The organism is Anaerostipes sp. PC18, assembly GCF_039789045.1.
GTDB classification, from domain to species: Bacteria; Bacillota; Clostridia; order Lachnospirales; family Lachnospiraceae; genus Anaerostipes; species Anaerostipes hominis.
This window is the reverse complement of record NZ_CP121164.1, coordinates 1,490,129-1,547,799: the sequence shown is the minus strand read 5'-3', so window position 1 is coordinate 1,547,799 and position 57,671 is coordinate 1,490,129. Positions and strand designations below refer to the sequence as shown.

Below are 57,671 nucleotides of genomic sequence, written 5' to 3'. Positions count from 1 at the left end.
TTTTTCTGTCCCAGTGTCTTGGCTTTCACAGGCTTTCCCTGGACGGTGTGGCAGACCACATCCTTATCCAGTTCCAGCAGATGGCCGCTTTTTTCTTCCATGGACAGGGACAAAGCGTAATTGACATTCTGTTCTGTGATAATGTTGCCTCTCCTGGAGAGTTCCAGCAGTTCCCCGATCACAGACTCCGCTTTTTTCACAGCTTCTTCGCCGCCCACCACTTTCAGCTGTCCGTCTCTTAAAATCAAGTTTACATGAAGAGTCTTTTCGATCTTCTTCATGTAAACATCAAATTGTCCAAATACATTTCCTCCATGCTCAGAAGGAAATTCCAAATCTATTTCTATTGGATTCATAGGTACTCCTCAACATTTTATTTTCTTATATTAATAGTAGTTTACCATTTGCCTCCGATCTTTTCAACATTTTGTCATACGGCAGCAGACAGAATTACTGCGGAGCAGCGGTTGTCGGCGTAATCTTTTCTACCTGTTTTTTCGTCAGAGATTTTATATTTCTGATCTTTCCAACCGGCTCCTCGACATCAATCGTCCCCTTGGCAATGTAGTCATTTCCCTGTCTCTCATATTGAATGTTGGTTTTTATCACTTTAATTCCCTTTTTCTTCTTGTCATTGACATATGCAGAGAGCCGTTTTTTCAGCTTATCCTGAGCCTGTGCTTCCGTCAAAACTCTTCTTTTGGGTTCGTATCCTTCAAACTTCTTTGTTGTGATGCCTATCGGAAAATACAGATCACCGATGTGCAGCAGTTTCTTCTCACCTAAGACGTCATAATCCCCTTTCTGCTCCTTGATCGGAAGCTTGAGCTGCCAGTTTAACAGCTGTATACTTTCCACCCGCGTACTTTTCGATATAAACTTTTTCTCATAAGTGGCAATCGGTATGGTCTCCTTGTAATCTTCTTTGGTTCTCAGAATAATTTGCCCGTCGGCTTTGATCTTGCTTGTCTCGGTGACCTGATAATCGTCACTGTAATAATAGATCATTCCCGAAATGAGCGTATCTCCCCTTTTTACTTTGTCTCCCACCTGGACTAAAGGAGTGCCGCTTTTTACTGACATAGAAGTAATTGTTCCCTTTTTATTGGAAACAATATCACATGGCTTTCTGGGATTTTGTTTCGTTTTCCTGTCCAATGATTCCTTTATGTCAATATGTAATCTGGTGCCGTTGATGGAACAGGAAACCCATGCAATGCCTTCGTGGTCTTCCCGGATATGTTCCTCTAACAGGTTGCAGTCAATCTTTTTCTTATACGTCCCGATTTGATAAAAATTGCTCTTTACATATTTCAGCATATCGCTTTTGGAATACCGTTCATTTCCCGACACTGTGATCTCCCAGATAAACTGGGACATTAAAAACATCAGGACTAAGGCCATGCCGATGCCGAAGAAAAACACCTTTCGTTTCCGGTGCTCCAATAAAAAAAAGGGAAGCCCCTTTCTCCCCAGAATCCGGACTGAAGTCCCGGTTTTTTCTGCAAGTGCCAGAACAGTTTCATAGGCTCTCTTTTGTACGGAACACTGATATCCATTCCCACCCGGCTTCAGATTCCAGAGCACCAGGTTTTGTTTTGCACATAGGTTAAGAAAACGTTCCACGGAAGGACCTGATATCTCTAAAAATATACTTCCGAAAAAATACTGTATTAATCTGACCATCCTGATTCTCCTTTATGCGTATTCCAGCCGTGTGATTTCGCCGGTCACCTTCATAATTTCCATGGAATAATATTGAATGACAAGATTTGTCCCTATGATCCTCAAAACCACGTGGTTTCCCTGGACGGCGATTTGATTTTCTTCGTAAGACAGGATTCCCTTATAATTTTCAATCATCACCTGTTCATTGCCGGTTAAGGTAATAATAAAATCGCCAAAGACCACATCTCTTGGAAGGGATAAACCTTTGGCTAATGCCTCCTTTGGCTTTTTCTTCATATAGACCCTCACTATGCTTTTTGGCGCAGCAGCACACTTAAGCATCCTATCGTTGTTTTAATATATGCAAAAGAAAAGCACCGTATACCTCAAGTATACGATGCCTGCTTCTATTATTTTACTTTTCTTTTACGAGCCGCTTCAGACTTTTTCTTACGACGAACACTTGGTTTTTCGTAATGCTCTCTTTTGCGGATTTCCTGCTGAATACCTGCTTTGGCACAGTTTCTCTTAAATCTGCGAAGAGCGCTGTCTAAAGATTCATTTTCTTTAACGATAACGTTTGACATTCTTAATTCCTGACCTCCCCTCCAGCCTTATATTGTGCATTATGACTGTTTGGGCACTTTCTTGCACTAGATTATTATACCATAATTGGGATATTCGTCAATAGTTAAAATCATGTTTTTCAACGGAAAAAATGAGTTTTTATAGTTGACTTTAGAGAGGATTCCAGATCTCTTTAAGAAGATGCTCGGGCACCTTTGTCTTTACCTCTTCTTCAACTGCGTAAATACAATAATTTTTTAAATCTTCTGCGGCTACCCCTGCACTTCCGGTAAAAGCCCTCGGTGCCATTCCCTGCTGCCGGCCTAAAAAGGACAGCGGTGAGTCGCTTCCAGTATCATTGACGGTGTCTTTTACCTGATATGTATATTTTACATGATAGATGTCTAAGATATCCCGGATTTCATTGAATTTCTTTACGGATCTGCCCTGATAGATCTGCTGCTTTTTCTTTAGCATATAACATTCTCCTAATATCCGAATCGTTAAATTGGTTCCACAAACTTTTCATATATTATATCATTCTTTTAATTTTCAATCAACTATTTATACAATCACAATATCATGAGTATTTTAATAGCTTTTCATTCTATTTTTTTCTAATATATGTTAATATAGTATTAATTATAAATTTATTAATCTTTATAAATACAGATTTATGAAACAACTAGTTCATCTAAAAGAAAGGAAGGTACAAATGAAAAAATTGAAACAAATATGCAGCGTAATGTTATGCATGATTATGGTGACCGTATTTACCATAACTCCAATCCGTGCAGACGATGTAACAACACCTCCAACTACTACTATTTCAGGAACTGCTTCTATCACAGGAACCGTTTCACAATTTTCCGAGACTAAGGATGTAAAAGCATCTCTTTCAAATACAACTCCGGCTATAGGAGTAACTGTGGAAGCTACAATCGCATACAAAGTTGGAACCGTAGAAAAAACAATCAAGTCAGGTCCTATTACCAAAGAAACAAAAACAACAGACCCAGCTACCGAAGTAAATTTTAGCTTTACAAAGGAAGATTTAAATCTATTACCCGCAGGTACTTACGACATTAAAGCTAAATCTACAACTGACAGTGAAAATCCTGTTGCAGAAGCAACGATTGGTTCTATTATTGTTAATAAAGAAACCCCGACAGTAACCATTGACAAGTCCATCTCGCTGACAAAATCAAGAAGCAATTTTGAAACAGCCGATGGGGAGATCAAGGCAAAACTTGACAAAGCATTCTTTTCAAATACAAATCCAGCTTCTCTTGAGTTAACCGCATCCATCAATGACAACAGCAATGTTGCTAAAGTCACAGAGAAAGCCACAGCGACTAAAAACGGTGAGGTATCCTTTACTTTTACTCAGGCCGACTTAAATACACTACTGGAAGGTGATTACACAATTACTGTGACTTCTGCCGGAAATGACTTTAACAATGCAGTAGCCGCTGTCACCCTCGGAACCATCAAAATAACACCGATGGTAAATGCATCTGTTAAGACTCCTCAGACATTCGATTTATCGAAACAAGGCGATATCGTCATAGGTGTTGATAATAACGGTCGAACTTTAAAAGACATCAAAAACGGATCCCAAACCTTGACAAGCGGAAAAGATTATACTGTCGGAGACAAAATTGTAACAATCAACAAGAATTATTTCAGCCAATTTGCCGTAGGAAAACAACATTTAACGTTTGATTTCGATGAGGGCAGTGATCCGATCTGTGAAGTCGATATCATAAAATCCTCAAAAAACACAAACCTGATTTTAAAAGGATATAAAGGCAAATCCATTACGACATTATCAAACAGAACTGCCGGAAGTAAGCTTCCCGGATGGAACAAGAAAAGCTATAAGGCAGCCGGAAGAAAAGGTTATGAGTTTGTCGGATGGACCTACAACGGAAAAACCGTGACAACAGTTCCAGATGACAGATTAAATGTAACACTCACTGCAAAGTTTTCAAAGTTAAGTGTCGGCAGGGCTTCTGCTTTGTCTGTAAAAGGCAAATCCGGCAAAGGAGTTGGATTCACAGCAAAATCAAAGACTTACACAAAAGCAGACGGAACAAGACGTGCATTCCGTTTCCGCTACTCCCGAAGCAGCAGCATGAAAAATGCGGCTTACAAAACAACGGGATTAGGTAAAAATGTATATACAAAAACAGGATTAAAGAAAAATGCACGGTACTACGTTCAGGTAAGATATTACTATTATGATTCAACGAATCAGAAAGTATATGGAGCATACTCAAAAAGTACATCTGTGAAAGCGTACTGAGTTTTTTCACCGTAATTAGATAGCCCTCTTTTCAAACTGAGAAAAGATAAAATAATTCAGTTTAAAGGTCAGGAGTGAAAAATAGCGTGTGAAGTTCCTTTTGAACTTACACACGCTATTTTTTACTCCCTGATTCTCAATGTGAATTTTTTATTTAAATAAAATTTTATATGCGATCTTTAATTATCCTTATTACCACGAATTAACCACGATTGAATGAGCCTTGATATGACAATAAAACCAACATGGGAGATAACACAAAACAGTGTATCTCTGACAGCTTACGTAAAGCTGTGGCAAGATTATCATCAGATATTTGAATTATATAATTCAAAACTTCGAACGAAGTATAATCACAAGAATATTTGTCCATTGTTAGAAATACAGAAAAGGGAGTAGAACAAAGTGGGCAAGCCCACTTCAACGCCCCAACCCCTCACTCTTTGAGGGGCTTGACAACTTTGCGTGCCAGATGCAATTTGCCGCAGGCAAATAACTTCCTTACGCATCTGTGCACAACCCGCGGAGCGTTTTTTTTCATAGGGAAGGTCGTAGAACTTTCCTATGAAATGAAAAAGCCCGTACAAAACATGTGATTTGTACGAGCCGATTAAAGCAATATTTAGTTGTATATCTTTTCCTGCAAGTCTAATTGTATCTGCTGTCCCTGCGGTATTTCATCATAAGAGACTGATAAACAGCTCCGTTGTCATGAAAAACATAGTCACAAAATTCCTGAAGCTGTTCTTTGGAATAGAGGTCAAACCGAAGTTCAAGCAGTTTCTTCTCTACTGTTTCCTTGATGTAGGGTAAATCTGAAAAATAAGCACACCCCGTTTCAATCTTCATGTCCTCAAAAATATCTCTGTCCATAAAATTCCCCACAGTCTTTATCTGCTCCTGCGTGATTTCCTTACTGTGAATACGCCAGCCAGCAGACCAAGAGATACGAACATTAGTGCAAGCCACGTTGTCATATTCGTGCTGTCGCCGGTCTTGGGGCTGTTAGCCGCTGTCTGCGTATCTGTGCTTTCCGGTTTCTTATCTGTATCCGTTGCAGACGGTTTCTTGTTATCGTCTGTTGTTGGCTTCTGTGTGTCTTTTTCCTTGACAGTCAATGTAACTTCAACATCTTTTACAGTATTGTAATTATCCGTATCTTCTGGTGTATAAGTTACTTTGAATGTATTCGTTCCAGCACTTCCAACAGAAGTTGTTGTAGCGTCCTGCCACGCAAAGCCCTCTGGAAGTGCTACGTCTGCAAGGGTCTGTCCGACAGTTGCCGTCAAGCCAGTTGGTGCTTTATAAGTCGGGTCTGCCTTGCTGATTGTAAACTCTTTCCAAGCTGTCTCCGCTCTCTTATAAGTATCGTCTTCTGCAACAGTCGCTTTCACTCGATATGTGCCAGCATTTTTTGGAGCAGTATCAATGTCATTCCAATTATTACCGTCTTTGACCTGATAAGAGAATGTAACATCTCTGTTATCGCCTGTTACGATACAATCATCTTTTGATAATGAAACTGGGGTTTTATCATAAATCCTATCAAGATTAAGTGGGTTTTTGAATGTAATTGAGTTGTCAGCTTTTTCAATCCATTTAGCCTGATAAGTATGACCGGAATTATCCAACTTGTTTACCGGGGAGTTTATTATGTCAATTTCTTCCCACCCATCAAAAGTGTATCCAGATTTTACAGGAGCTGCATATTCATCAAGAGAAAACACCGTATCCTCTGGAAAAGTCCCCCCATCTGTAATAAGAAATACGTGGCTATATCCGCTATTCGTATTTAGGTTATTATGGGTACCACCAATGTTTGCAACTTGCGCTTTGTCAGAAACATATACAACAGCAGAGTTACTGCCCGTGTAGGTAGCGAAAGAGTTAGAAACAAAGGTTGTCGGGATATTTTCGGTCATGTTAAAAATGACCTTATTTCCAAAGTTGGATAATCCATACTTTCCAATACTGTTTAAAGTTTTAGGTAGTCTAATGTAGCCTGCTAAATTGCAGTTGTTAAAGCCATATTGTTTGATTTCTGTTAGCGTGTCGGGCAAGGAGATGCTTGTATTCGTGCTCCAATTTTTAACATTCTTAAATGTTTGGTCTCCTACGCTAGTAATCCCCTCAGAAATAATTACCCTGCTGACATCGTTTTGGTTCCACGGTTGTTTGCCTACTATCACATCTCCACAAGTAGATATTTCCCCAGATCCGGAAAAAGTCAAGGTGTCACCTTCAACATTGTATTCAGTCAGTCCGATTACCCGAATGGTGTAATCGGCTTGTGGTTTATTTATATAATATTCAGTAAAATCAGTACTTCCTGCACGGCAATCCGCTACCCAGTTACCATCAGCATCAAAAGCAGCGCATGCAAGAACTGCATTCTGAATATTGTCAGCATAAGTAACTGATAAAGAAACTTTTGCGTCTTTGGAAACAGTTATTTGCTGGGCGTTATCTGTATTTGTAAATTTAATCTCATTGATAACATCGCTATATTTGCTAAAACTATCAGAGTCAATTGTTACAGTAACGTTATTGCTAGTATCAGACTGTGGCACAATGCCTGTGCCGGAACCGTCATCCAGACTAGCAGGAGCAATACTACGGTTCAGATTCGTAGGTTCGCTCTCTGTTTCCGGGTTTACATCATCTTTGCCTGTAGTGTCTGTATCTTTGGTGTCGTCCGTTGTTGCACCAGTCGTATCATCTGTTGTATCAGTGTTATCTGTCATATCCGTCGTATAGTCAGCTTCATTTTCCTGCACTATAGTATCATCATTTTCCTGTGCGAAAGCAAGATTAGACTGTACGCCAATGACCATACATAAGACGAGCACGCAGGCGAGTAGGCTTTTCAATTTTTTTTGCTTCATCTTATTTCTCTCCTTTTTGATTTTTCATATTTGTGGAGGTCTTGAACCAGACAGGGCAAATCCTGCATCTCCATGAGCCGTTGTTTCTCTGGTTCGCTCTCCCGATTTCTCATTATAAGAAATCTTCGTTTTGCCGTTATCTCGTTTTCCCCCTCCCCTCAATGTAGATTATGATATTCACATCAGGATAAAAGGATTGAGTGGTCAGAAATACACACGGCACAAAAAGCAGACTTTCTACACCACTTCTAAACTTTGTTTTTTTGTACTGATTTAAGTTTAAAACCACAATTTTTATCCAAAATTATCCTATACTAAATGATAAACAAAGTTTAGAAGTGGTGTAGAAAGTCTACTTTTTATGCCATTTCTCTATGCCTTTGGTTGCTGGTAACGGGCTATCCACCTCGCAAACGTGGTGTGATGATAGATTTCTTCAAAATCCTCCGGGAAATCATGTTTTGGTCGCCCGAACTGTACGCCTTTTTCCTTTGCGATACGTATTCCCTCCGCCTGCCTTTGTTTTGTGTTTTCTCTTTCAATCTGGGCGACGTAGGAAAATATCTGTAATACCAAATCCGCTATAAATTTTCCCGTAACGCCATTGCTCCAGTATTTCATCATAATCACGTCCCAGACGGTCTATGGACTTGATATAAAGCTCGTCGCCTGCTTTCAGTTTCCTCACCAGCCTTTGATAATTCCTGCGTTCAAAATCCTTTCCCGACTGTCTGTCAATATACATCTGTTTCTTCGTCAGTCCAATTTCCTGCATGGCTTCCACCTGTCTTGCGATATTCTGGTCTTTGCTCGAAACTCGGATATGTGCGTATTTCGCCATGTTAAATTCCTCCTTTGTCTGTTATCCACAAAGGAAATTATAATCAAGGCAATATTTCAAAATATGAACAAAACAATAAACAAACGACGTACAAATCTATGAAGAAATGTACAAGAAATAAACCATACTATTTTTCCATAATCATCCTTTTTTATTGATATGAAATTATTTACTTTTTTTAGAATAGCACAATTAAAATAGTAGTTTTTTGTCCTGTCATAGATATCATACAGATTCAACTAATTCTATAATTATATTTTAAATACGCTCATAACAGTAAAAACCATGGAATGCAACCCTTTGCTGCACGTCCATGGTTTTTTAACTTAGTTCTATTTACTTCAGCTGTCCGGCCAGTTCTTCCTTCGCCTTCGCGATCGCATCATCGATTCCTTCCGGCTTCTTTCCGCCTGCCTGCGCCATATTCGGACGGCCGCCTCCGCCGCCTCCGACACATCCTGCGATGCCTTTGATCAGATTTCCCGCATGGGCTCCGGCTTTCTGTGCCCCGTCGGTAGCCATAGCCACAAGGAACACTTTTCCGCCCAGAGAAGATGCCAGAACTATGACGCCCTCCCCAAGTTTTTCTTTCAGGGAATCACCCAGCTCGCGCAGGCCGTTCATATCCACATCGGTCACTTTTGCCGCCAGAAGTTTCACTCCGTTTACTTCCTGCACCTGATCCATCACATCCCCGAGAGCATCTTTCGCCAACTTGCTCTTTAGAGACTCGTTTTCGCTGTGAAGTTCTTTCAGCTCTGCCATCAGGGCTTCCAGACGTACCATCAGTTTAGACGGGGTTGATTTTACAACCTTTGCGGCCTCCATAAGTTCTTCTTCCATCTTCTCATAATACTCAAAGACCGCTTTGTCTGTGATAGCCTCGATCCTTCGGACTCCGGCCGCAACTCCCGTCTCTGAAAGAATCTTGAATGCAGTGATGGTGCCTGTGTTAGAAACATGGGTACCTCCGCAGAGTTCCACAGAGAAATCTCCCATAGAAACGACACGCACTTCATCCCCGTATTTCTCGCCGAACAGAGCCATAGCACCGGTATTCTTGGCCTCGTCCATAGACATCAGCTTCGTCTCCACCGGCAGACTGGCAGCAATCTCCTCATTTACGATATCCTCCACCTTTTTGATCTCATCCGGTGTCATCGGAGAGAAATGAGTAAAGTCAAACCTCAAATGCTTTGCATTGTTGCTGGAACCGGCCTGTTCTACATGGCTTCCCAGCACGGTGCGCAGCGCCTTCTGCAGAAGATGGGTGGCACTGTGATTCTTCTCTGTCTGACGGCGGTTTCTCTCATTAACATTTAAAAGAACCTTCTCACCGACACTTAAATTTCCTTCATTTACATATCCTACATGTCCGAATTTTCCTCCGGAAAGCTTAATCACATCTTCCACGGCAAAAGAGGAATTTTCGCTCAGGATCACGCCCTGATCCGCTTCCTGTCCTCCGCTTGTGGCATAAAACGGCGTCCTGGAACAGATGATCGTTCCTCTCTGCCCTTCCACTAAAGAGTCCGTCAGCTCTTTATCCGTCGTCATGGCAATGATCTCTGATTCGCAGGTCAGTGAATCATATCCGACAAACTCAGAGGTCATAGCAGGGTCCAGCTGTTCATAGACTGTTGCGTCAGCTCCCATGTAGTTGGTCGTCTCCCGGGCCTCTCTCGCCTGCTTTCTCTGCTGTTCCATGGATTTCTGGAATCCTTCCTCATCTACGGAAATGCCTTTTTCCTCAAGAATCTCCTTTGTCAGATCCAGAGGGAATCCATAAGTATCATAGAGCTTAAAGGCATCCTTTCCTGCAAGCTCCTTCTTTCCTTCTTTGGACATGGCTTCTTCCATGTCCGCAAGAATCTGAAGTCCCTGGTCGATAGTCCTGTTGAACTGTTCTTCCTCTGTTGTAAGAACCTTGTAAATAAATTCTTCTTTTTCCTTCAGTTCCGGATATCCGTCTTTGGACTCTGCGATCACGGTCTTACTGAGTCCGGCCAAAAACAGATCCTTCATGCCAAGCATCCTTCCGTGTCTTGCCGCACGGCGGATCAGACGGCGCAGCACATATCCGCGGCCTTCATTGGACGGCATGACACCGTCGGAAATCATAAAGGATGCAGACCGGATATGGTCTGTAATCACTCGGATAGAAATGTCATTCTTCTCATCAGCGCCATAAGTCACGCCTGCCAGTTCACAGATCCTGTCACGGATCGCTTTGATCGTATCCACATCGAAGATAGAATCCACTTCCTGGACTACGACAGCCAGACGCTCAAGCCCCATTCCGGTATCAATATTTTTATTGTCTAATTCTTCGTAATTGCCGTTTCCGTCATTTTCAAACTGTGTGAAGACATTGTTCCATACTTCCATGTAGCGGTCGCATTCACAGCCCACCGTACAATCAGGGCTTCCGCATCCGTACTTCTCTCCCCGGTCATAATAAATCTCTGAACACGGTCCGCATGGTCCTGCACCGTGCTCCCAGAAGTTGTCCTCTTTTCCGAAACGGAAGATCCTCTCAGGAGCAATGCCGATTTCCTTCTCCCAGATCTCGAATGCCTCGTCGTCATCCAGATAGACAGAAGGATACAGACGTTCCGGATCAAGTCCCACAACCTCAGTCAAAAACTCCCATGACCAGCGGATTGCTTCCTTCTTAAAATAATCCCCGAAAGAAAAGTTTCTGAGCATCTCAAAAAATGTTCCGTGACGCGCTGTCTTTCCGACATTCTCGATATCTCCGGTACGGATACACTTCTGACAGGTCGCAACTCTGGTCTTCGGGGGCACTTCCTGGCCTGTAAAATATGGCTTTAACGGGGCCATACCTGCATTGATCAGCAAAAGACTCTTATCATTCTGAGGCACCAGAGAAAAACTCTTCATCACCAAATGATCTTTGCTCTCAAAAAAATCAAGGAACATTTTCCTTAATTCATTTACTCCATACGATTTCAAATCTCCATCCTCCTAAAAATTAATATGAAACTATTCTGCCCGGACAGATGCCTATGGTGGCAGCTTCCTTTACAGCAAAGAAAAACCTTCTGCTGCATCAGAAGGCTTTCCATTCTATCTTACACATCTTATTCCTGATCCGGTTTCTGCTCATTCTTTGCTTTCTGCTGCGCTTTCTTCTGCATCTTACCGACAGCCATCTTCTTTCCGAAAAAAACGCCTCCTACCGATACGGCAAGCAAAAAAATAAACTTGATCAGATATGTGACAAACTCTGATAAATATGCGTGCATGTCCTGCCTCCTTTATCAAACCACGGTTCTTTGGTTTGCTCATGTGGCAATTATATCAAATCGGACAGCGAATGACAATTATTTTCTTTCAATTAATTCCTTGGTCACCTCGTCCCAGGTCATACCCCGCTCTGCCATCAGGACCATCAGATGGTACAGGAAATCAGAAATCTCGTACTTCATTTCCTCCACATCCGGATTTTTCGCCGCAATGACGATCTCCGTGGCTTCTTCCCCTACTTTTTTAAGGATCTTATCAATTCCCTTTTCAAATAAATAATTCGTATAGGAACCTTCCTTCGGATGCTTTTTGCGGTCCATAATCACATCGTAGACAGACTGGAACACTTCCATCGGGTTGTCATCTTTGTATTCCTTCTTTACAAGATCCGTAAAAAAGCAGGAATAGCTCCCTGTATGGCAGGCATTCCCCACCTGCTCAACCTTAGCCAAAAGTGTATCTTTGTCGCAGTCAATGGTCAAAGACTTTACATACTGATAATGTCCCGAGGTATCTCCCTTGGTCCACAGCTCATTTCTGCTGCGGCTGTAATAAGTCATGATACCGGTCTCGACGGTCTTTTCAAACGCTTCCTTTGTCATATAAGCAACCATGAGCACTTCATTGGTCTTATAATCCTGAGTTACCACGGTTAGCATTCCATCACTGTTTAATTTAAATTCATCAAAGCTCATAGAACTTTCAAATGTGTTGACGCCGAATTTTGCGGCCCTGCACTCGTGTTTCAGTTCCATGACTCCAAACGTCTCTCTGGATGCCACCGCCAAATCGTCGGCACCGGTAAGTTCTAAGATGCGGACAGCTTCTTTCGGATCTGAAATGCTCACCATCACCGGAAGGCCAGATACTTCTTTAATTTCTTTGATCAGGGATGCAAATGTTTCATACCCTTTGTCTGCCAGCAAAAGCAGTTCTCCAGCTCCGAGCCTCGCCATTTCCTTCGCAAATGATACCGGTTCTTCCTGGCTTTCCAGATCCACGGACACGATGATCTGATCCTTTCCGAACCGGTCCCCGGCCTTTTTAACGATTTCCTTGTCCACAAGGACTGTTTTTCCAAGGCAGACCTTATCGGCTCCGGCATAAAGAATTTTCTTCACGTCTTCCAGGTCTTCAATGCCTCCTCCGGCATAAAGCGGGATGTCAATATCCTTTGCAATCTCTTTCACTGTCTCCGCAGTTATTTTCTCGTCGTAATAGCTGACGGCATCTGCACCTGAATGATCGTATGCCTTTGCCGCTTCTGCAAGCTTTTCCCCATAAATGCAGGGAATGATTTTTTTCTGTCGTTCCATCTATAATGCCCCTTTCGTGGAAAGCACATCCGCAATCCGCGGGTCCATACCGGTTGCCTCGTCCAATGCCTTTGCAAATGCCTTAAATGCCGCCTCCATCAGATGATGGTTATTGGTGCCGGAGAGCTGCCTGATATGCAGATTCATGGCACCGGCATAAGATACCGCATAGAAAAATTCCCGGACCATCTCCGTGTCAAATCCTCCGACCCTGTCCGCAGTAAAGCTAAGGTCCGTGTCAAAATACGGCCTTCCGGATAAATCCAGACCGCACAGCACGAGAGTTTCGTCCATCGGCAGTACAAAGGAGCCATACCGTTTGATGCCCTTTTTATCTCCTGCCGCCTGTTTGATCGCTTCACCAAGAACGATCCCCGTGTCTTCAATGGTGTGATGGCTGTCCACATGCAGGTCGCCGTCCACCTTCACTCTCAGGTCAAAAAAACCATGCTTTGCAAAACTGATCAGCATGTGGTCAAAAAAACCGATCCCTGTGTCCACCTCAGAGGCTCCCCTGCCGTCCAGGTCGATAAACAGTTTAATCTTCGTTTCACTTGTGTTCCGGATAATTTCCGCGCTGCGACTCATATTGCTCCCTTTCTCTATTCGTTTTCAAATCTCACTTTAATAGAATTGGCATGGGCTGTCAATTCTTCCTGCTCTGCAAATGTTTCGATATCTTTGTGGACCGGTTTAAGAGCCTCTCTCGAATAATAAATCACACTGGATTTCTTGATAAAATCGTCCACACTCAGTGGTGAGAAAAACCTTGCTGTTCCGTTGGTGGGGAGTACATGGTTCGGGCCTGCAAAATAATCCCCCAGCGGCTCACAGCTGTACTGTCCGACAAAGATTGCCCCCGCGTTTTCGATCCTTGTCATGACATCAAACGGATTTTCCATCATGATCTCCAGGTGCTCTGAGGCGATAGAATTTGCCGCGTCCACTGCTTCTTTTAAATCTTTGGCGATTAAAATATATCCGAAAGAATCCAGAGATTTTTCCATGATCTCCGTTCTTGAGAGCTTTTTCAGGAATCCATCCACTTCTTCAGAAACCTGTTTTGCCAGTGTCTCACTCGTCGTCACCAGGATAGCGCTGGCCATCTCATCATGTTCTGCCTGGGATAACAGGTCCGCGGCCACATACCGGGGATTGGCGCTGTCATCGGCCAGCACGAGGATCTCGCTCGGTCCCGCGATGGAGTCGATACTCACATTGCCGTACACTGCTTTTTTCGCCAGAGCCACGTAGATATTCCCCGGTCCCACGATCTTGTCTACCTTCGGGATTGACTCTGTGCCGAAAGCCAGAGCCGCTATTGCCTGGGCGCCCCCTGCTTTGTATACCTTTTCGGCTCCGGCTTCTTTGGCCGCCACGAGAGTATTCGGATTGACCTTTCCGTCCCTGCCCGGAGGTGTCACCATGATGATTTCTTTCACTCCTGCCACATGAGCCGGCACAACGTTCATGAGCACAGAAGACGGATAGACCGCCTTTCCTCCCGGCACATACACTCCGCACCTGGCAAGTGGAGTCACCTTCTGTCCAAGTAAAATGCCGTTCTTTTGTGTGTCAAACCAGCTGTTCTGCTTCTGCTTTTGATGGAAGTCCCGGATATTGACGATGGCCTTTCTGATGATGTCAAGAAGCTTTGGCTCTACTTTTTCATACGCTTCCTCGATCTCAGCCTCCGTCACCAGCACAGTGTCTGCCGTAAGCTTTGTTCCGTCAAACTTCTCGGTGTACTCAAACACCGCCTCATCGCCTCTGGCTTTTACATCATTGACGATGGCATTTACCTGCTCTTCGTACCCCTCGTAGTGATTCGGGCTTCTCTTCAGCAGATCGTTTAAAATATCCGCAATAGAATCTTCATTTACTTTTACAATTCTCATGGCACTACCCCTGTTTCTTCTCGTCTAACAACTTCTTTAATGCAGTCACAATTTTACTGATCCTCTCCTGCTCCATTCTCTGACTCACCTGGTTTACGACCATCCTTGCAGAGAGCGGACAGATCTCTTCCAGCACTTCCAGTCCGTTCTCCCTTAGTGTAGACCCCGTCTCCACGATATCCACAATAACCTCTGAAAGGCCGACGATCGGTGCCAGTTCCACGGAACCGTTGAGCTTTACGATCTCCACGGTCTGGAGTTTTTTATTATAGAAATACTCTTTCGCGATATTCGGATATTTGGACGCCACCCGGATCAGCTGACTGCCGTTTAAATACTTTTTGGCTTCTTTCGGCCCGCAAACGCACATCCTGCATTTACCGAAGCCAAGGTCCAGCACCTCGTAAAGATTCCGTCCTTCTTCCAGGATCGTATCCTTTCCGACCACCCCGATGTCTGCTGCCCCGTATTCCACGTAAGTAGGCACATCGCTGGCCTTGGAGAGGAAAAATTTAAGCTTCAGATCTTCGTTTACAAAAATCAGTTTTCTTGTTTTTTCATCCTTCATCTCTTCGCAGGTAATCCCTATCTGTTCCAGCAAAGATAATGTCTTCTTGGCAAGCCTTCCTTTTGCCAATGCAAATGTTATATATCTCATCTCACTGCCCTTTCGTTAAATCCCTGACGGTATCCCCGGTTTCATAGTACAAAACGCATCCGATCCGGTGATCCGAAGACATGGTCATATAATCTTCCAGATTCCTGTCCTTCTTTTCCAGTATGACTGTCTTTCCTTCTTTCCGATAGCCCACAGCTGCCGGGATGGCGGCTTCCATGGCCTCCTCTTCATAGACGATCAGCATGTCTGTGAAATCGGCCTCCATTTGGATCTTCTGGCGTTCCAGCGCCATCATCAGGCTGTCTAGCACGATGGCAAAACCGATGGACGGTGCTTTCTTTCCGAACTGTTCGATCAGGTTGTCGTAACGGCCTCCTTTTAAAACTGCGTCTCCGGTTCCGTAGGTATATGCCTTAAAAATAACCCCGGTGTAGTAATTATGACGGCTCAGCATGCCCAGATCAAAGCTTATGTACTGCTCCAGCCCGTACACCTTAAGCATCCGGTAAACTTTTCTCAGCTTCCGGATGGCTCTCTTTGATGTCTCATTAGACACAAGGGCATCGGCCTTATCTAAGATGTCTACATCGCCGTTGAGCTCATTGAACTGGACAAAAACATCTTTTACGGCCTGGGGAATATCTAGGCTTTCCACAAATTCGATCAGGCCGAAGAAATTTTTATTGATGATCAGCTCTCTTAACTGCTCTTTTACGTCTTCATCTTCTATACACTCTACGAGTCCCTGGAAATACTCGACCTGGCCAATGGTCAGCCGGAAATCTTTCAGTCCGGCATTCAGGCAGCAGTCGAGCGCCATGGCGATGATCTCTCCGTCTCCGTGGCTGGAAGGATCATTGATGAGCTCTGCGCCCATCTGGCAGGTTTCCTTTAGTTTCAGCTGATAGCTGGAATTATTCAAAAAGACATTCCCGGTATAGGCAAACCGCAGATTCCGTTCCTCACTGTCATAATACTTTGCCACGCACCGTGCCACAGAAGGCGTGATGTCCGGCCGCAGGACCAGGGTATTTCCCTCCCGGTCAAAAAATTTGTACATCTCTTTAGAGGAAACAGTTCCTTTCTCACTGTTAAATATATCGAAAAATTCAAAAGTTGGGGTTATGATATTCTCATAGCCGTAGAGGGCAAATACATGATTTAATTTATCCTTTAACCTGAGTCTCTTTTTACATTCCAATCCGTATATATCCCTTACTCCTTCCGGCGTATGGACCCTCTTCTGATTCATAATTCTTCTCCTTCTTCGCTTCAATACACTAAAGTGGTAATTCACTACCATGTTAAATACTTTAGTTATCATACCAGTCTATCTTTTCGTTGTCAACCGTTTTACATATCTCTGTCCGCGAAATCTTCCTCCATATGGCTGCTTGCGCCGTACATATCGCGTCCCACAACCCGTTTTGCGATCCGTTCTTCCTCGATCCACCGGCTCAGAAGATCCTTTACCCTTCTGGAATCAGCAATATTTTTAAGTTCAATTACCGGGTTTGAGGCATCCCTTGTGGTAAGGCGGATCGTCCCGGTGCCGAAAATGCGGTTTCCGAAAGTTTTCTCATAGGAGACATCCATGACTCTGTATAAGAGGCATTCTTCCTCATGTGTTGACAAAAGCCCTGTCTGCGTATATAATCTTTGGTTCTCAACTCTGTATTTTGTAAAGGTAATCGGCCACCACAGCAGATGACTGCGGTCTGACCATGTTTTATTTTGTTCATCTATCATTGGCTCGGTCCTCCATATTCTGAAAATTACCTTTCCATTATACCTGCATTAACGGCAAAAAATCAACCAAAACAGGGCGCGGCGTGATATAATACGATTAACTAAAAAATGGAGGTGCAGCTATGGCATTTGACGGATTTGTCATTTCAAATATCGTAAACGAACTAAATGAAAAAATATTAAACGGAAGAATTTATAAGATTTACCAGCCTGAGGCCGATGAGATCACCCTGGTGATCAAACAGAACCGGGAAAATTTACGGCTCCATCTTTCTGCCAGTCCGGGCCTGCCGATCGTCTATCTGTCGGATCAGGGCAAACAGAACCCGATACAGGCCCCAAACTTTTGTATGCTGCTGCGAAAGCATCTGAGCAACGGCCGTATCGTCTCCGTAGAACAGCCGGGCTATGAGAGGATCATCGAGATCACCGTGGAACATCTGGACGAATTAGGCGATGTATGCCAAAAGAAACTGGTCATCGAACTGATGGGCAAGCACAGCAACTTAATCTTCGTGGGACAGGACGGAATGATCCTCGACAGCATAATACACGTGGGGGCCAACATGAGCTCCAAACGGCAGGTCCTGCCCGGCATGGCTTACTCTATGCCTCCCACACAGCATAAAAAGGATATAGATTCTTTGACTCTGGAAGACTTTTTAGCCGGGATCAAGCCAAAACCTGTACCAGTCACCAAGGCACTTTACTCGTCCATCACAGGCATGAGTTCGTTTTTGGCAAATGAGATCTGCTACCGCGCTGGAGTCGACGGCAGCCAGTCCACAGATTCCCTCACGCAGGACCAGTGCTCCGGTCTCTACTCCCAGCTGAAAAAACTGGCTGTTTCCGTGGAAAAACACGAATATGTGCCCAATATTATTTATCAAAACGGGGAACCGAAAGAATTTTCCTGTTTTCCGATGACGTCTTATGAGACATCTTATGAAGTGAAAGTCTTTCCCACCATCAGCGATGTCCTGGTCATCTATTACTCTGAGAAGGAAAAATATGCGAGAATGAAACAGAAGTCTGCCGATCTGAGAAAAATTGTCCAGACGTCCATCGAACGCACGAGCAAAAAATATGATCTGCAGAGAAAGCAGCTGCTCGACACGGAGAAAAGAGATAAATATAAAACATATGGGGAATTAATTCAGGCATATGGATACGGCCTTGAACCTGAATCCAAATCCCTCACGTGCCTGAACTATTACACCAATAAAGAAGTCACCATCCCTCTTGACCCTTTCAAGACTCCTCAGGAGAACGCGCAGAAGTACTTTACCAAATATAATAAACTGAAACGGACCTATGAAGCTCTCTCCGAGCTTACGGTTGAGACAAAGGATGATCTGATGCATCTGGAATCGATCGCATCTTCCCTGAATCTTGCAGAGAACGAACAGGATCTTTCCTCCATCAAACAGGAACTCTCAGATTATGGATATTTGAAAAAGCGCGGTTCAAAAGGGGCTAAAAAACCGACGAAGTCAAAGCCTCTCCACTTTTTGTCCTCCGATGGATTCCATATGTATGTAGGCAAAAATAATTATCAGAATGATGAGCTGACATTTAAATTTGCCAACGGCGGCGACTGGTGGTTTCACGCAAAAAATATGCCTGGCTCTCACGTCATCGTGAAAAAAGAGCAGGCAGATACTCTGCCGGATGCTACTTTTGAAGAGGCCGGGCGGCTTGCCGCTTTTTACTCCAGCGGCCGTCAGGCGCCAAAAGTAGAAGTCGACTATGTACAGAGGAAGGAATTGAAAAAACCGCCGAAAGCAAAGCCTGGATTTGTTATTTACCATACGAATTATTCTATGATGTGCGTCCCGGATATCTCAGGCATCAAAGAACAGTAGCCGATAAAGCATTCTGGCGGTTATCCTCTTGATTTAAGAGGCGTTCATGTGATATTCCAGCCTGAGTTTATCTGCGATCAGCGCAATGAATTCAGAATTTGTCGGCTTCCCTTTGCCGGCACTGATCGTATATCCGAACATCTCTTCCAGCAGCTCGATCTTTCCTCTGCTCCATGCCACTTCAATGGCGTGGCGGATAGCTCTTTCCACACTGCTGGAAGTAGTTTTATATTTCTGTGCAATCGTTGGGTATAGCAGCTTTGTTATGTAGTTCATCATGTTGACGTCATGGATCGCCATGATGATGCCTTCCCTAATGTACTGGTATCCTTTGATATGAGCAGGAATCCCCAGATCTCTGATGATCTTTGTCACATCTTTCTGGATATCATATTCTGTAAACGTTTTTTTGACCGGCTCGCTTTTCACCTCAAATGTCTTTTGGTAGTTATTATTTACTCTTTTCATTCTCATCATCTGATTGATCCTGTCCATTAAGACATTCGTATGAAACGGCTTCATCATACAGTAGTCGACACCCATAAGGCTGATACACTCGATCAGTCTCTGATTGCCGATGGAGGTAATTGCAATAAAAGAAGGTATCTTGTCGTCGTCCATCGTCCCGTTACACTGTTCAATTACACCCAGTCCGTCTAAAACCGGAAGGACAATATCGATCACTACCACATCGGGCTCATTTTCCTTAATCAGCTTTACTGCGGAAGCACCGTCATAAGCCACTCCCACTACCTGCATTTCATTTTCCATTTCTCTGCAAAGTTCCTTAGCCTCATTTTGACTGCTGACGGCGATCAAAATTTTTCGTTTATCATACATTATGTATACCTCTCCATCCAAATCTAACCATTCTAAGAGAGAAATATATCAAGCATATTCCCCTTTGTCAATCGCATAATCAAACAATATTTACTATCTTCCATCATTTTCAGACATTTTTTGCGACACGATTCGATCTCCGTATTCAAGTCTGATTTTATCTGCAATCAGTGCAATAAATTCTGAATTTGTCGGTTTGCCTTTCCCTGCATGGACTGTATATCCGAACAGAGCATCGATCGTATCCATTTTTCCGCGTCCCCAGGCTACCTCGATGGCATGGCGGATCGCCCGTTCCACTCTACTAGATGTAGTACCAAACTGTTTGGCAATTGTTGGATATAGTTGTTTCGTTATGGAGTTCAGAATATCCATGTCGTAGATGGCCAGCATGATTGAATCTCTCAAATATTGATAGCCCTTAATGTGAGCCGGCACACCTATTTCATGGATAATGTTTGTGATAATGATCTCCAGCTGGTTCTTATTCAGACCTTCCTGCTCCTTTAATGCGACAAAAGGCTTCTGTACTTTTTTGTCTAATTTTGCTTGTTTTATTTTTCGGATTACCATTTCCGAATCAAATGGTTTGAGGATAAAGTAAGATGCACCCAGCTCCATCGCTTCTTCGGCAACACTTTCCTGACCCATGGCAGTCACCATAATCACCGTCGGCTGTTTTTCCAGTCTCTCATCGCGAAGCTTTTCCAACACCCCGATTCCATCAAGCTTCGGCATGATAATATCCAAAAGAACAACGTCCGGCTTTTTCTCTTTGATAATCTCCACGGCAGCTTCCCCGTTGCCGGCACTTCCGATGACCTCGATCTCCTGATCTAAGTTTAAAAGCTGAGTCATCATACTGACCATTTTCTGATTATCATCCGCGATTGCCACATTAATTTTGCTCATGTTAAGTCCTCCGATTCTGTTTTTATTTACAATATAATTATATATTTTTGCAAACTTTACAAACACCCCTTATCCTTCGCAAGTTTTTTGTAAATAACAGCAAAATCATCTTATTTAGAGGAATTCAGCATGTTTTCAATGAAGGTTGCGTACCCTTTTGTCGAATCATCCACAAACACATGGGTTACCGCACCTATAATGTGGTTATTCTGAATGATAGGAGTCCCGCTCATTCCCTGAACGATACCATTCGTCAGCCTTAACAGTTTTGGATCTGTAATCTCAATCTCCATCCCTTTCAACACATCATGGTTGGATTGATCCACACTTTTGATCTCAATGTCATAGGTCTCTCTCCTGCCGCTGATGCAGCTTATGATCTGCGCTTTACCTTTCTTCACTGATTGTTTATAGCCGATTCGGTAAGCCTTGTCTTTCTTATCCGACTGAGTCGTACCGTAAATACCGTATTTGGTATTCTTGCGGATGGTTCCCAGAAGATTTGCCTCCTTGTAAAAAATGCTTCCGACTATTTCTCCAGGAGATCCAGATTTCCCCTTCTGAATTGTGTCAATCTGCGGAGACAGCAGGTATCCGCCCTTGATGTCCATCAGCTTTCCGGTATCCATATCACAGATACCGTGTCCTAATCCTCCGAATTCGTTTCCGGCCACATAGGTCATAGTTCCAATGCCCTGTGTATTATCCCTGACCCAGGCGCCGATCTTGTACTGGCTGTCTGTGACAGACTGAACAGGCTTGACTTTAATCTTTGTTTTTTTATGGTTCCGGATCACTTCCAGGGTGACTTCCTTTCCGTTGCATTCGTTGATCTTTTTCATAAAATCAACCTTCGTTTCAACCTTTGAACCATTCACTGACAGAATATAGTCACCCTGATATAGTTTATTGGAGCTTGGGGAATGGTTTCCTCCGTCCACTCCGGTGATCATATCTGTTTCCAGCACAAGGATCCCATTGGTCTCTACATAGATGCCGACAATCTTTCCGCTGGGCACCAGTGTTTTTTGTTTGACGACATTCACCTTAATGTCCTTTAAAGGTATGGCGCCGAACAGCTTTGCTTTGATCTCATCCTGCCCCACCGAATCTTTGGTTAGCACGAACGGCCGGTTCAGTTTGATCTTCTGATCCTTGACAGTCCCGACGGCCGGCACGTCATACTTTAAACAGGCTTTTTCTCCCATGGTCAGCTCAATAGAATTGGGCAGTACATTTCTGCAGTATTTGAAATATACGGCACAGATTCCTACGATGTTTATGACAAACAGAGCAATGAGAAGTTTGCGGTAGTAGTATTTTCTCATGGTTTCCTCCTAAACAGATTAAATCATAAATGATTTAAAAAAGGACGTACGCTTTTATGCGATACATCCTTTTTATTATGTCTGAAACCTAAGAAAAGCACTCAGTATAATTTTGCGTCATTTGCTAAACTTTTCATTTCTTCTGAATTTTTTAAGACGGCCTCCGTAATGTCGTCGCCGTTGATCATACGGCTTAATTCCCTGAGAGAATCCGCCTCTGTGAGCTTTTGTATGGTCGTTGTCGTCTTCTTTTTATCTGCACGTTTTTCAATATAGTAGTGTGAATCTGCCATGGCCGCAATCTGGGGAAGATGAGTGATCGCCAGTACCTGATGGTCTTTTGCGATGACAGCCATTTTCCTGGCAACCTTGTTGGCTGTCTCACCGCTGATTCCCGTGTCGATTTCGTCAAAAATCAACGTTCCTACACGGTCCACATCCGCGAGGACAGATTTCACGGCAAGCATGATCCTGGAAAGTTCTCCGCCGGATGCCACATCCGCGATAGGCCTCACCGGAAGTCCCGGATTTGTGGAAATCATGAAGGATACCTTATCGATCCCATCGGCATGAACTCCTTCGGCCCCCGATACCTGAATCTGAAAGCGGACAGAGAGAAAATTAAGCTCCGAGAGCGCCTTAAAAATCTGCTGTTCCAATATTTTTGCGGCTTTTTTCCGCTCTTTTGAAAGCTTTTGGGCCGCCTGATAAAATGCCTTTTCGGCTTTGGCTATGTTCTCCATGAGACATTCTTTTTCTTCCTCATAGTGTTCATAAGTTATAAGTTTCTCCTCAGCCTGCTGCCGGTAGTTTAAGACATCCTGAATGGTCCTTCCATACTTGTCTTTCAGTCCGTTAATGAGGTTTAATCTGTCTTCTGTCTTCGAGAACTCCTGAGGGTCATATTCCATCGACGATATATATTCTGAGACCTGCTGGTTAAACCCATTAATAATATCTTCTGCCTGAAGAAGCTGCTCGTAGGAATCTGTCAGCCCGGAATCCAGGTTCACGATCCCCTGAAGCTCTTTTAAGGCACTTGAAAGCAGAGTTCCTACGGAAACCTCGACTTCGTTTCCGGTACATTCATAAGCCTTTTTTACGCCCTCCATAATCTCCTGGCTGTGGATCATTTTTTGATAAGCTTCTTCCAGAAGTTCATCTTCATTTTTTACGAGATGTGCTTCCTCTATTTCCTGGATCTCGTGTTTTAAAAAGCTTATCTCCCGGAGTCTCTGGGCTTCATCTGTTTCAAAATCTCCTCTTCGGTTCAGAAGTTTCTGCAGTGCCTCAAATGTTCTCTTTGTGTCTTTCCTATATTGTTTCCCATTTTGGCTTAAAAAATGGTCTAAAATTGATTTGTGATTTTTTTCATTTAAAAGGGACTGGTGTTCCTGCTGCCCATGAAGGTTCATGAGCCTATCTGAAACCTCCTGAAGGGTCTTTAACGTCACCGTACAGTCATTGATGCGGTTTACATTCCGCTTCTCCGATATCACCCTCCTGACCAGGATCATGCCGTCCTCTGCGGGAAGGTCCCTTTGTTTCAAATCGTTTAAAATTTCTTCATCTTCCGTGTAAAATAAAAGTTCAATCAGTGCCTCATTGCTCCCCGGCCTGATCATATCCCTCGAAACCTTTTTCCCCAGGGCACTTTCAATAGAGCCGATAATGATCGACTTTCCCGCCCCCGTCTCACCGGTCAGTATGTTTAAGTGCTCGTCAAAATGGATCTCGATCTCATCAATCAAAGCTAAATTTTTTACATGCAGACTCTGTAACATAATTCACCTACTTATCACTTGTGCTCTCCATCATCAGACGGATCTCCCTGATGACGTCATCGCCCTTTTCCTGCTCTCTTACGGCACAAAAAATCGTGTCGTCTCCGGCGATGGACCCCATGAGTCCGGGAAGATCCAGATCATCAAGCGCTGCGGCACAGGCCATTGCCATGCCTGAAGCCGTCTTGATGACCAGCAGATTGCCGGATGTCTCCATGGAAACAATAGCGTCATTTAAAATTCTCTGATAGGACTTTGCCACTTCTTTTTCCCTGGCACTCAAAAGCCCGTATGCCTGCCTTCCGTCCGGCAGAGGAATCTTCGTAAGCTCCAGTTCCCTGATATCCCTGGAAACCGTCGCCTGGGTCGTACTGAATCCCTGGCCATTCAGCAGGCTGGTCAGTTCTTCCTGTGTCTCGACCGGCTGCTTTGCGATCAGTTCTATGATCGCCTGCTGTCTCTTTTTTTTCATGCTTTCCCACCAACTTTCACCCGAAGCGTATGATAAAAACTATTTTCCTGCACCTTGACAACCTTAGCAACTTTCCGGGACTTATGAATCTTTATGATATCTCCCGGATTCAGGCGCTCCGCCACCTGGCCGTCGAAAGTTACAAGCGCTTCCTCAAGCTGAGTTTTTCTGACCTTCTGGATATGGATCTCAATGGTATCCCACTCGCCGAGGACAATGCTCTTTGCCTGGAGAGAATGGGGACAGACCGGTGTGATCAGAATGACATTTGCCTCCGGATTGACAATCGGGCCTCCTGCCGAGAGATTATATCCCGTGGACCCGGTAGGGGTTGAGATGATGACTCCGTCTGCCGCATACACATCTAATAATTCTCCGTTGACAATGATCTTAAATGAAATGATCCGTGAAAAACCGCTTCTCGTAATGACGATGTCGTTGAGGGCAGACAGCCGATAGCATGAGATGTCCCGGTGGTAAATACATCCCTCCAGCATCATCCTCTCCTCGATATGAAAATGGTCATTGAGCAGATCATCGATCCCCTCCGACAGATGAGACATTTCAATCTCCGTTAAAAATCCCAGGGTGCCCAGATTCACTCCCACCACCGGGAGGTCATGAGGTGCTATGAGGCGGGATGCATGCAGCATCGTCCCGTCTCCGCCGAGTACAATGACACATTCCACTTCCCCGGGAATATTGGAATAGGACTGGGTATCTTCCGTAAAATCTTTTCTCAAAAAAGCGGTTCCGCCTTTTGACTCAATGTACTCCCTTATCTTGTTGGATATGGAAAATCCCGGGTCTTTCACTTCATTGGTCATAATCAAAAAATTCTTCATCGTCTTCCTTCTTCTGCTATTTTGCCTTCTCCAGATCACCGTGAGATGCCGCTACCACTTTCGGTATCTCGTCTCTCAGGTTGTTCTCGTGCTGCTTTTCTTCGGTCTTCTTCATATGAAGAAGATATTCGATGTTTCCCTCCGGACCTTTGATCGGAGAGTAATCAAGATGTAACAGTTCAAATCCATTGCTGCTGGCAAAATCCGTGATTTTTTCTATGACTTCCTCGTGGACGGCCGGATCTCTCACAACACCTTTTTTCCCGACTTTTTCTCTGCCTGCTTCAAACTGCGGTTTGATCAGAGCAGTTACTTCCCCTCCGTTTTCCAAAATTCCATAGACGGCGGGAAGAATTTTGGTCAGGGAGATAAAGGACACATCGATGGAGACAAAACCCGCTGGCTCCTCTATGTCTTCCGGTGTCACATAGCGCATGTTTGTTCTCTCCATGCACACGACCCTCTCGTCATTTCTCAGGCCCCAGTCCAGCTGTCCATGCCCCACGTCTACGGAATATACCTTTTTGGCACCGTTTAAGAGCATGCAGTGAGTAAAACCTCCAGTAGACGCTCCAACATCCATGCATACCCTGTCCGTAAGCTGAATATCGAACTGTTTCATTGCCTTTTCGAGCTTCAGTCCTCCTCGGCTGACATACTTTAAGGTCTTTCCTTTTATTTCGATGGGAAGTTCTTCTTTGACCATAGTGCCGGCCTTGTCTTCCCTCTGTCCGTCTACAAAAACTACACCCGACATGATGATCGCCTTTGCTTTTTCCCTGGATGCCGCCAGCCCCTTTTTCACCAGCAGGACATCTAATCGTTCTTTCATGCTTTATCTCCAATCCAACCTTTGATTTTTTCTGTCATCGTATCACTGTCGATGCCAAGCATTTTCCTGAGCTGAGTTACAGAACCATGCTCCACAAATCGGTCGTCAATTCCGATATTCCGGACCCTGCCCTTGTAATCATGATTTGCCAGAATCTGTGTTACCTGCTGTCCGAATCCGCCGTTTAACACGCCCTCTTCCATTGTAACGATCAGGCGGTGTTCCTTTATGAGAGAACAGATCAGTTCTTCATCCAGAGGCTTCACAAACCTTGGATTCACGAGTGTCGGCTTATATCCTTCTTTTACGAGTTTTTCATAGACAATTGCTCCTTCTTCCATCAGATTGCCCAGCGGGAGTAGCGCGATCTCACTGCCTTGTCTGAGAATACTTCCCTTTCCCCTCATGATCGGCGTAAATTCCTCTTCAAACAGTGTGGAAGCAGTTCCTCTCGCGTATTTTACCGCCATGGGACCTTCTCCCTTTGTAAGGGCATAGGTCACCATTTCTTTTAACTCTCTGCCGTTGACCGGTGCCATAACGGTGACATTCGGGATCGACGACAGATAGGAGACATCAAAAATACCCTGATGTGTCTCTCCGTCGGCTCCTACGAGCCCGGAACGGTCTACTCCGATCAGCATCGTCAGTCTTCCGATCGCCGCATCATGAAGAATCTGGTCATAAGCTCTCTGAAGAAATGTGGAATAAACAGCCGCTGCCGGTTTCAGACCTCTGGCCGCCATTCCCGCACAGAACGCAATAGCATGCTGCTCTGCGATGCCCACATCAAAAAACCGTTCCGGAAACTGTTCCTTGAACCGTTCAAGCCCGGTTCCCTCCGGCATCGCAGCCGTGACAGCCGTGATCGTTTCATCCTTTTTTGCAAGTTCCGTCACAGTATCTGCAAAAATATCCGTGTAGGAAGGCCCCCCGGAAGACTGTGCGGACAGATTCTTTCCGGTACGCACAGAGAAAGGCCCGACTCCGTGAAATCTGGCCGGTTCCTTTTCCGCAAAGCGGTAACCCTTTCCCTTCTTTGTGACAACATGAATAATAATCGGCTCATCCAGCTGTTTTGCCCTCTCAAAGGTATCGATCAGGAGAGGTGTATTATGTCCGTCGATAGGGCCGATATAAGTGATCCCCATATCCTCAAACATCATCCCCGGAACGAACAGCTGCTTAATGGAGTCTTTGGAACGTTTCAGACCTTTGGCAATCGGCTCTCCGACTACCGGGATCTGCATCAATGATTTTTCTACGTTTCCCTTAAAATCTACATATTCTTTTTTGGACCGCACTTTATTCAGGTAGCCGGACATACCGCCTACATTTTCGGAGATAGACATCTTGTTGTCATTAAGGATGACGATTAATTTTCTCTTTTCTTCCCGAAGCCTTGCCATGTTGTTCAGCGCTTCATAGGCCATGCCTCCCGAAAGCGCTCCGTCGCCAAGCACTGCCACGATTGTTTCATCTGTGCCTTTTAAATCCCTGGCCTGCGCCAGTCCCAGGGCAACGCCGATGGAGGTTGAACTGTGTCCGCTGTGGAACGCATCGCAGTCACTTTCTGTGGGTTTTGGAAAGCCGCTCATGCCGTGGAACTGCCTCAGCGAAGCAAAGCCGTCTTTTCTGCCCGTCAGGATCTTGTGGATATACGACTGATGCCCTACATCAAATACCAGCTGATCTTTCGGAAAATCCAGAACCGTGTGAAGTGCCATTGTAAGCTCCACTGCCCCCAGATTAGAAGCCAGATGGCCTCCTGTTCTGCTGACATTCATCAGCAGGAATTTCCGGATCTCTTTGGCTAAAATCCGGTAATCTTTTCTGTCTATTTTTTTAATATCATTGGGATGATTGATCTGTTCTAACATGTCTACTCCTTTGGCAGTCCTTTTTATACATACTTCTTGAAATCTAGTAGGTTCTGTGAATCAAGTATTCTGCCAGACCTGTGAGATAACCGTCAGATGTATCATAGGTTCTCAGAATCTCCACTGCCTCCAGCGAGATCCTCTCTACATCCTTCCCGGCCTGTTCCAATCCTTTGATCGAGACATATGTGGTCTTCTGATTTTTCTCATCGCTTCCCACCGGTTTGCCGATGACTTCCTGCTGTCCTGTGATATCAAGGATGTCATCCTGGATCTGAAAGGCAAGACCGATCTTCCGTCCGCATTGTTCCATGGCTTTTACATCTTCCTGTGATGCACCGGCAAGCACCGCCCCGATCATCATGCACGCTTCAATCAAGGCAGACGTTTTGTTGTGGTGAATAAACATGATCTGCTCCATCGTAAGCGCAGTGCCCTCCAGTTCCACGTCTGCCACCTGTCCTCCGATCATGCCGTAGATACCCGGTTTCCGGGCAAGAATCCGGATGGCCTCTGCCACTTTTGGAAGGTCTGCATCCTCTAAAACAAACGCAGCCGAAACAGTCTCAAATGCATAGTTGAGCAGGGCATCTCCCGCAAGGATCGCCATATCCTCTCCGTAGACGATATGACAGGTTTTCTGTCCCCTTCTGTAGTCGTCGTTATCCAGAGCAGGAAGATCGTCATGGATCAGGGAATAGGTATGGATCATCTCAATCGCAGCCATAAAGGGTTCAATAACTTTTCCCTTTCCCCCGAACATCTTGTAGGTTTCTTCCATCAGCATTGGTCTCAGCCGTTTCCCTCCGGCTTTCACCGTTGTGTTCATCGCCTTGAGCACTGTTTTCTGAAAGCCTTCCGGTTTCGGAAGATAATAATCCAGTATTCCTTCAATATGACTTATACGCTTTTTAAGCTCCTGATCAAACTCATTCATTGTTCTCTCCGTTTTGTTCTAAAATAATCAGCTCTTTTTCCACCTGGTCCAGAGAATCCTTACATTCTTTTAAAGTCGAAACCCCTTTTGTATAAAGTTCTACCGCGTCGGCAAGCTTTACGTCCTCCTGCTCTAAATTCTTTAATATATCGTCTAACTGGCTGAATCCTTCATCAATATTAAACTTCTTTTTTTCCATAAGTGACAACCTGATTTCCTTTCCAAAAATATCTTCTTAATTATATCATATTTGATTTGAATTGAAACCCATGAGTTTTTCTTCACTATCTTCAGTCAGCTTTTGAAATGCTTTCTTCCGATAGTGAAGAAAAACTATTGCACAATGGCGCCTCCTGTTTGAAGCATTCCTTATCCAGTAGATATTACGTCCGACATCTTCATGACTGGAGTGAGGTATTCTACATACTAAATGGGAATCATTCGGAATCTGTCCTGTTGATCAGGGAACAAAAGAAAAGACAGGATAAATCTCCCCGTCTTCTCATCTTATATATTTTAATAAAAATTTACTGCTTTCCTGTTTCATAATACAATCTGTAAGACAGAAAAACTTTACAACTCTTGTTACTGTTTATCCATCATCGGACACTCTCTTATTCGGTGCTGCCGGTTATTTCAATACAACTCTTGTTACTGTTTATCGCGGCACATGAACGAACGGACATTGAAGTAACTGAATTTCAATACAACTCTTGTTACTGTTTATCATATCAGGCAGTCATAGAGGATATCCGGCGGTACTGATTTCAATACAACTCTTGTTACTGTTTATCCCCCCTTTAAAATTTCTTTTTGCCTTTTATTAAAATATTTCAATACAACTCTTGTTACTGTTTATCCTTACCGGACGGCATATCCGTCTACAAAGAAAGAATTTCAATACAACTCTTGTTACTGTTTATCGAATATGCAGAACTATATTAGAAGGATTAATTACCATTTCAATACAACTCTTGTTACTGTTTATCCTCCTTTCCCTTTTATACCTGAGTGATCCGCTCCAATTTCAATACAACTCTTGTTACTGTTTATCCTGTGCTTTCTTCACTCTTTCGCAAGTCTTTCATTTCAATACAACTCTTGTTACTGTTTATCTCTGCGTACTCTACCATACCGTGTCACCCCCTCCTAATTTCAATACAACTCTTGTTACTGTTTATCACGGAGTGCCCCATGCAGCCATCGTGGGACATATATTTCAATACAACTCTTGTTACTGTTTATCTTCTAGATTCACCAGGCGTTTGTAATCTTTTTCCGAGATTTCAATACAACTCTTGTTACTGTTTATCAGGTACAGGGAAGACATTAAAACTGATACAATTCTATTTCAATACAACTCTTGTTACTGTTTATCAGAAAAAAACCAGACTCTAGAATGCATCTATTACAAATTTCAATACAACTCTTGTTACTGTTTATCACAGCGGCGGAGGGAACTATTCTCCGTAAAATCAAATTTCAATACAACTCTTGTTACTGTTTATCTACAGCCGTCTTACTTCCATCTGTCGTTGTGACTGATTTCAATACAACTCTTGTTACTGTTTATCCGAATATAATCACAATAATGTGTGTAAGAGACAATAATTTCAATACAACTCTTGTTACTGTTTATCGAATGGACATCGGGTTAACATCGCCAGCTACGCAGATTTCAATACAACTCTTGTTACTGTTTATCCAGAAGAGGGCAGTAATAAACGAGGATGTAGACAGATTTCAATACAACTCTTGTTACTGTTTATCGCTATGGAAAAAATGTCTATGACTTCAATAACATCGTATTTCAATACAACTCTTGTTACTGTTTATCTTTCTACGGGAAACAATTGCATCACGACGCTTCATGCATTTCAATACAACTCTTGTTACTGTTTATCACGATACAAGTATCCGGGATTAGGCTATCAATCTATTTCAATACAACTCTTGTTACTGTTTATCGGGGCAAAACTAGGAAACTTCACTATCAAATTATTATTTCAATACAACTCTTGTTACTGTTTATCGCTGTTACCGAGGAAGGTGTCACATTCAAATATCATTTCAATACAACTCTTGTTACTGTTTATCATATCCTGCTTTTTAAAATTACTTTTTATCTGGAATTTCAATACAACTCTTGTTACTGTTTATCGGGGGCGAACAGAAATGCCAGCGCACATTACTTTGTATTTCAATACAACTCTTGTTACTGTTTATCGAATTGTATCGAAAATGGAATGGCAATAGAGACAATTTCAATACAACTCTTGTTACTGTTTATCCAACGTTTTTATGCCGTTTCTTGTTTTTATTATAGTCAGTTTTCCTGATGAAATCAACGTTTCTTTGATTTTTTCCCAACCGATTGTATAAATTGCTAAATCACCTTTAAAATCTCCTTCTGACTCCCATTTTAAGCGGTTCTTTGACGTTTTTTGAGTTCTTGAGGTTGGGAAAACTAAGCATTTGTGAAAGACAAAGTGGGCAAGCCCTACGGGCAGGATGCACAGCTTCGCGCGCGGAACAAAAGCTGTGCATAGAAAAAATTGGTTCACGAGGTGTGTAAAGCACACTTTTGTTCTTTATTTTTCTCTCGGTATAACTTGTGTTACTTTTGTTTTTATAGATCCGTCGGAGATGGTAATCTGTACTTCATCACCTTTGGATATCTGAGTCGCCGATACAACCGGACGCCCGGATTGATCTGACAAATATCCATATCCGCCGATCAGTTTTGCCGTAGGGGAAAGGCCGTGAAGCCGCTGTGCATATAGTTCAAGGCGATGCTGATAACGGTTCCGCAAAAAATCCATCCTCTTTGTCAGGCGGTCTTCTAATTCTGCAAGCGTCATCCTCTGCTCCTGCAATTGAAGCTTCGGATCAAAACTGCGCAGTTTTCCGCTGTACTGTTCCAGACGGAGTTCATAATTTCTCAGAATATGGCGGATCTGTACAGAAAGACTTCTTTTCCTTGCGTCAATCGCATCCAGCGTCTCCCTTAAATCCGGAACTGCAAGTTCACACGCCGCCGTGGGTGTGGCTGCCCTTAGATCTGCAGCATAATCTGCGATGGTGGTATCCACTTCATGGCCTGTCCCGGAAATAATTGGCGTTTTGGCCGCATAAATGGCCCTGGCGACCATCTCTTCGTTGAATGCCCAAAGATCCTCGATCGATCCGCCTCCGCGGCCGATGATGATCGTATCAACCCCATAACGGTCCAGAGTCTGAATTCCTCTCACGATCGTATCTGCTGCTCCGTCGCCCTGGACCTGTGCCGGATACAGCACGAGTTGTATATATGGATTCCTCCGCTTTGCAACACTCATGATATCGTGGATGGCGGCTCCTGTCTTCGCCGTCACGATGCCGATGGTTTTAGGATTTTGGGGAATGGGCTTTTTCTTTTCGTGATCAAATAAGCCTTCCTTGTAAAGCTTATCTTTCAGCTTCTCAAACTCCACATAGAGCCGTCCGATCCCGTCCAGAGAAATCTCGTTGGCATAAAGCTGATATGTGCCGTTTCTCTCAAACACACTGATGCTTCCCGAAACAATGACCGTCTGACCGTTTTCCATCTCAAAATCCAGCCCGTTTATCCTCTGGTTGGCAAACATCACACAGGAAATCTGACTTTTATCATCCTTCAGTGAAAAGTAGATGTGCCCGGAAGAATGGTATTTGCAGTTTGAGACTTCTCCCTTGATATAAATCCGGTTCAGGGCATAATCGCTCTGAAAGATTCTTTTGATATACGCATTGATCTGCGCTACTGAAAATACTTTATTCATCTAACCAATCTTTCCAAGAACCCCATTGATAAATGAGGCGGCCTTTTCGTTGCAGTAGGTCTTGGAAAGTTCCACTGCCTCGTTGATCGCCACTTTATCCGGAATATCCTCATCAAACATTATTTCATAAACTGCAATTCTCAAAATCGTAAGCTCGGCTTTTCCAAGTCTCCTGATATCCCAGCCTTTGCTGTTTTCATTGATCCTTTGGTCGATTTCTTCAAGACGGGAAAGCATATCGAGAGTCCTTGTCTTTATGTAGTCTTTCTCTTTGTTCCTGAAAAAATCATTATTTGCGAAATACAGGTCCGCCTGCGCTTCAAACTCCTCGCTTGTGTGAAAATCGATGGAAAAGCACAGACGGAACATCTGCTCTCTTAATTTACTCCTTGTCATCATACGGTCCTTTCTCTACACAGTAAGAACGGAACTGCTTTTCACAGCTCCGCATCTTTTGATTATTCTTCTTCCAGCGCTACGCCGGCAATTCTTACGTTGACTTCGTCGATGGTCAGGCCTGTCATATTTTCTATGGCTGTCTTGACCTTCTCCTGCACTTTCTTTGAAATCTGTGCAATGCTGACCCCATAATCCAGTTCGATGGCCAGATCGACACTGACATGGCTTCCCTCCACGTTGACGCGGACACCTTTGGAAAGCTTCTTCATGCCCAGCTTGCTCACAAGCTCGTTGGTGATATTGCCGCACATGCCCGCCACGCCTTTGACTTCTGTCGCCGCAAGACCCGCGATGATCGCGATCACTTCGTCCGCGATCTTCACTTCTCCGAGCAGCCCTTTTTCCTGAATCTTGTAACCACTACTTTTATTCTCCATAAAAAGCCTCCTGCTGATTGCTTCTAAAAACTTTTTCTTCTGTTTTATAATTCTTCATATACAGTATGTTAATTATACCAAAACTTATCGATGTTATGCAAGAAAAAAGAAAGTGTGCAAATCCCTGTCCCCGGAATTTACACACAAAGCCTTTAATCTTCTGTTTTTATCGATGTGATCACGACATTTTCCAGCTTGCATCCCGTCTTTCTCGTAACGATATCTTCAATCTGGCTTCTCTCCACTTTGGAGACATCTTTCAGGTTCACCAGGACATCCACGTTTCCGTTTTGAATGGTCACGATGGAATTTAAAAATCCCTTGGCGCCCAGAAGGTTTTCGGTAGCCGTCTCCATCTCCATCTGTTCTGCCAGGGTAGCAAGCTTATCCACCGCATCCTGTTTGACACTATCCTTGACTGTCTTGTCTTTGATGATTTCTTCCAAAGTGTCCTTTGCCTTGCTGTGGGTCTGTTCTCTCTCAAGCTTCGCCTTTGCCACGTAATTTCCCACCTGGGCGTTAGTGAGCACTGCTTCCCCCACATCCGTGATGTCATCTTTTGCCTGACTCTGGGAGGCATTTTTTGCCGTGTTGCTTACAGTCTTTGCTTTGTCCTTTGTTGTAGTAATGTACTGACCCGTATAATTTACATAGCCCGCGACCGCTATAATAACAGCCAGAGTTGTGATGATTAACTGATTTTTTTTCACGATTTTCTTCATTTCCTAGTCCTCCATTTTTAACACCTTTATTTTATAAGATGAAATGTGAAACAACACACTCACCGCATCGACGATATTCTGGTTGACAATATCGCTTCCTCCGCCTTGTGCGACCACTACAACTCCTTCCACTTCAGGTTCTACTTCCTTCACTATGTAAGGGACCTTCTCCCCGTTTTTATCAATCAAAACGGTCTCCTCATCTTCCTTCACCGTTTTTTCGTCCTTTTTTGTGCTCTCTTCATAAGGTGTATCCTTGTTGACGACCGACTCCTTTGAAGATTTCAGAGTGATCATCACTTTTACTTTTCCCACGCCTTCCACATTTTTCAACGCTGCTACAAGCCTTTGTTCCTGCTTTTTGACATAGGCATCCGTGGATGACACGCCCTCATTGCTTTCTGAGTCTTTGGTGCTTTTGGTCGTTTTCTTCCCTGATGAAGGAAAAGAAAATACGATCAAGGCAATACCAAGAACAAAGATCAAAACAATTTTCTTTGTGCCCAGAGATTCAATTTTTTGGATCAGTTCATTTTTGTCCATCATACATTTCCTACTCACTTATATTGATATGACTCTCATCTACATTATAGAAGTTCAAAAGTATTGTTTTTACTTTCTTTGCTTCGGATTCTTCATCTCCAACCTTCACGGAAATCTCATTGATCTCCGGATCATCCTTTGTATTATCCGTATCTACTTCCACTTCTTTTGCCTGGATCTTATAGGATTGAAGGATTTTTTTTATTTTCTTCTCTTCGCGGCTTTTATAAGTCTCAAGAGCCTGGTTCCTGAAAGAAGCTTCTGTGCTGTCAGCATTCACATTGGAAAATACCGCCAGGTCTTCCGGTCCTATATTCATAACATAGGCAATCGGTCTCATCATCAGGGCCAGAAGCATAAAACCGGTCACCAGTCGGATGTAGGGCTTGTATTTATCCCCCTGGCAAAGCTGGCCTACCAGTGTCATAAGAATCAGAAAAAAAACAATCGCTTTAATATACTGCATATGCCGTCACCCCGTATAGTAATTAATATTTGTGGAAAAGGCTACGATGGCGATGGACAGAATAAACAAAATACTCAGAGTAAACACTGTCCTGAGCAGCAGTTTTCCGCTCTTGATCACCGCATCCAGAGACCCTGTGATCCGTTTGTCTGAGACCGGCTGAAGCAGAATTCCTGTCCCAATATAAGAGAGAAGAATTCCGCCGATCTGCATCAGCGGAACCAAAATAATGACACAGAGAACAAAAATACCCGCCACTCCGATGCTGTTTTTGATCACGACAGCTGACCCGATCAGAGTCGTTGTCACCGTGCTGACGCCCTGTCCCACCCCAGGAATCATGGACACACCTTTTTTTAAAATACCGTCTTTTACGGAATCTACTGCCGGCAGGAGCATGGCCTGGATCATCTGGATTCCCAGAACCACAGCCAGCAGTGCCTTTAACAGGGCTCTCACTGCCCATTCCAGTGTATCGCAGAGCCTGGAAAGCTTCTCCTCCAGCGAAATGTGATTCACGATCTTTAACACAAACAGGATTTTTACCGCCGGAAAGATCACACTCTGGACCAGAAGAGAAATGATATAGATCACAAACAGATACATCTCATACAGAGCCACCGATGTGGATACTCCCGTGGTTGCCACCACTGCGATAGAGTAAGCCGTGATCAGTCCTTTCATGAAATCAATGAGCGTAGAGATCACCTGATCCGTGATAGAATTTAAAAAGAAAAAAGAATTCGCCATCAGACCGATCAGAATCATGTAAGTGACATAAAAGGCTGTATCTCCTGTATTTCCCTGAAAGAATGCATCGGAAAAATTTTTAAACACTGCTGCGATGATCGCCACTACGATCAGCTGTTTCATAAAATTCTTATTTTCGGACAAAATCAAAAACAGCTGGTCCCCGACACTTTGCCTGACCATGGAAAAAGCGCCTTTTATATTTCCAGTTATCAGCTTTTTCACCAGTTCCTCATAAGAGAAACTGATGTTTGATTTCTCCAATGTCTTCTCCACCTGTTCAAACGAATATTCGCTCAAATCTTCCTCTTCGTTTGCTGACACCTTTGCTGTGAAGATCAGCACAAAGATAAATGCCAGCAAAATGATCCGTTGTCTCATCCCATCAGCCTTTCTAATGTTGTCAGCAGAGATTCCAGGATCGGCAGGCTGACAACCAGTATAGACAGCTTTCCCGCCATCTCCACCTGTTTTGCCATGGTTGCCTGTCCCGCATCTTTGCATATATTTGAGGCAAACTCACACAGAAAAGAAATCCCGACCAGCTTTAAAAGAATTTGTATGTAAGTTCCCGGAATTCCTGAATAAGACTCAATGGCGCCAAATAAGTCTATGATCTTCCCCATCTCGTCCAATGCATAGATTGCCAGAAACAGGCTGGATACAAGGCCGATCACCAGGCTGTACTCCGGCCTGATGGATTTAATTTTCAACGTAAGTATACTGGCTATGATGCCAAAAAGTGCGATCTTAACCATAGGCCCGCCTCCTAAGATATGGTGAACAGTGTCTGTACACTCTCGAAAAGATCATAGATATAAGGGATTACCCATGACAGTACAAGGATCAGCCCCGCAAGGGTGATCAGAAATGCCTGTTCGTCCCTGCCCGAGTGTTTCAGTACTTGCACCAGGATCGTGACCAGAATTCCCACAGCCGCAATCCGAAAGATAATGTTTACGCTCATAAGATCCTCCTTACAATAAAATAATCACAACGAGAAGTCCAAAGGACAATCCAAGGCTCTGATATAATTTACAGTTCTTGATCACCTGGTCTTTGATCTGATACATTCTCTCCTCGATCTGCTCAATCGTAAAATCAATGGTCTTCACCTGCATGTCCTTGTCCAGATAGCCAATCGTATCTCCCATGGTGATCAATGGCTCCAGCATCTTTTTCTCCAGGACATACGGTATGAGATCCTTCTCGACAGAACTCTTCCACACTTGAGAAAATGTTTCTTCCTGGTAAGAAGAGAGTTTTTTTGATACGTCAGAGAGAAAAACAGAAAACTCGGCATTCATCTTCCCGGCTATGGTGCCGATGGCATCGGGAAGAGGCGTCAGTCCATAGCGGATCTCGCCCTGCAGAAGATATAAAAGCCTTTTTAATTCAATCCCCTGCTCCAGTCTCTTTCTTTCCCTCGACGCCCGGTAAAATCCAAGGATACCGCCGGAAATAATGACTATAGCCGCACCCAGCAGTTTAACCATAAAGCCTCACCCCCTCCTCGTCCAAAATCTCCTTGACGGTTCCCGCCTTCCCCTGTTCACTCAGGACAACATAGCGTTTAAAAACTTTTCTTTCGATCATTTCCCCAACATACGGCACTTTTTTCAATTCCTCCATATCTTTGCCGTGGATCGTCGCCATCAAAGTACAGCCGCAGTAAGCACTGTACAGCATAGCGTCCACGTCCTCTTTTTTTCCAATTTCATCTACTGCTATCACATTTGGAGCCATAGAGCGTACAAGCATCATCATTCCTTCCGACTTCGGACATCCGTCCATCACATCCGTGCGGATGCCCACTTTGTTCTGCGGTACTCCCATATAAGAAGCCGCAATCTCACTGCGCTCATCCACCACACCCACAGTCTCGCCGCCGTCGGAAGCCATGCGGATCATATCCCTTAAAAGCGTTGTTTTCCCTCGCCCCGGAGGCGAAATGATCAGCACCGGGAGAAGCTGTCCATCTTTCGTGCAGTGTTCAAATATCCCCTCCGCACAGCCAATGACCTCATGGGCCACACGGATATTCAAAAAAGTGATGTGCTTCATCGTCTTGATCTCGCCGTCCTCAATAGACACTTTTCCTGCGATCCCTACCCGGTGTCCCCCTTTCACGGTCAGAAACCCCTGTCTTAACTGGTCTTCATAGGCATAAAGAGAATAATTGCTGATGTATTCCATCATCTGTTTTAGCTCTTCTCTCGTGAGAACATGTACAAAATGATGGCTGCTCGTAAGCTTCCCTGCGGTGGACAAAAAATATTCTTTATTTTCATAGCGGACGATCACAGGCTGATGAATACGCAGCCTGATTTCCTGAAGTTCTCTCGGCTTGAGACCGCTTTTCTGCATCAGCCCCCGGACAGACTTCGGGAGTATGTGGTAGATCTCACTTGTGTTTTCCATAGGACTCCCCCTTCTTCGTAAAGCTGTATAACCCTAATATATGTACCGCACAAGGTATTTAGAAGCGCAAAAAAGCACCAAGATTAAAAATTGAACCGACCCCCAAAAGTCAGACCAAAAATCTAACGATTGGAGGTCGGTCTTATTATGGCAAAATATAGCCTTTAGCTAAAAAAGAAAGTAGTTGAAGCGGTGTCATCGCGGGGAGGATGACCTGTGTCGTTTTCTCGCCATATTTCTATATATCGTTCTAAGCCTTTTAGAGCTTGATACTTGACCGTAATACAAAAATTCCGGGAAGGAGAATCTCCCTTCCCGGAAAAAACAATAAACTTTCATAAAATAGTTGACAAACCCGTCATAATACTTTCATGATTTTCAAATGGCTGTCTATTTTCAAATATGCACCGGTCAGTTTCTTTACCTCTTCTATCGTTGTTTCCGGAGAGATTTCAACCAGCTTAAATCCGTCTTCCTCCACATCAATGACAGCTAATTCTGTAATAATTCTGCGGACCTTTTTGACCGCAGTCGGCGGCAGCGTCACTTTATCCAGCAGCTTTGGCGTCCCTTTTGCCGTGTGGGTCATGGCAATGATTACTTTTTTTGCTCCTACCACCAGATCCATCGCTCCGCCCATACCGGAAACCATTTTACCCGGTACGATATGGCTTGCCAGTGTTCCTTCTTTATCCACCTGCAAGGCTCCAAGAATCGTTATATCCACATGTCCTCCTCGGATAATCCCGAAGGATGTACTGCTGTCAAAGAAGGAAGCACCTGATTTCACAGAAACATTCTGTCCCCCTGCATTGATAACATCTTTATCTTTTCTTCCTTTCGGTGCTGCGCCTCCCATGCCCAGAATTCCATTTTCGCTCTGCAGCGTAACCTCCAGATCATCTGTAATATAATCAGAAATCATGGTTGGCAGCCCGATCCCTAAATTTACCACATCACCATAGTTTAATTCCTGTGCAGCTCTGCGGGCAATGATTTCTTTTGGATTCATTCTACACCTCCGCATTTTTGTGGTTCCTGTACAATATAATCAACCAAAATTTTAGGTGTCATGACATGATTGGGGTTAATCTCTCCTGCGGATACTATTTTTTCTGCACCTGCAATCACAACCTCTGCTGCCTGTGCCATAAGCGGATTGAAATTCTTTGTGGTTCCATCATAGTAGATATTTCCATCTTCATCTACGACAGATCCTCTGATCAAAGCTACATCTGCCTTTAATGGCAGCTCCAACAAATATTCTTCTCCATGGATATTGACCGTTTCTTTTCCTTCGGCCACTTCCGTCCCGACTCCGGTTGGCGTCAGCACCCCGCCCAAGCCGCTACCGCCTGCCCGGATCCGCTCTGCCAGCGTTCCCTGGGGCACCAGTGTGACTTCCAGCGTTCCCTCTGACATTTGTCTTCCCGTTTCAGGATTGGTTCCAATATGAGATGTTATAATTTTTTTCACAAGTCCTGCACTGATCAGTTTCCCGATCCCTGTTTTCTCATTCAAACCGGAATCATTAGAAATGACCGTCAGATTTTTATATCCTTTCTTCACGATTGCATCCATCAGTCTTTCGGGAGTTCCATTTGACAAAAATCCTCCGATCATCAGGACCGATCCATCATGAATGAATTCCATTGCTTTGTCTGCAGTGATTCTTTTTTTCATGGCAATCTCCCCTGAACTTAATTTAAACTCAATATATTTTTTGCATCCTCCGGTGTCGCCACCTGATTCCCAGCTGTTTTAATGATTTTCGCAGCACGCTCCACTAACTGGGCATTTGATCTGGCTAATTCCCCCGGTCCATAGTATACATTATCTTCCATTCCAACTCTGAGATGTCCTCCCATGGCAACCGCAGCCAGCATGATCGGGACATGTTGTTTTCCAATTCCAAGTGCACCCCATGTGCAACCTTTGGGAATCAGATTTTTCAAATACACAAGATTTTCTACGGTTGCGGCGCTGCCCCCTGCTGCTCCCAATACAAATTGATAGTGAGCCGGAGCCTTTAATACACCTTTCTTTAAATAATGTATGGAATTGTAGATCATCCCGGCATCAAAAATCTCGATTTCAGGCTTTACACCACATTCTTGCATCGTCATTCCTAATTCCTCTAAAAACCTGGGATGGTTAAGAAACAGACTGTTGTGCATCCAGTTCATGGAACCGCAGTCGTACGAAGCCAGATCCGGCTTACAGACCTTAAGATGTGCCTGTCTTGTTTCATCTGTTGCATTCAAATCACCGGATGTAGTGCAGTTTATCAAAATATCGCACTGTTCACGGATATATCCCACGGTTTCTTCAAACCTGGCAGTATCCATTGTTCCCTTACCTTCATCATCTCTCATATGAAGATGGCAGATGGCTGCCCCTGCTTTATAGCACTCATAAACATCATCTGCGATTTCCCTTGGTGTCATGGGAATATTCGGATTATCTTTTTTCGTTGGCCACGCCCCTGTGGTTGCGACCGTGATCATTGTTTTACTCATCCTATCCTCCTAAAGCTCTTTTACTGATTCCTGTACTATGTGATCCTTGTTGAATTTATATTCATTGACAAATGATACTGCAATAGAAACGATCAATGCTGCACCTGCAAAAATCAGGTACGCATAGTTCAGGTTGCCAATGACATTTGTTACAATCCCATTGATCAGGAAGCACCATGCTGTTACAAAGCCCTGTATCGGAAATATGACGGAATTCACCTTATCAAACCCATGTCTTCCAAAAATAGATGTAGGAAATGAAGTTGTGAAATTGGCACTACCGCCGATTCCAAATCCGATCATAAAGATTGAAATATAGAAAAGAATCCCTGTAGTCCCATCAGAAATTACATTGATGACCAAAGCCGCTGCATACCAGACTCCGAAGCCCTGCATTGTTTTTTTTGTTCCAATCCGGTCATCAATGATCCCGATCAGCCAGGAACCGAACACACCTAATAGTGCAACTACCGTCATCAAGGATAAGGCGTTGGCCTGGCTCATCCCAAAATCCCTGATGTTTCTGGTGACCAGCTGTTGCATAACGCCTACTGAACAAATCTGGAACATTCCAGTAAAAATAGCTGCTAACCAAAGCTCTTTGGTTTTTAGCAGTTTTGATGTAGTCCATTCAGAATCTTCTTTTGAAGTGAAATATTCTTTTTTGTAAACCTCATCCGGCACATTATCTGGATTCAATCCCCGTTCCTTAGGTGTATCCCTGATGAAAACAGCACCTATTACTCCTAAGATAACTGCTGCAATCCCAATAGGGATGCATCCTTTGGCGATCCCTCCGCAGACTGCCACCAGCCCGGTTAAAATTGCTACATAAAAGGCTGATGCAAAGTTATGTCCCATGGTCGTGTATCCCATCACGATACCCTTTTTCTTTGGAAACCAGTTGGCTACCAGAGTACCGCCTGCTATGTAGCCCGCTGACATCATCCCCGTTGCACATAAAATCATTGCCGCCGTATACACAGGAAGCGTTGTGGCACTTCCGCAGATGATATATGCGATTCCTGCTATGATCGTAAAAATTGATGAAGTTGCACGGGCGCCAATCTTTTTATTGATCTGCCCTACGATAATAAAACCTATGACAGCGATCATTCCTGCATATCCATTTGCCTGGATGACCGTTCCCGGGCTCACTCCTATATTCTGGGCTGCCGCAGGGGCCAGTACGTTCGTTCCGTCATTGATCATACCTACATAAAAGAAGAACATAAACAGACAATAAAGAATCGTTCCCCAGCCAGCCACTCCAAAGTTTATAACAGAGTTTTTTTTATCCATAAAATCCCTTTCTTTTCCCAATGAAAGCCGCTGCTTTGGCGGCTTTCACTCATTGCTGTTTATTATCTGTTCATGCATCCTGTTCCACCATACAGATAAGTTCTGTCCGGTACATCATTTAGATCATCTTCATCAATCTCCGCAACACAGCGTGCCATGGAGCCGTCACCCATGTACCACCGGATTGGAAAACAATTAAATCTGAACCGTTTTCCGGATACTTTGTCCAGATCCCCGCCAAGGTTTTCTACACCGACAATTCCATGACCTAACAGCATTTTATGGCAAGTTTCCCATGTACCCCAGCATCCGATGGCTTCCAGCTCCCCAAATTTTTCATCGTAGGCTTCCTGTCCATGAATCCTTATGTATTCTTCTTTGTCAAACTCAGCATAGGCTTCTTCTCCGAACTGCTCCTTGTATTCTTCTGTAATCGGTTTTCCTGAAGCACCTAATAAGTTCATGCGGGTCATACCGTTATTGCCCATTGCCGTATGGAGCGGATGATCCAGTGCCTGCATATCCATGGCTACACATTTCACTTTGTGTTCCACGAACCATTTCCCCGCATCAATCCCTGTACCGCAGGAATAATGATAATATTCTTTGGAATCATCAAACTGACGGTGCATTCCTGTATTTAAGCAGACCACCATTCCCTCTAATTCCTCTGGCCTGATATCTGCACGCTTACATGCATCCTCCAGATGTTCCGGCATAATCAGTCCCCAGCGATCTACATTAATTTCAAGGCAGACTGCATCTCCTGTATAGGCATCCACCGGCATTTCATGGGTATAGCGTGCCCTTTTGCCATCAAACTCAACTTCCATAACATGACGGGGAGCGTCACAATGTGTGCCTGTGTGCATCGTACATCCGATATACTGTGTCAGAACACCTCCTTTTGCCATGGTATGTTTGCTGTCAATCACCGGCTTATCAAAATAAGGCCATCTTGGAATCTCTGCGCTGAATGGATGTGTTAAATCAATAAATACTTTTTTTCCCATAATTTTTTCCTCCGAAACTATTTTCCATAAATCATTTTGATAAGATAATCATTTAAACCATTTTTAGAAGCATTAATCTCTTCCTGTGTGTATTCCCTGAAACCTTTTCCTGTCTTAAATCCCAGATCGCCATGTTCTTTTAGATTTTTCAATAATGGAGAGGGTTCTTTGGAATCTTCTAAATATTCCAGTACATAGTCGTGGATATTCCATGTCAGATCGACACCGACCATATCCGCATTTTCGATGGGCCCTAACTGCGGAAGTCTCAGACCAAAACTGTACTTCACAGCTTCATCCACTGTTTCAGCATCTGCTATTCCCTGTTCCACAATGGAGATTGCTTCTCTCCAAAGCGCATGCTGCATACGGTTTGCAATGAATCCGGGAACATCCTTCCTGCATAAAACAGCTTTTTTCCCAGCCTCGTTCAGAAACCTGATCACATCCTGCGCAGTTTCAAAATCAGTCCCCTCTGCGATCACAACTTCCACCAGCGGGATCAGATACGCCGGGTTCCAGAAATGGGTTCCTACAAAACGAGCTTTCTTTTGTAATTTCTTTGATATTAAGGTAGGACTCATGACCGAGGTATTGGTAGCAAAGATTGTGTCCTCTCTGCAGATTTCCTCCAACTGTCTGAAAATATCCTGTTTCAATTCCAGATTTTCAAATACACATTCAAATACAAGATCGGCATTTGAAGCTGCATCTTCCAAATCAGTTGAAAAATGAATCCTTTTAACTCGTTCTTCCATCTCTTCCTTCGTAAAGATGCCTTTTTCTCCCAGCATCCCAAAATCCTTCTGGATATCCTGGTAAATATCTACGTCCTTCACATCATATAAACAGACTTTTACGCCTTCTATGTTGGTGCAGACCTGAGCAATCCCTTTTCCCATCATTCCGGCACCGACTACTGCGACTTTTCTGATCATCATCTTTACTGCCTCCAATTCTAATTAGCCCAGTATCCGCCTTCTGTGGCCACATTTGCACCGGTCATAAAATCACTGGCAGATGAAGCGAGGAAAATACATGGCCCTACGAAATCCTCCGGTTCCCCGAGCCGTCCAATCGGAAGACGTTTCAGGAAATTTTTATAGACTTCACTGTCCGGGTCAAACATCCACTCTGTAAGATCTGAGCGGAACACTGTCGGATTAATCGTATTGACATTGATTTTATATTTTGCTGTCCACTCACAGGCAAGAGACTGTGCCATCAGGTCAATCCCTCCTTTTGCTGTACAGTAGCCCGTATAATTTGCCATACCCATCTTGGATCTGGCAGAAGATACTAAAATAACTTTTCCGCCTTTACCCTGTTTTATCATTTCTTTGCCCACATACTTACAGAACAGCCATGTCCCCTGTACATCTGAATCCATGATCTTTTTCCACATGGACAAATCCTGTTCAATGATCGGCTGAGGATGATTGTATCCCGCAGATGTTACCAGTACATTGATTTCTCCGAATTTTTTTACCGTATCATCTACGACCTTGATGACATCTTCCTCAACCGCCGGATCTCCGCAGGAATATCCGCATTCTATCCCTTCTGCTTCCAGTTCATCACATAAGGCTCTGCATGTTTCTTCTTTTCTTCCGGTTACCATGACCTTCATTCCGGCATGTCCATATCCAAAGCAGACCGCTTTTCCCAAAGCCCCTGTGGCACCTGTGATGATTGCAACCTTCCCTTTTACATCAAACATATTGTTTACGAACTCTTTATTTACCATGATGCTCCTCCGCTTCTTCTATGCTTCCGGGTAATTGATGATTACCAGCATTTTTGCTGCGTTATTTGTTCTGTTCTCTAAATAGCGCCCCTCATTCGGAGGGAATGAAATAGACTCTCCTGCATGGATGATATATTCATGATTGTCCGAATCCCGGACAGACATCTCACCTTCCAGCACATAGTATACTTTTTCCAGTGAATTATCTTCATAGGCATACTCTGCTCCTCCGCCCGGAAGGAATGTTGACAATCCGACCCAGAATTTCTCTGCCCCTGTTTCCTCTTTTCCGTGAATACGCATGGCAGTCATCCCATAATGTCCCGGTGCTTCATAGGTTTTTAATTCTTCTAATGTTCTTTTGATCATTCAAATCTCCTTTCTAAATTTTGATACTTTTTTCACAAATCAACCCGAAGTAGATGCATCTTTTCTGTTTTCCTTCGACATCTATGATGATAGCATTGTATTTTTATGCGTACAATACTTACAATTCTGTCACTCAGTAACCATTTGGTTACCTGCCAACCATAAAGTAACTACCTTTTCACCGCATATTCTCTTACTTTTCCGGTTATTTGCCCCAGCACTTCCGTTATTTTTTTATCAAAATCATTTACAAAATTATTCTCAGTGTTATACAATACACATAACCTTATAATTAGACAAAAACATTACAAGGAGGAATTCTATGGAGCAAAAAGGTACAAACCCCTATCATTTTGCCTTAAATTGTATTAAAGGAAAATGGAAAATGACATTACTCCATCACATTCACTACCATGGAAAGATCCGTTTCAACCAGACCCTAAACCATTTTCCTATCAGTGAGAAGGTATTAAGCCAGCAGTTAAAAGAATTAATGCATGATAGATTGATCCGCAGGATCCAGTACAATACAATCCCCCTGAAGGTTGAATATGTCCTGACCCAAAGCGGCGAAGATCTGATACCGGCCCTTGATATACTTTATGTATGGAGTATGCGCAGGATGGCTGAATCCGGAATTGAGATCGACCCTGATAATTTTGATGTACACTCGGATCGTAAATACATAGAACAGCTGGAAGATATCTTTCGGATGTATGAGAGGCAGCAGGAATTGCTGCATTACGATGCACAGAAAAAATATGATATCGGAAAATAAAAAAAGTTGCCCAGTTCACACTGGGCAACACCAATATTAAATCCAGGATATTTCCGGTACAGGAAATTACTCTTCTTTTTCTCTGCGGTTATTGTAAAAAAACATAACGACCGCTGCCGCTATGATAATGAAATACCCAAGGATGCTGAATCCATCCGGCACCTGCCCGAACAAAAAGAATCCGAGAAGTGTTGAAAAGATAATCTGAGTATAGTCATAGATGGATATTTCTTTTCCGGGCGCATACGTATAAGCCGCCGTGATGGAAAACTGCCCGCCAGCTGCGGCAAGTCCGGCCAGGAGCAGATACACAAGCTGTATCCCTGAAATTGGACGAAAAGTTCCAATCATAAACGGAATGCAGCTTATACAGGAAAATGTAGAGAAGAAAAACACGATGAACGGTCCTCTCTCTCCTCTGGTTCCAAGCTTTCTTACACAGGCATAGGCACATCCTGCGAACATCCCTCCTAAAAATCCGATGAATGCCGGAAGAACCAAGACCGATGCAAAACTTGGTTTTACAATGAACATACTGCCGATAAATGCGGATGTGATACAAGTCAACTGGAATACGGAAATTTTTTCTCTCAGGATCAGATAAGAAAATACAATGACAAAAAAAGGTGACAATTTGTTCAGCGTAGACGCATCCGAAAGCACCAGATGATCCACCGCATAAAAATTACAAAAAATACCTAAGGTCCCTGCTAAGGACCTTAGGATAAACCAGTGTAAATTCTTGATCTGAAAATGGAATCCGGCGCCGCTTCTTTTGATCATCACAAATGCAAAGATCAGGGCTACCAGATTCCTGAAAAAGCTCTTTTCAATCGACGGAAGATCTCCGGAAAGCTTTACAAATGCATTCATCCATGCAAAGCAGAACGCCGACAGGATGATGCAGACGATCCCCCGAATCTTCTGGTTTTTTGACAAGCTTATACCCTGGATAAATATTCCCCGGTTCTTGTATCAATCTTCAATGTATCACCCTGGTTGACAAACAGAGGGACATTGACATTTGCACCCGTCTCTACCGTACAAGGCTTTGTAGCACCCTGAGCTGTGTTTCCTTTTTCTCCCGGTTCACATTCCGTCACGAGCAGTTCTACATGCAGAGGAGCCTCTACCTGGAAAACTGTTCCGTTGTGTGAAACCAGAGTAACGTTCATATTTTCTTTTACAAACTTCAGTGACTCCCCAATGGTGTCCGGGTCCAGAGCGATCTGGTCGAAAGTCTCCGGATCCATGAAATGGAATAATTCACCGTCTGTATATAAATACTGCATTTCTTTTCGTTCGATGTGAGCATTCTCAAACTTCTCAGATGGACGGAAAGACTTTTCAATCGCACCCCCACTCTTGATATTTTTTAACTTCGCGCGCACGAAGGCTGCTCCCTTTCCAGGCTTCACATGCTGAAACTCAATAATCTGATAAATATTGCCTTCGTATTCGATGGTCAGCCCATTCTTAAAATCTCCTGCGGATACCATATCGTAATTTCCTCCTTAATCATTTTGTTCTATAACATTCTATAATAAATGGTACTTCTTATCAACTATTTATTTGCCAATTTATATACATTAAAGATATCTTCTTTATTTAAGACACGAAAAGCCCCAATGGTCCTCGTATCTTTGTAGGAACATCCGTCGGCCATCGTCCACAGTTCGTCCTCTGTCTTAAGGCCGATTTCTTTGGCTTCTGAAAAACAGGTCGGCATATCCAGTAACTTAAAGTAATTTACGGTAGCGTTGATCGCTTTTTGCGCCACTTCTTCTTTATTGTCCCCGGAAATTCCCCACACCTTATCGGCAAAGCGCACAAACCGGTCTACATCTTCCATGTAGGAATACTCTGCCCATGCTCCCCAAACGGCGGAAAGGCTGGCTCCGTGGGCGATATCAAACTTGGCGCTCAGTTCATGTCCCAGCTGGTGAGGAGCAAAATCTTTCTCAGCGCCAAGACCGGTCAGTCCGTTGTGTGAAATACTTCCGCACCACATGATCTCGCTCATGCTCTCATAATTATGAGAGTCCTGGATCGCGATTCTTCCGTTGGCGATCACGGTCCGAAGAAGCCCTTCGGCGATCTCGTCGGTCAGCTGATTGCCCTTTGTCTTCGTAAAGTAACGGTCCAATGTATGCATCATAATGTCGACAATGCCGCAGCCCACCTGATACTTGGGAAGCGTATAGGTAAGTTCCGGATTCATGATGGCAAACTCAGGGCGATTCAGATCCGTACTGAGACCTCTTTTTACCTGGATCTCCGTATTGGTGAGGACGGCTGAATCACTGGTCTCACTTCCAGCGGCTGCGAGAGTCAGGATGACACCTACCGGCAGTGTTTTTTCCACTTTCTTTTTCCGGGACCAAAACTCCCATATGTCCGTATCCGGATTTGCAGCTCCGTGCGAAACTGCCTTCGCAGTATCGATCACACTTCCGCCTCCCACGGCAAGAATCAGATCTGCCTGGAATTCAACGGCCTTCTGAACAGCTTCTCTGGCAAAATCAAGTCTTGGATTCGGTTTTACTCCGCCGATGGTCTCCACCTTGAGCCCTGCCGCTTCCAGTGTCCCGGTCACTCTTCCAAGCAGCCCGCTCTTTACGACACTTCCTCCTCCATAGACAACGAACACTCTGGAGCCGTGATATTTCTTCGCCAGCTCTGCCACCCTGTCCTCTGAAGCTTTTCCAAAAACAATCTCTGTCGGTGTGTAATGGGTAAATGCCTGCATCTTCATTCCTCCTGTTTTATAGATGGGTTAATTTTCCAACGATCTCTTCCGCAATCTCTTCGACATTTTTATGATCTGTATCTACAATGATATCTGCCGCCGCGCGATACTTCGGTCTCCGAATCTCCATCAGTTCCGAGATGTACTCCGTATTCTTGCGCCCTCTGAGCAGGGGACGTTCGTCACTGTCTTTGACACGCTCCAGGATCGTCTCCGGTGAAGCAGTCAGGAGAACAACCCTGCCGTTCTTCTTCATCTCCCGGACATTAATCTCTCTCATCGCCACTCCGCCTCCGCAGGAGACGATCTGGTTATTCTTTTTCTGGAGCTCGATCAGAAGGTTGGTCTCGCAGTTTCTGAAATATTCTTCGCCGTACTCCTCAAAGATCTTGTTAATCGACATGTGTTCTTTATTAACGATTACCTGATCCATCTCTACCTGCGGTGACGCAAGGATCTTGCTTAAATAGTCAGATACTGTACTCTTTCCGACACCCATAAATCCAATCAGAAAGATATTGTGTGTAAACAAAGTCCTTGCCTGGATTTTCCTGCTGTTTTCCACAATATACGTAAAAATATCAAGGATCTCTTCCTTATATGTATTCTCTTTTACATGCTCTTTCAGCATTTTGCGCTGCCGCTTTTCCTGTTCCGGCTGCAGAATCGGAAGTCCGTTCTCCTTTTTGTATTCCATGATCTCTTTGATAATGTCCATCCGGTCTTCCAGAACCGACACGATCTGTTTGTCGCAGACTTCCAGTCTTTCTCTGATCTCTTCTAACCTTCCCATTGTGTTCCTCACTTTTCTTCAATCGTAGTCTAATGTGGTTCAGTATACCATAATCCGGCATTTCTTTCAATATTGTGCTCAGCCGTACCTCATCGTTTTATATCTGGTGCCGGGATTTAATAAACCCTATAAAGTCTTCAACGATCGGTGAGAGATATTTATCCTTCTGTGTAACGAGATAGATATATCTCTTGATCTCAGGCCTTTTAATGGGGATTGCCTCCACCTCCATGGTTTCCAGAATAGGAATTCTCGGCACAATAGAAATCCCGAGCCCGGCGGCCACAAGGCCTGCAACAGAGGAATCCTCCTCCCCTTCATATGCGATGAAAGGCTGCGCTTTTACCTCAGTAAAAAGTTTATTGATAAACGGCCTCAGACCGCTTTTGCGCGAAAACATAATGTAAGGATAATTCGTTGTCTTTGCCAGGTCAACGGCCTCTTCCCCTGCCAGAGGATGTCCTTTGGGCGTGATCAGCACAAGCTCTTCTTCCACAACAGGAGTGAAATTCAACCGGTCTTCACCCTCTTTATAGGATGAAAATACGAGATCATAGGTACCCTTTTTCAATTCCCCGATCATCTGCTCTGTGGTTCCCTGTCCAAAAGAAAAACGGATATTCTTACCCTCATTCTCTTTCATGTAATCACTCATATTTTGTGGGATAAAATGACTTCCCAGAGTATAAATATATCCGATGTCGATATATCCGCCGGCCATTCCGGATACTTCACCCACCACACGCCTTCCTTCATCCAGCATGTCCAGTGACTGTATCACATATCGGCAAAAAAGCTCACCCTCTTTGGTAAGCCTGGCATTTCTTCCAACTTTTTCAAACAATTTGACATTTAACTCCTTTTCAAGAGCATTGATGGCATGGCTCAGACTGGGCTGGGTGATATTTAAAATGTGGGCAGCCCTGGTGTAGTGCTGCTCTTTCGCCAGTGTTCTCAAATAATATAGATGATTCAGATTCATATGATCCCTCCGGAATTGGTTTTCTTAGTTATGAGTATACCTTATCGTGCGGAGCACGTCCACCCGAAGGGTATGAGTTACGGTATGCCCTGTGGGTATACCTTATCGTGCGAAGCACTCCCATCCGAGGATTTACAATACGGTGTGCCCTGTGGGTATATTCTTCATTGCATTTGTATACACAGTTTGATATAATTATTGCAGTGAAATAGAAAGAAAAATGGAGGAACTAACTATGGCTGCAAAGAATTTCCGCAATCTATTTGAACCATTTACAGTAAAATCAATGACATTAAAAAACCGTATTGTCATGACGCCGATTGGAACAAATTTTGCTGAGCGAACAGGAGAAGTCAGTGATAAACTGATTGCATATTATAAACAACATGCAAAAGGAGGCATAGGCCTCATCACAGTGGAAGGTGCCAGTGTCGCATCCCCTCAGGGATCTTTAAGCACGAACCAGTTGAGAATTGACCATGACAACTACATCCACGGGCTGTACAAGCTCTGTGAAGCGATCCATGAATACGGATCCAACGCTTCCATTCTGCTCAATCACGGCGGTGCCGACTCGGACGGTTCTGTGACAAATATCCAGCCGGTATCTGCTTCTGATATTCCATCAAAAGCTGGAGGAGACATCCCGAGACCTCTTACGATAGAAGAGATCCACGGTATTGTCCAGAAGTTTGCAGACGCTGCTAAGCGCGCAGTCACAGCCGGCTTTGATGCTGTTGAGATTCAGGCAGGACACGGCTATCTGCTGAACCAGTTCTTATCCCCGCTGACCAATGACAGGACAGATGAGTTTGGCGGTTCCAAAGAAAATCGTGCACGCTTTACAACGCTCGTCTTAAAAGCAGTCCGCGAAGTTGTAGGCGAGAATATCCCGATCTTTTTGAGAATCAGTGCAGATGAGCTCACTGAAGGCGGAAACTCACTGAATGACACATTGGAGATCGTTGAATATTTTGAAGATTATGTAGACGTATTTGCAGTATCCGCAGGTCTTACCTGTACAATCCAGTATCAGCATGACGCAGATTACCTTCCGGACGGATGGAAATCTTATATGTCCAAGGCTGTTAAGAAGAAAACAGGAAAGCCATGTACCGCTGAAGGAAATATCCGTGAACCTGAGATCGCCAATGAGATTTTAAAGAGCGGCCAGTCTGACCTGATCGGTATCGGCCGAGGACTGATCGCAGATCCTGAGTGGGTCAACAAAGTACAGTTCGGAAACACCGATGATATCAACAAATGTATCTCCTGCAACAATGGATGTACTGCAACGCTCAGCAACAAACCGATGCGCTGTACTGTCAATCCATTTGTAGTAAGCGGAGAAAATTATAAAAAAGAGCATATCAAGAAGCCTTGCAACGTGGTTGTTATCGGAGGCGGTACCGCAGGCCTTGAAGCCGCATGTACTGCAGCAGAGGTGGGATGTTCCACTGTTCTGATCGAAAAGACCAACCAGCTTGGCGGACTGGCCAGACGTGTGGGCAACATGCCGAATAAAAAACGTCTTGGTTACTTCCCTGCTTATCAGGAAAAAAGAGCCATGGCCCTTAAAAACTTGTTTATCTGCAAGAATGTAGAAGCTACCGCGGAATTTGTAGACGGATTCAAACCGGACATCGTTGTCAACGCAACCGGCTCCAACCCACTGCTTCCGAATATTCCAGGCCTTAAGGAAAACCTTGAGAAAGGAAATGTCTCTACGATCTTTGACCTGGTTGACAAGGTAGACACATTTGAAAAAACAGATCTTTCCGGCAAAAAAGTCGTTGTCATAGGCGGAGGAAATGTCGGTTTGGATGTGGTTGAATTCTTTGCTCCTAGAAAAGCAGAAGTGACCATTGTAGAGAAAAAGCCTCATTTTGGAGAAGACCTGGATCTGATCACAAGAACCGGTGCCAATGAGCTTTTGGAGAAATATAAAGTCACTCAGTATCCGAATGCCAACCTTTTGAAAGTGAAAGAGAATTCTTTCATTGTCCGTCATGACTATAAGGATCTGGAATTAGATTTTGACTACGGATTTATCTGTCTCGGAATGCAGTCTGCCACACCGGCGCTGCAGGCTCTGTACGATCATTTTGTGGATGAGGGCATTGAAGTTCTCAACATTGGTGACAGTGCAAAGACAAGGCGTATGATCGAAGGTGTCAAAGAGGGACGTGATATCCTGATCGCACTTGAGAGACATCACTTCTTATAAATTTCATTAATGATATTTTAAAGGTCTTTGGGAAAAGCTATTGTCATGCTTTTTCCAAAGACCCTTTTTATTTATTAGGTAAACCGAAAAAGATTTATTATTCTTTTTGTTGAGGTATTATAACTACTGATTTTTAAGGATAACATGTTGTTTTCGTTAATATCAGTGCTCACTAGAATCTGGGTGTCATCATAAGCTGTTGTAAATACTTTGATTTCTTTATTTTTTTCGTCAACCCCCTTTATTTTTCTTGGGTTTTGAATCATTTTACATGTATACAGGCAGTTAAAAAAACTTCCTTGTTCTAAATCTGCAATTTTTTCGAGATCATTTCCTCTATACTCTTTCATTGTTACTGTTGTAAAATTTGCAACCCAGCTGATTAGACTGTCATTTTCCTCCGCCAATAATTTACTGTCAGAATTATATGAGTTATAGAGCAAGATTTGTTCCCCATTGTTACTGGGAAGTAACTCTGTAGTCTCTTCCGACTGTGAATGATTCAAATCATACTTTTTCAAATCTAATATTTTATCAATTTGAAATCTACTATCTGCTTTTCTCAGAATTACAAGAGATGTAACATTTGAGATTAATATTTTGTCTTTGTTGTAATATATCAGCTCCCATCCATCACCTGGGGCTGATTTTTTTTTATTTACTTTATAAAATTGTTGCTTGGTCAACGTTTTCATATCTTCTGTTTTTACTTTTTTTGTCTCAGGATATTTTTTCTGCTCTTTAATGCCCGTAGCCTGACACGCTGTTCCAAAAACAATGATAAATACGGAAATAAGTAATTGAAGTATTTTTTTTCTCATAATCCTACCTTTCTGTCATTTATATGAACCACTTATATGAACATATTTCGCTTGTGTCATCCATCCTCGAGAACTCAGTGGGACGTTTCGCAACATGTCTTTTTTCTTATTGCTTGAATGTTGACAAATAAAAACATCCTTTTTTCTGTTCCATGGATCACCTGGAGTAGTAGGATTAGGGACATAACCAGAAATGATTACACTGTGTGTAGCTGTATACTGTCCTACCTTACTATTCCATGGTACTTTCTGAACAATATCACCTAATCTGCATCCTTTCATATTAGTCTTAGATGCTTTCAAGCCCTTTACTGATGATGATCCCTTATTTTCTCGCCAGTAGTTGTGAAACATCTGTGCACCTTTCCATGATGAATTGTATCTATACCATTTTTTAGATGCTTCTTTACCTTCTTTATCTTCAGTAATTCCGCCAGCTTTTAGGCATTGAGAAGTGAAATTTGTACAGTCTCCATCCCCAGAATAAAATGGATAATTTGGATTAGGCTTTAAAGCGTACTTTAATGCATATGCTTTAGCCTTATTTCTATCATAACTACTAAATTTATATTTTTTCTTTGCTGCACTAGTATCAGTCATTTCATAACTTTGAATGTTATTAGATTGTTCCTGCTCTAATTTATTAACATAAGATTTGGCAACCTTAATTATATCTTTTTGCTTTTTCTCTAGAGCGGCTTTATCGGTTTGCTTATCTTTCATCGTTTTGAGTGCTTGTTTAAAGTCTCCTTCTACATTATCATTCTGTATAAACCACTCTCCATTTATTTTTTCTAAATAAATCAAATGTTCATGTAGTTCCTCTGATTCTGTGTCCTTTGAACAATTATAATGGATTTTAATATCTTCAGTTAATGATACTTTTGCCTTGCTTTCATTAATTAAAATCTTATTATAAGTAAGTTCAGAATTAAATTTTTCAAAACACAGATCTGAATTCTGAACCTTACGATACTTTATTAAAGTATCTAAATCAAAATACTCTAAATTTTCATCAGAATTAAAATATGATTTTAATTTGGAATCCATCTTTAAATGGGCTAAAGCTTTATTCTTATCCATAAAAAAATTATTCAAGACTTTTTTAATTTGAACATTATCAGTTGATTCTTTTTCAACAAATTCATTGGCAAATGTATTCTGCAAAGCAAATAGAATAAAGCCTAAAACTATACAACATATGCTTATTATTTTTTCATACCTCTTCCTCCTTCTTTACTAATCTGATAGTTATATACTAAATAATAATCCGTAGAACCATCTATGTCAACAGTTATGACTACTTATACCATAATGTTATTAATTCCTAATATAATTTTAATATTTGCTTGATATAAACATTTTCTTTATTACAAAAACAAAAAATAGTATGCTGATTCCACTACAATCAGCATACTATCCTCGATAAAAATCATGTAATAATTTTTACTCAACTTTTCTTATAAAAATGCAGAACGATCCTCTCAAGATACCGTTTCAATACGATTTGTATCTCCTCTTTTGGATTCATGGGCTTTACAAGGATACTGTAAACATTGGCCCTATTGGCCCCGTAGACATCCGTAAACAGCTGGTCTCCCACAAACAGTGTATTAGACCGGTCTGTTCCCATCAGCTTCATGCCCTTCTCATAACTTCCCACCATAGGCTTGTTCGCTTTATAAATATAGTAGGTTCCTTCCACTGCTTCGCAGAACTTTTTCACTCTGGGTTCCTTGTTATTGGACATAAAACAAAAATCAAAGCCGATGTCTTTCAGTTCCCTGAAAAAACGGACTGCCCGGTCATCTGCGGGTGCATTGTGAGGCACCAGGGTATTATCTACATCAAATAAAATCCCCCGGTATCCTCTGTCATAATATGCTTTAAAGTCAATGGAATAAGTACTGTCCATATATTCATTCGGGTAAAATTTCTCAAACATCTTCTGTGTATCCATCCTTTATTTTTCTTTTGTCCTATTCTAGCATATAACTGAAAAAAAGCCAAACTTCCCTGAATGTGGACGTGCATTTTAAGAAATGCTATAATAAAATAAGAAAACTGTTAAATATGGCAAAGGAGAATAACATGGATCAGGAATTAAAAAAAGAATTTCAGGCTGACCTGGCCGAATTTCATTTAATGACCAGAAAGTTTTATCAAAAAGAAATCAGCGTTAAAGAATATAAAGGTTTTTCAGGAGGATTTGGAAGCTACGCACAGAGGGGCGGCGGTTCCAGTATGCTGAGACTTCGGTTTACCGGGGGAGAAATTACGAAAGATAAACTCCAGTTTATTGCGGACAGTGTTGAAAAATATAAGATAGACAAACTCCATCTGACCACCTGTCAAACCGTACAGGTACACAATCTAAATGATGTTACCGTATCTTCCCTCATCGAGGAAGCGTTTGAGCATGATATTATCACCAGAGGCGGCGGCGGTGATTTTCCCAGAAATGTCATGGTTTCTCCTCTCTCCGGAGTAGAAAAAGAAGAATACTTTGACGTGCTTCCATATGCCAGAGAGGCCGCCGATTATCTTCTGACTTTCATCAAACGGGTGAAAATGCCCAGAAAGCTGAAAGTCTGTTTCTCTAATTCTCCAAAGAATATAACACACGCCACTTTCCGTGATCTTGGATTTGTTGCCCGCAAGGATCACACCTTCGACGTTTACAGCGCCGGCGGCCTTGGCAACAATCCTAAAATGGGCATACTCGTAGACGAAGGGACAGACCCATCAAAAGTACTGTACTATATTAAAGCTATGATTCTGACATTTATACAGCACGGCAACTATGAAAACCGCGGGAAAGCCAGAACACGGTATATGCAGGATACTTTGGGCCAGGAAGGCTACCGGGCTGCTTTTCTTGAAAACCTCAGCAAGGCAATGGCTGAAGATTCTCTTGACCTCAATGTACAGGAAGTTCCTGTGACAAAAGAAGGCTGCGGCTTCCTTGAGGAAAACTTCCGGATTACCGCACAGAAACAGGACGGTCTTTACAGTGTTTTATATCATCCGTTTGGAGGGAATATCCCGCCGGAGCTGATCGCACCGATCAATGAAGCTGTACAGAAGATGGACCAGGTGGTCCTGAGAATCTCCCCAGACGAAAGCCTTTATTTCATCAACTGTAACAAAGAGGAAGCCCTGGAACTCCTGGAACTTACCAAAGACAGTGCATCCAACCTGTTTGAGACATCTGTCGCCTGTATTGGCAGCGGGATCTGTCAGATAGGTCTCAGAGACTCTCAAAAGCTCTATAAAGCTGTCATGGATAAGATCCGCCCCTTAGATTTTTCGAACGGTGTGCTCCCGCAGATCCATATTTCCGGCTGTCCATCCTCCTGTGGAACTCACCAGATTGGGACACTTGGCTTCCGCGGAGCCACAAAGGTTATTGATAAAAAACCTCTTGCAGCCTTCCAACTGTATATCGGCGGAGAGGAAACACAGGGCAATGCACAGTTCGGGGAGGACGCCGGAACCATTCTGGAAACAGATATTCCGGACTTCTTAATAGAAATTGGACAGGCAGTACAGAAAGAACACAAATTATATTCCGACTGGATAAAAGAAAATCCAGATGTTCTAAAAGCTATCATCCAAAAATATACAAAATAAAAAAACACCCCATTGGCATCAATGTTTTTAACATTTTCCAATGGGGTGCTTTTTTATTTTTATCTTCTCTTAATTGTATTCCCTTATAATTATTTATTTGCTCTCTTCCACTGCCGAATGAAAAGTATCAGGATATACAATCGACAGAATATACTCATAGGCTTCGCTCCACCGGCTGTTTGGCTTATACTGATACAGTTCTTTCGGAAGAATAACAAGGTGCTTCTGCTTCACAGCCTTCAAATCCTCCCATCCGGATTCCGTTTCCAAAGTATTATGAAGCTTCTTCAGGGCAAGCTTTCTGTCTCCCATGGTTGTGACAAAAATATAATCAGGATCGCTCTTTGATATCGCCTCCAGTGAAGGAGTCTTATTTTCCGCAAG

At 43.3% G+C, this 57,671-nt stretch carries 60 protein-coding genes and 1 CRISPR repeat array (2 of these 61 running past the window's edge); of the genes, 5 read left to right on the top strand and 55 right to left on the bottom strand.

Annotated elements, in window-relative coordinates; translation table 11 throughout:
- The 5 genes from P8F77_RS08365 to P8F77_RS08345 all read right to left on the bottom strand — a co-directional run.
- Positions 1–356: the start of a PhoH family protein gene (locus P8F77_RS08365; RefSeq protein WP_148459212.1), read on the bottom strand. The gene continues 652 nt to the left of window position 1, outside the view; only the first 356 of its 1,008 coding nucleotides appear in the window; the start codon lies at positions 354–356; the stop codon falls past the left edge of the window.
- Positions 357–450: 94 nt separating this feature from the next.
- A complete protein-coding gene (locus tag P8F77_RS08360; RefSeq protein WP_024727760.1) occupies positions 451–1,686 on the bottom strand; it encodes a sporulation protein YqfD in 1,236 nt (411 codons plus the stop codon).
- Positions 1,687–1,698: 12 nt separating this feature from the next.
- Positions 1,699–1,965, bottom strand: coding sequence for a YabP/YqfC family sporulation protein (locus tag P8F77_RS08355; protein ID WP_024727761.1), 267 nt, complete (start codon positions 1,963–1,965; stop codon positions 1,699–1,701).
- A gap of 113 nt (positions 1,966–2,078) precedes the next feature.
- Positions 2,079–2,255, bottom strand: coding sequence for a 30S ribosomal protein S21 (gene rpsU, locus P8F77_RS08350; RefSeq protein ID WP_006567174.1), 177 nt, complete (start codon positions 2,253–2,255; stop codon positions 2,079–2,081).
- A 151-nt stretch (positions 2,256–2,406) separates the two neighbouring features.
- A complete protein-coding gene (locus tag P8F77_RS08345; RefSeq protein ID WP_006567175.1) occupies positions 2,407–2,712 on the bottom strand; it encodes a hypothetical protein in 306 nt (101 codons plus the stop codon).
- 238 nt (positions 2,713–2,950) lie between these two features.
- Between P8F77_RS08345 and P8F77_RS08340 the strand changes: the two genes are divergently transcribed.
- Positions 2,951–4,543 (top strand): X2-like carbohydrate binding domain-containing protein, encoded by a 1,593-nt coding sequence (locus P8F77_RS08340; RefSeq protein WP_235824548.1) that lies wholly within the window; start codon positions 2,951–2,953, stop codon positions 4,541–4,543.
- 648 nt (positions 4,544–5,191) lie between these two features.
- Here P8F77_RS08340 and P8F77_RS08335 read toward each other — a convergent pair.
- The 12 genes from P8F77_RS08335 to P8F77_RS08280 all read right to left on the bottom strand — a co-directional run bounded on the left by P8F77_RS08335 (position 5,192) and on the right by P8F77_RS08280 (position 17,121).
- Positions 5,192–5,416 (bottom strand): hypothetical protein, encoded by a 225-nt coding sequence (locus P8F77_RS08335; RefSeq protein ID WP_024727763.1) that lies wholly within the window; start codon positions 5,414–5,416, stop codon positions 5,192–5,194.
- Positions 5,417–5,433: 17 nt separating this feature from the next.
- On the bottom strand, positions 5,434–7,428 hold the full coding sequence (locus P8F77_RS08330; RefSeq protein ID WP_287518085.1) for a leucine-rich repeat protein: 1,995 nt from the start codon (positions 7,426–7,428) through the stop codon (positions 5,434–5,436).
- Positions 7,429–7,800: 372 nt separating this feature from the next.
- Positions 7,801–8,049, bottom strand: coding sequence for a recombinase family protein (locus P8F77_RS08325; protein ID WP_330625604.1), 249 nt, complete (start codon positions 8,047–8,049; stop codon positions 7,801–7,803).
- Positions 7,967–8,269 carry a recombinase family protein gene (locus tag P8F77_RS08320; protein ID WP_330625602.1) on the bottom strand — a complete coding sequence of 101 codons (303 nt, stop codon included), beginning with the start codon at positions 8,267–8,269 and terminating at the stop codon, positions 7,967–7,969. The genes P8F77_RS08325 and P8F77_RS08320 overlap by 83 nt, the downstream gene beginning before the upstream one ends.
- 336 nt (positions 8,270–8,605) lie before the next feature.
- Entirely contained in the window at positions 8,606–11,245 is a 2,640-nt protein-coding gene (alaS, locus tag P8F77_RS08315) for an alanine--tRNA ligase (RefSeq protein WP_347256427.1), read from the bottom strand.
- Between the two features lie 128 nt (positions 11,246–11,373).
- Positions 11,374–11,538 carry a hypothetical protein gene (locus tag P8F77_RS08310; protein WP_009289798.1) on the bottom strand — a complete coding sequence of 55 codons (165 nt, stop codon included), beginning with the start codon at positions 11,536–11,538 and terminating at the stop codon, positions 11,374–11,376.
- A 78-nt stretch (positions 11,539–11,616) separates the two neighbouring features.
- The gene (gene hisIE / locus P8F77_RS08305) at positions 11,617–12,855 is read right to left on the bottom strand and encodes a bifunctional phosphoribosyl-AMP cyclohydrolase/phosphoribosyl-ATP diphosphatase HisIE (RefSeq protein ID WP_287518080.1); all 1,239 of its coding nucleotides are present in this window, start codon (positions 12,853–12,855) and stop codon (positions 11,617–11,619) included.
- Entirely contained in the window at positions 12,856–13,443 is a 588-nt protein-coding gene (gene hisB / locus P8F77_RS08300) for an imidazoleglycerol-phosphate dehydratase HisB (protein WP_024727767.1), read from the bottom strand.
- A 14-nt stretch (positions 13,444–13,457) separates the two neighbouring features.
- Positions 13,458–14,753: a histidinol dehydrogenase gene (hisD, locus tag P8F77_RS08295; RefSeq protein ID WP_024727768.1), complete on the bottom strand. Its 1,296-nt coding sequence runs from the start codon at positions 14,751–14,753 to the stop codon at positions 13,458–13,460.
- Positions 14,754–14,757: 4 nt separating this feature from the next.
- Entirely contained in the window at positions 14,758–15,411 is a 654-nt protein-coding gene (gene hisG, locus P8F77_RS08290; RefSeq protein WP_006567182.1) for an ATP phosphoribosyltransferase, read from the bottom strand.
- 1 nt (position 15,412) lies between these two features.
- Positions 15,413–16,624, bottom strand: coding sequence for an ATP phosphoribosyltransferase regulatory subunit (gene hisZ / locus P8F77_RS08285; RefSeq protein WP_148459221.1), 1,212 nt, complete (start codon positions 16,622–16,624; stop codon positions 15,413–15,415).
- Positions 16,625–16,725: 101 nt separating this feature from the next.
- A complete protein-coding gene (locus tag P8F77_RS08280; RefSeq protein WP_024727770.1) occupies positions 16,726–17,121 on the bottom strand; it encodes a PH domain-containing protein in 396 nt (131 codons plus the stop codon).
- Positions 17,122–17,243: 122 nt separating this feature from the next.
- Between P8F77_RS08280 and P8F77_RS08275 the strand changes: the two genes are divergently transcribed.
- The gene (locus tag P8F77_RS08275; RefSeq protein WP_287518072.1) at positions 17,244–18,986 is read left to right on the top strand and encodes an NFACT RNA binding domain-containing protein; all 1,743 of its coding nucleotides are present in this window, start codon (positions 17,244–17,246) and stop codon (positions 18,984–18,986) included.
- A 33-nt stretch (positions 18,987–19,019) separates the two neighbouring features.
- Here P8F77_RS08275 and spo0A (P8F77_RS08270) read toward each other — a convergent pair whose 3' ends face one another.
- From spo0A (P8F77_RS08270) to P8F77_RS08130, 29 genes are all read right to left on the bottom strand, one after another.
- Positions 19,020–19,826, bottom strand: coding sequence for a sporulation transcription factor Spo0A (gene spo0A, locus P8F77_RS08270; RefSeq protein ID WP_024727772.1), 807 nt, complete (start codon positions 19,824–19,826; stop codon positions 19,020–19,022).
- A gap of 93 nt (positions 19,827–19,919) precedes the next feature.
- A complete protein-coding gene (gene spo0A, locus P8F77_RS08265) occupies positions 19,920–20,738 on the bottom strand; it encodes a sporulation transcription factor Spo0A (RefSeq protein ID WP_022260673.1) in 819 nt (272 codons plus the stop codon).
- Positions 20,739–20,848: 110 nt separating this feature from the next.
- The gene (spoIVB, locus tag P8F77_RS08260) at positions 20,849–22,066 is read right to left on the bottom strand and encodes a SpoIVB peptidase (RefSeq protein WP_024727773.1); all 1,218 of its coding nucleotides are present in this window, start codon (positions 22,064–22,066) and stop codon (positions 20,849–20,851) included.
- Positions 22,067–22,167: 101 nt separating this feature from the next.
- Positions 22,168–23,850 carry a DNA repair protein RecN gene (gene recN / locus P8F77_RS08255; RefSeq protein WP_287518066.1) on the bottom strand — a complete coding sequence of 561 codons (1,683 nt, stop codon included), beginning with the start codon at positions 23,848–23,850 and terminating at the stop codon, positions 22,168–22,170.
- Between the two features lie 7 nt (positions 23,851–23,857).
- On the bottom strand, positions 23,858–24,322 hold the full coding sequence (argR, locus tag P8F77_RS08250; RefSeq protein WP_024727775.1) for an arginine repressor: 465 nt from the start codon (positions 24,320–24,322) through the stop codon (positions 23,858–23,860).
- On the bottom strand, positions 24,319–25,167 hold the full coding sequence (locus P8F77_RS08245) for an NAD(+)/NADH kinase (protein ID WP_287518062.1): 849 nt from the start codon (positions 25,165–25,167) through the stop codon (positions 24,319–24,321). Before P8F77_RS08245 ends, argR begins: the two co-directional genes overlap by 4 nt.
- Before the next feature lie 16 nt (positions 25,168–25,183).
- A complete protein-coding gene (locus tag P8F77_RS08240; RefSeq protein ID WP_287518059.1) occupies positions 25,184–25,999 on the bottom strand; it encodes a TlyA family RNA methyltransferase in 816 nt (271 codons plus the stop codon).
- On the bottom strand, positions 25,996–27,879 hold the full coding sequence (gene dxs, locus P8F77_RS08235; RefSeq protein WP_024727778.1) for a 1-deoxy-D-xylulose-5-phosphate synthase: 1,884 nt from the start codon (positions 27,877–27,879) through the stop codon (positions 25,996–25,998). The genes P8F77_RS08240 and dxs overlap by 4 nt, the downstream gene beginning before the upstream one ends.
- A gap of 43 nt (positions 27,880–27,922) precedes the next feature.
- The gene (locus tag P8F77_RS08230; protein WP_148459226.1) at positions 27,923–28,816 is read right to left on the bottom strand and encodes a polyprenyl synthetase family protein; all 894 of its coding nucleotides are present in this window, start codon (positions 28,814–28,816) and stop codon (positions 27,923–27,925) included.
- A complete protein-coding gene (gene xseB / locus P8F77_RS08225; RefSeq protein WP_024727780.1) occupies positions 28,809–29,015 on the bottom strand; it encodes an exodeoxyribonuclease VII small subunit in 207 nt (68 codons plus the stop codon). Before xseB ends, P8F77_RS08230 begins: the two co-directional genes overlap by 8 nt.
- Before the next feature lie 368 nt (positions 29,016–29,383).
- Positions 29,384–31,107: direct repeats of the CRISPR family, unit length 30 nt; unit sequence ATTTCAATACAACTCTTGTTACTGTTTATC.
- A 300-nt stretch (positions 31,108–31,407) separates the two neighbouring features.
- Entirely contained in the window at positions 31,408–32,616 is a 1,209-nt protein-coding gene (gene xseA / locus P8F77_RS08220) for an exodeoxyribonuclease VII large subunit (protein WP_024727781.1), read from the bottom strand.
- Positions 32,617–33,015, bottom strand: coding sequence for a transcription antitermination factor NusB (nusB, locus tag P8F77_RS08215; RefSeq protein ID WP_235824549.1), 399 nt, complete (start codon positions 33,013–33,015; stop codon positions 32,617–32,619). It lies immediately after the preceding gene.
- 59 nt (positions 33,016–33,074) lie between these two features.
- Positions 33,075–33,452, bottom strand: a complete 378-nt coding sequence (locus P8F77_RS08210) for an Asp23/Gls24 family envelope stress response protein (RefSeq protein ID WP_024727783.1) — start codon at positions 33,450–33,452, stop codon at positions 33,075–33,077.
- A 152-nt stretch (positions 33,453–33,604) separates the two neighbouring features.
- A complete protein-coding gene (locus tag P8F77_RS08205) occupies positions 33,605–34,174 on the bottom strand; it encodes a SpoIIIAH-like family protein (RefSeq protein ID WP_006567201.1) in 570 nt (189 codons plus the stop codon).
- 3 nt (positions 34,175–34,177) lie between these two features.
- A complete protein-coding gene (locus P8F77_RS08200; RefSeq protein WP_148459229.1) occupies positions 34,178–34,720 on the bottom strand; it encodes a stage III sporulation protein AG in 543 nt (180 codons plus the stop codon).
- A gap of 7 nt (positions 34,721–34,727) precedes the next feature.
- Positions 34,728–35,183 (bottom strand): stage III sporulation protein AF, encoded by a 456-nt coding sequence (locus P8F77_RS08195; protein ID WP_287518049.1) that lies wholly within the window; start codon positions 35,181–35,183, stop codon positions 34,728–34,730.
- 6 nt (positions 35,184–35,189) lie between these two features.
- Entirely contained in the window at positions 35,190–36,314 is a 1,125-nt protein-coding gene (locus P8F77_RS08190) for a stage III sporulation protein AE (protein WP_024727786.1), read from the bottom strand.
- Positions 36,311–36,691: a SpoIIIAC/SpoIIIAD family protein gene (locus P8F77_RS08185; protein WP_024727787.1), complete on the bottom strand. Its 381-nt coding sequence runs from the start codon at positions 36,689–36,691 to the stop codon at positions 36,311–36,313. The genes P8F77_RS08190 and P8F77_RS08185 overlap by 4 nt, the downstream gene beginning before the upstream one ends.
- An 11-nt stretch (positions 36,692–36,702) precedes the next feature.
- Complete coding sequence (spoIIIAC, locus tag P8F77_RS08180; RefSeq protein ID WP_006567206.1) at positions 36,703–36,900, bottom strand: stage III sporulation protein AC; 198 nt, start codon at positions 36,898–36,900, stop codon at positions 36,703–36,705.
- A gap of 10 nt (positions 36,901–36,910) precedes the next feature.
- Complete coding sequence (locus tag P8F77_RS08175; RefSeq protein WP_024727788.1) at positions 36,911–37,429, bottom strand: stage III sporulation protein AB; 519 nt, start codon at positions 37,427–37,429, stop codon at positions 36,911–36,913.
- Complete coding sequence (gene spoIIIAA / locus P8F77_RS08170) at positions 37,422–38,354, bottom strand: stage III sporulation protein AA (RefSeq protein ID WP_287518043.1); 933 nt, start codon at positions 38,352–38,354, stop codon at positions 37,422–37,424. The genes P8F77_RS08175 and spoIIIAA overlap by 8 nt, the downstream gene beginning before the upstream one ends.
- 358 nt (positions 38,355–38,712) lie before the next feature.
- Complete coding sequence (locus tag P8F77_RS08165) at positions 38,713–39,366, bottom strand: 3-oxoacid CoA-transferase subunit B (protein ID WP_024727790.1); 654 nt, start codon at positions 39,364–39,366, stop codon at positions 38,713–38,715.
- Positions 39,363–40,037: a CoA transferase subunit A gene (locus P8F77_RS08160; RefSeq protein WP_024727791.1), complete on the bottom strand. Its 675-nt coding sequence runs from the start codon at positions 40,035–40,037 to the stop codon at positions 39,363–39,365. Before P8F77_RS08160 ends, P8F77_RS08165 begins: the two co-directional genes overlap by 4 nt.
- Before the next feature lie 17 nt (positions 40,038–40,054).
- Positions 40,055–40,873 carry a 3-keto-5-aminohexanoate cleavage protein gene (locus P8F77_RS08155; protein ID WP_024727792.1) on the bottom strand — a complete coding sequence of 273 codons (819 nt, stop codon included), beginning with the start codon at positions 40,871–40,873 and terminating at the stop codon, positions 40,055–40,057.
- 9 nt (positions 40,874–40,882) lie between these two features.
- Positions 40,883–42,175: an MFS transporter gene (locus P8F77_RS08150; RefSeq protein WP_024727793.1), complete on the bottom strand. Its 1,293-nt coding sequence runs from the start codon at positions 42,173–42,175 to the stop codon at positions 40,883–40,885.
- A gap of 62 nt (positions 42,176–42,237) precedes the next feature.
- Positions 42,238–43,188 carry a cyclase family protein gene (locus tag P8F77_RS08145; protein WP_347256426.1) on the bottom strand — a complete coding sequence of 317 codons (951 nt, stop codon included), beginning with the start codon at positions 43,186–43,188 and terminating at the stop codon, positions 42,238–42,240.
- A gap of 17 nt (positions 43,189–43,205) precedes the next feature.
- Entirely contained in the window at positions 43,206–44,129 is a 924-nt protein-coding gene (locus tag P8F77_RS08140; RefSeq protein ID WP_024727795.1) for a 3-hydroxyacyl-CoA dehydrogenase family protein, read from the bottom strand.
- 17 nt (positions 44,130–44,146) lie between these two features.
- Positions 44,147–44,935, bottom strand: a complete 789-nt coding sequence (locus P8F77_RS08135; protein ID WP_024727796.1) for an SDR family oxidoreductase — start codon at positions 44,933–44,935, stop codon at positions 44,147–44,149.
- A gap of 18 nt (positions 44,936–44,953) precedes the next feature.
- Entirely contained in the window at positions 44,954–45,304 is a 351-nt protein-coding gene (locus tag P8F77_RS08130; RefSeq protein ID WP_287518036.1) for a cupin domain-containing protein, read from the bottom strand.
- 322 nt (positions 45,305–45,626) lie between these two features.
- Between P8F77_RS08130 and P8F77_RS08125 the strand changes: the two genes are divergently transcribed.
- The gene (locus P8F77_RS08125) at positions 45,627–46,082 is read left to right on the top strand and encodes a winged helix-turn-helix transcriptional regulator (protein WP_024727798.1); all 456 of its coding nucleotides are present in this window, start codon (positions 45,627–45,629) and stop codon (positions 46,080–46,082) included.
- Positions 46,083–46,148: 66 nt separating this feature from the next.
- On the opposite strand, the gene P8F77_RS08120 is transcribed toward P8F77_RS08125, so the two are convergent.
- From P8F77_RS08120 to P8F77_RS08100, 5 genes are all read right to left on the bottom strand, one after another.
- On the bottom strand, positions 46,149–47,021 hold the full coding sequence (locus P8F77_RS08120; RefSeq protein ID WP_024727799.1) for a DMT family transporter: 873 nt from the start codon (positions 47,019–47,021) through the stop codon (positions 46,149–46,151).
- Between the two features lie 2 nt (positions 47,022–47,023).
- Complete coding sequence (gene efp / locus P8F77_RS08115; protein WP_024727800.1) at positions 47,024–47,581, bottom strand: elongation factor P; 558 nt, start codon at positions 47,579–47,581, stop codon at positions 47,024–47,026.
- A gap of 65 nt (positions 47,582–47,646) precedes the next feature.
- Positions 47,647–48,837, bottom strand: a complete 1,191-nt coding sequence (locus P8F77_RS08110) for an iron-containing alcohol dehydrogenase (protein ID WP_287518030.1) — start codon at positions 48,835–48,837, stop codon at positions 47,647–47,649.
- Between the two features lie 10 nt (positions 48,838–48,847).
- A complete protein-coding gene (locus tag P8F77_RS08105) occupies positions 48,848–49,624 on the bottom strand; it encodes a shikimate kinase (RefSeq protein ID WP_024727802.1) in 777 nt (258 codons plus the stop codon).
- Between the two features lie 97 nt (positions 49,625–49,721).
- Entirely contained in the window at positions 49,722–50,606 is an 885-nt protein-coding gene (locus P8F77_RS08100) for a LysR family transcriptional regulator (RefSeq protein WP_024727803.1), read from the bottom strand.
- A gap of 235 nt (positions 50,607–50,841) precedes the next feature.
- Here P8F77_RS08100 and P8F77_RS08095 point away from each other — a divergent pair, with 235 nt between their 5' ends.
- On the top strand, positions 50,842–52,833 hold the full coding sequence (locus P8F77_RS08095; protein ID WP_287518026.1) for an FAD-dependent oxidoreductase: 1,992 nt from the start codon (positions 50,842–50,844) through the stop codon (positions 52,831–52,833).
- 74 nt (positions 52,834–52,907) lie between these two features.
- Here P8F77_RS08095 and P8F77_RS08090 read toward each other — a convergent pair whose 3' ends face one another.
- The 3 genes from P8F77_RS08090 to P8F77_RS08080 form a co-directional block, all read right to left on the bottom strand.
- The gene (locus P8F77_RS08090) at positions 52,908–53,654 is read right to left on the bottom strand and encodes a hypothetical protein (protein ID WP_095142887.1); all 747 of its coding nucleotides are present in this window, start codon (positions 53,652–53,654) and stop codon (positions 52,908–52,910) included.
- A gap of 15 nt (positions 53,655–53,669) precedes the next feature.
- Entirely contained in the window at positions 53,670–54,821 is a 1,152-nt protein-coding gene (locus P8F77_RS08085; RefSeq protein ID WP_024727807.1) for an amidase domain-containing protein, read from the bottom strand.
- A gap of 283 nt (positions 54,822–55,104) precedes the next feature.
- Positions 55,105–55,599, bottom strand: a complete 495-nt coding sequence (locus tag P8F77_RS08080) for a YqeG family HAD IIIA-type phosphatase (protein ID WP_024727808.1) — start codon at positions 55,597–55,599, stop codon at positions 55,105–55,107.
- Between the two features lie 146 nt (positions 55,600–55,745).
- Between P8F77_RS08080 and P8F77_RS08075 the strand changes: the two genes are divergently transcribed.
- Positions 55,746–57,287, top strand: a complete 1,542-nt coding sequence (locus tag P8F77_RS08075; RefSeq protein WP_024727809.1) for a nitrite/sulfite reductase — start codon at positions 55,746–55,748, stop codon at positions 57,285–57,287.
- 93 nt (positions 57,288–57,380) lie between these two features.
- Here P8F77_RS08075 and P8F77_RS08070 read toward each other — a convergent pair whose 3' ends face one another.
- Positions 57,381–57,671, bottom strand: partial view of an ABC transporter substrate-binding protein gene (locus P8F77_RS08070; RefSeq protein WP_024727810.1) — the end only. The gene runs 699 nt beyond the window's last position; the window shows 291 of its 990 coding nt (coding positions 700–990); its start codon lies beyond the right edge, outside the window; its stop codon occupies positions 57,381–57,383.

Bases quoted from the DNA above. Each gene is read 5' to 3' on its own strand.
- P8F77_RS08360 (WP_024727760.1), bottom strand. From the start codon at position 1,686: ATGGTCAGATTAATACAGTATTTTTTCGGAAGTATATTTTTAGAGATA.
- P8F77_RS08355 (WP_024727761.1), bottom strand. From the start codon at position 1,965: ATGAAGAAAAAGCCAAAGGAGGCATTAGCCAAAGGTTTATCCCTTCCA.
- rpsU (WP_006567174.1), bottom strand. From the start codon at position 2,255: ATGTCAAACGTTATCGTTAAAGAAAATGAATCTTTAGACAGCGCTCTT.
- P8F77_RS08345 (WP_006567175.1), bottom strand. From the start codon at position 2,712: ATGCTAAAGAAAAAGCAGCAGATCTATCAGGGCAGATCCGTAAAGAAA.
- P8F77_RS08340 (WP_235824548.1), top strand. From the start codon at position 2,951: ATGAAAAAATTGAAACAAATATGCAGCGTAATGTTATGCATGATTATG.
- P8F77_RS08335 (WP_024727763.1), bottom strand. From the start codon at position 5,416: ATGGACAGAGATATTTTTGAGGACATGAAGATTGAAACGGGGTGTGCT.
- P8F77_RS08330 (WP_287518085.1), bottom strand. From the start codon at position 7,428: ATGAAGCAAAAAAAATTGAAAAGCCTACTCGCCTGCGTGCTCGTCTTA.
- P8F77_RS08325 (WP_330625604.1), bottom strand. From the start codon at position 8,049: ATGAAATACTGGAGCAATGGCGTTACGGGAAAATTTATAGCGGATTTG.
- P8F77_RS08320 (WP_330625602.1), bottom strand. From the start codon at position 8,269: ATGGCGAAATACGCACATATCCGAGTTTCGAGCAAAGACCAGAATATC.
- P8F77_RS08310 (WP_009289798.1), bottom strand. From the start codon at position 11,538: ATGCACGCATATTTATCAGAGTTTGTCACATATCTGATCAAGTTTATT.
- hisIE (WP_287518080.1), bottom strand. From the start codon at position 12,855: ATGGAACGACAGAAAAAAATCATTCCCTGCATTTATGGGGAAAAGCTT.
- hisB (WP_024727767.1), bottom strand. From the start codon at position 13,443: ATGAGTCGCAGCGCGGAAATTATCCGGAACACAAGTGAAACGAAGATT.
- hisD (WP_024727768.1), bottom strand. From the start codon at position 14,753: ATGAGAATTGTAAAAGTAAATGAAGATTCTATTGCGGATATTTTAAAC.
- hisG (WP_006567182.1), bottom strand. From the start codon at position 15,411: ATGAGATATATAACATTTGCATTGGCAAAAGGAAGGCTTGCCAAGAAG.
- hisZ (WP_148459221.1), bottom strand. From the start codon at position 16,624: ATGAATCAGAAGAGGGTCCATACGCCGGAAGGAGTAAGGGATATATAC.
- P8F77_RS08280 (WP_024727770.1), bottom strand. From the start codon at position 17,121: ATGATAGATGAACAAAATAAAACATGGTCAGACCGCAGTCATCTGCTG.
- P8F77_RS08275 (WP_287518072.1), top strand. From the start codon at position 17,244: ATGGCATTTGACGGATTTGTCATTTCAAATATCGTAAACGAACTAAAT.
- spo0A (WP_024727772.1), bottom strand. From the start codon at position 19,826: ATGTATGATAAACGAAAAATTTTGATCGCCGTCAGCAGTCAAAATGAG.
- spo0A (WP_022260673.1), bottom strand. From the start codon at position 20,738: ATGAGCAAAATTAATGTGGCAATCGCGGATGATAATCAGAAAATGGTC.
- spoIVB (WP_024727773.1), bottom strand. From the start codon at position 22,066: ATGAGAAAATACTACTACCGCAAACTTCTCATTGCTCTGTTTGTCATA.
- recN (WP_287518066.1), bottom strand. From the start codon at position 23,850: ATGTTACAGAGTCTGCATGTAAAAAATTTAGCTTTGATTGATGAGATC.
- argR (WP_024727775.1), bottom strand. From the start codon at position 24,322: ATGAAAAAAAAGAGACAGCAGGCGATCATAGAACTGATCGCAAAGCAG.
- P8F77_RS08245 (WP_287518062.1), bottom strand. From the start codon at position 25,167: ATGAAGAATTTTTTGATTATGACCAATGAAGTGAAAGACCCGGGATTT.
- P8F77_RS08240 (WP_287518059.1), bottom strand. From the start codon at position 25,999: ATGAAAGAACGATTAGATGTCCTGCTGGTGAAAAAGGGGCTGGCGGCA.
- dxs (WP_024727778.1), bottom strand. From the start codon at position 27,879: ATGTTAGAACAGATCAATCATCCCAATGATATTAAAAAAATAGACAGA.
- P8F77_RS08230 (WP_148459226.1), bottom strand. From the start codon at position 28,816: ATGAATGAGTTTGATCAGGAGCTTAAAAAGCGTATAAGTCATATTGAA.
- xseB (WP_024727780.1), bottom strand. From the start codon at position 29,015: ATGGAAAAAAAGAAGTTTAATATTGATGAAGGATTCAGCCAGTTAGAC.
- xseA (WP_024727781.1), bottom strand. From the start codon at position 32,616: ATGAATAAAGTATTTTCAGTAGCGCAGATCAATGCGTATATCAAAAGA.
- nusB (WP_235824549.1), bottom strand. From the start codon at position 33,015: ATGATGACAAGGAGTAAATTAAGAGAGCAGATGTTCCGTCTGTGCTTT.
- P8F77_RS08210 (WP_024727783.1), bottom strand. From the start codon at position 33,452: ATGGAGAATAAAAGTAGTGGTTACAAGATTCAGGAAAAAGGGCTGCTC.
- P8F77_RS08205 (WP_006567201.1), bottom strand. From the start codon at position 34,174: ATGAAGAAAATCGTGAAAAAAAATCAGTTAATCATCACAACTCTGGCT.
- P8F77_RS08200 (WP_148459229.1), bottom strand. From the start codon at position 34,720: ATGATGGACAAAAATGAACTGATCCAAAAAATTGAATCTCTGGGCACA.
- P8F77_RS08195 (WP_287518049.1), bottom strand. From the start codon at position 35,183: ATGCAGTATATTAAAGCGATTGTTTTTTTTCTGATTCTTATGACACTG.
- P8F77_RS08190 (WP_024727786.1), bottom strand. From the start codon at position 36,314: ATGAGACAACGGATCATTTTGCTGGCATTTATCTTTGTGCTGATCTTC.
- P8F77_RS08185 (WP_024727787.1), bottom strand. From the start codon at position 36,691: ATGGTTAAGATCGCACTTTTTGGCATCATAGCCAGTATACTTACGTTG.
- spoIIIAC (WP_006567206.1), bottom strand. From the start codon at position 36,900: ATGAGCGTAAACATTATCTTTCGGATTGCGGCTGTGGGAATTCTGGTC.
- P8F77_RS08175 (WP_024727788.1), bottom strand. From the start codon at position 37,429: ATGGTTAAACTGCTGGGTGCGGCTATAGTCATTATTTCCGGCGGTATC.
- spoIIIAA (WP_287518043.1), bottom strand. From the start codon at position 38,354: ATGGAAAACACAAGTGAGATCTACCACATACTCCCGAAGTCTGTCCGG.
- P8F77_RS08165 (WP_024727790.1), bottom strand. From the start codon at position 39,366: ATGAATCCAAAAGAAATCATTGCCCGCAGAGCTGCACAGGAATTAAAC.
- P8F77_RS08160 (WP_024727791.1), bottom strand. From the start codon at position 40,037: ATGAAAAAAAGAATCACTGCAGACAAAGCAATGGAATTCATTCATGAT.
- P8F77_RS08155 (WP_024727792.1), bottom strand. From the start codon at position 40,873: ATGAGTAAAACAATGATCACGGTCGCAACCACAGGGGCGTGGCCAACG.
- P8F77_RS08150 (WP_024727793.1), bottom strand. From the start codon at position 42,175: ATGGATAAAAAAAACTCTGTTATAAACTTTGGAGTGGCTGGCTGGGGA.
- P8F77_RS08145 (WP_347256426.1), bottom strand. From the start codon at position 43,188: ATGGGAAAAAAAGTATTTATTGATTTAACACATCCATTCAGCGCAGAG.
- P8F77_RS08140 (WP_024727795.1), bottom strand. From the start codon at position 44,129: ATGATGATCAGAAAAGTCGCAGTAGTCGGTGCCGGAATGATGGGAAAA.
- P8F77_RS08135 (WP_024727796.1), bottom strand. From the start codon at position 44,935: ATGGTAAATAAAGAGTTCGTAAACAATATGTTTGATGTAAAAGGGAAG.
- P8F77_RS08130 (WP_287518036.1), bottom strand. From the start codon at position 45,304: ATGATCAAAAGAACATTAGAAGAATTAAAAACCTATGAAGCACCGGGA.
- P8F77_RS08125 (WP_024727798.1), top strand. From the start codon at position 45,627: ATGGAGCAAAAAGGTACAAACCCCTATCATTTTGCCTTAAATTGTATT.
- efp (WP_024727800.1), bottom strand. From the start codon at position 47,581: ATGGTATCCGCAGGAGATTTTAAGAATGGGCTGACCATCGAATACGAA.
- P8F77_RS08110 (WP_287518030.1), bottom strand. From the start codon at position 48,837: ATGAAGATGCAGGCATTTACCCATTACACACCGACAGAGATTGTTTTT.
- P8F77_RS08105 (WP_024727802.1), bottom strand. From the start codon at position 49,624: ATGGGAAGGTTAGAAGAGATCAGAGAAAGACTGGAAGTCTGCGACAAA.
- P8F77_RS08100 (WP_024727803.1), bottom strand. From the start codon at position 50,606: ATGAATCTGAATCATCTATATTATTTGAGAACACTGGCGAAAGAGCAG.
- P8F77_RS08095 (WP_287518026.1), top strand. From the start codon at position 50,842: ATGGCTGCAAAGAATTTCCGCAATCTATTTGAACCATTTACAGTAAAA.
- P8F77_RS08090 (WP_095142887.1), bottom strand. From the start codon at position 53,654: ATGAGAAAAAAAATACTTCAATTACTTATTTCCGTATTTATCATTGTT.
- P8F77_RS08080 (WP_024727808.1), bottom strand. From the start codon at position 55,599: ATGTTTGAGAAATTTTACCCGAATGAATATATGGACAGTACTTATTCC.
- P8F77_RS08075 (WP_024727809.1), top strand. From the start codon at position 55,746: ATGGATCAGGAATTAAAAAAAGAATTTCAGGCTGACCTGGCCGAATTT.